The 57671-nt window shown below is 63.7% G+C and carries 45 protein-coding genes (2 of these 45 running past the window's edge); 25 read left to right on the top strand and 20 right to left on the bottom strand.

All coding sequences use genetic code 11. The features are described from left to right. A protein-coding gene (arsC, locus tag BMX85_RS09260) for an arsenate reductase (glutaredoxin) (protein WP_090316169.1) crosses the window boundary here: on the top strand, window positions 1-5 show its 3' end. 343 nt of this gene lie to the left of the window's left edge; 5 of the gene's 348 nt are visible here — the last part of the coding sequence; the start codon falls outside the window, past its left edge; it ends in the stop codon at window positions 3-5. A 7-nt stretch (window positions 6-12) separates the two neighbouring features. Here arsC and ispB read toward each other — a convergent pair whose 3' ends face one another. Beyond that, window positions 13-1002, bottom strand: coding sequence for an octaprenyl diphosphate synthase (ispB, locus tag BMX85_RS09255; RefSeq protein WP_090316167.1), 990 nt, complete (start codon window positions 1000-1002; stop codon window positions 13-15). Between the two features lie 283 nt (window positions 1003-1285). Here ispB and rplU point away from each other — a divergent pair, with 283 nt between their 5' ends. From rplU to proB, 4 genes are all read left to right on the top strand, one after another. Further along, window positions 1286-1597 carry a 50S ribosomal protein L21 gene (rplU, locus tag BMX85_RS09250; protein ID WP_008445658.1) on the top strand — a complete coding sequence of 104 codons (312 nt, stop codon included), beginning with the start codon at window positions 1286-1288 and terminating at the stop codon, window positions 1595-1597. A gap of 38 nt (window positions 1598-1635) precedes the next feature. Then, complete coding sequence (gene rpmA, locus BMX85_RS09245; RefSeq protein WP_090316164.1) at window positions 1636-1917, top strand: 50S ribosomal protein L27; 282 nt, start codon at window positions 1636-1638, stop codon at window positions 1915-1917. A 112-nt stretch (window positions 1918-2029) separates the two neighbouring features. Further along, complete coding sequence (gene obgE / locus BMX85_RS09240; protein ID WP_090316161.1) at window positions 2030-3139, top strand: GTPase ObgE; 1110 nt, start codon at window positions 2030-2032, stop codon at window positions 3137-3139. 237 nt (window positions 3140-3376) lie between these two features. Further along, window positions 3377-4495: a glutamate 5-kinase gene (proB, locus tag BMX85_RS09235; RefSeq protein ID WP_090316158.1), complete on the top strand. Its 1119-nt coding sequence runs from the start codon at window positions 3377-3379 to the stop codon at window positions 4493-4495. A 49-nt stretch (window positions 4496-4544) separates the two neighbouring features. Here proB and ampC read toward each other — a convergent pair whose 3' ends face one another. The 6 genes from ampC to fdxA all read right to left on the bottom strand — a co-directional run bounded on the left by ampC (window position 4545) and on the right by fdxA (window position 10260). Next, window positions 4545-5759, bottom strand: a complete 1215-nt coding sequence (gene ampC, locus BMX85_RS09230) for a class C beta-lactamase (protein WP_090316156.1) — start codon at window positions 5757-5759, stop codon at window positions 4545-4547. 27 nt (window positions 5760-5786) lie between these two features. Further along, on the bottom strand, window positions 5787-6434 hold the full coding sequence (nth, locus tag BMX85_RS09225; RefSeq protein ID WP_090316154.1) for an endonuclease III: 648 nt from the start codon (window positions 6432-6434) through the stop codon (window positions 5787-5789). Next, the gene (gene rsxB, locus BMX85_RS09220) at window positions 6431-7183 is read right to left on the bottom strand and encodes an electron transport complex subunit RsxB (RefSeq protein ID WP_090316151.1); all 753 of its coding nucleotides are present in this window, start codon (window positions 7181-7183) and stop codon (window positions 6431-6433) included. Before rsxB ends, nth begins: the two co-directional genes overlap by 4 nt. A gap of 113 nt (window positions 7184-7296) precedes the next feature. Further along, complete coding sequence (locus BMX85_RS09215) at window positions 7297-8532, bottom strand: polyhydroxyalkanoate depolymerase (protein ID WP_090316148.1); 1236 nt, start codon at window positions 8530-8532, stop codon at window positions 7297-7299. Between the two features lie 226 nt (window positions 8533-8758). Continuing rightward, window positions 8759-9823: an NAD(P)/FAD-dependent oxidoreductase gene (locus BMX85_RS09210; protein ID WP_090316145.1), complete on the bottom strand. Its 1065-nt coding sequence runs from the start codon at window positions 9821-9823 to the stop codon at window positions 8759-8761. A 113-nt stretch (window positions 9824-9936) separates the two neighbouring features. Beyond that, window positions 9937-10260, bottom strand: a complete 324-nt coding sequence (fdxA, locus tag BMX85_RS09205) for a ferredoxin FdxA (RefSeq protein ID WP_090316142.1) — start codon at window positions 10258-10260, stop codon at window positions 9937-9939. A gap of 216 nt (window positions 10261-10476) precedes the next feature. Here fdxA and BMX85_RS09200 point away from each other — a divergent pair, with 216 nt between their 5' ends. Further along, a complete protein-coding gene (locus tag BMX85_RS09200; protein ID WP_090316139.1) occupies window positions 10477-10758 on the top strand; it encodes a polyhydroxyalkanoic acid system family protein in 282 nt (93 codons plus the stop codon). A gap of 53 nt (window positions 10759-10811) precedes the next feature. Here BMX85_RS09200 and BMX85_RS09195 read toward each other — a convergent pair whose 3' ends face one another. Then, complete coding sequence (locus BMX85_RS09195; RefSeq protein WP_090317640.1) at window positions 10812-11063, bottom strand: acyl-CoA-binding protein; 252 nt, start codon at window positions 11061-11063, stop codon at window positions 10812-10814. A 190-nt stretch (window positions 11064-11253) separates the two neighbouring features. After that, window positions 11254-11541, bottom strand: coding sequence for an HU family DNA-binding protein (locus BMX85_RS09190; protein WP_090316135.1), 288 nt, complete (start codon window positions 11539-11541; stop codon window positions 11254-11256). 203 nt (window positions 11542-11744) lie between these two features. Here BMX85_RS09190 and BMX85_RS09185 point away from each other — a divergent pair, with 203 nt between their 5' ends. Beyond that, on the top strand, window positions 11745-12518 hold the full coding sequence (locus BMX85_RS09185; protein ID WP_090316133.1) for a hypothetical protein: 774 nt from the start codon (window positions 11745-11747) through the stop codon (window positions 12516-12518). 53 nt (window positions 12519-12571) lie between these two features. Here BMX85_RS09185 and BMX85_RS09180 read toward each other — a convergent pair whose 3' ends face one another. After that, window positions 12572-12928, bottom strand: coding sequence for an FKBP-type peptidyl-prolyl cis-trans isomerase (locus tag BMX85_RS09180; RefSeq protein ID WP_090316130.1), 357 nt, complete (start codon window positions 12926-12928; stop codon window positions 12572-12574). Window positions 12929-13090: 162 nt separating this feature from the next. Between BMX85_RS09180 and BMX85_RS09175 the strand changes: the two genes are divergently transcribed. The 7 genes from BMX85_RS09175 (at window position 13091) to BMX85_RS09145 (ending at window position 22567) form a co-directional block, all read left to right on the top strand. Beyond that, window positions 13091-14059 (top strand): YVTN family beta-propeller repeat protein, encoded by a 969-nt coding sequence (locus tag BMX85_RS09175; RefSeq protein ID WP_090316127.1) that lies wholly within the window; start codon window positions 13091-13093, stop codon window positions 14057-14059. After that, on the top strand, window positions 14059-14901 hold the full coding sequence (locus BMX85_RS09170) for a polysaccharide deacetylase family protein (protein ID WP_090316123.1): 843 nt from the start codon (window positions 14059-14061) through the stop codon (window positions 14899-14901). The genes BMX85_RS09175 and BMX85_RS09170 overlap by 1 nt, the downstream gene beginning before the upstream one ends. Beyond that, the gene (locus BMX85_RS09165; protein ID WP_090316120.1) at window positions 14902-15897 is read left to right on the top strand and encodes a sterol desaturase family protein; all 996 of its coding nucleotides are present in this window, start codon (window positions 14902-14904) and stop codon (window positions 15895-15897) included. It abuts the gene before it with no gap. Next, window positions 15897-16739 carry an EI24 domain-containing protein gene (locus BMX85_RS09160; protein WP_090316118.1) on the top strand — a complete coding sequence of 281 codons (843 nt, stop codon included), beginning with the start codon at window positions 15897-15899 and terminating at the stop codon, window positions 16737-16739. Before BMX85_RS09165 ends, BMX85_RS09160 begins: the two co-directional genes overlap by 1 nt. A 15-nt stretch (window positions 16740-16754) precedes the next feature. Next, window positions 16755-17540: a competence/damage-inducible protein A gene (locus BMX85_RS09155; RefSeq protein WP_090316115.1), complete on the top strand. Its 786-nt coding sequence runs from the start codon at window positions 16755-16757 to the stop codon at window positions 17538-17540. A gap of 411 nt (window positions 17541-17951) precedes the next feature. Further along, on the top strand, window positions 17952-21077 hold the full coding sequence (locus tag BMX85_RS09150) for a transglycosylase domain-containing protein (protein WP_090317638.1): 3126 nt from the start codon (window positions 17952-17954) through the stop codon (window positions 21075-21077). Window positions 21078-21202: 125 nt separating this feature from the next. After that, window positions 21203-22567: a TAXI family TRAP transporter solute-binding subunit gene (locus BMX85_RS09145; protein WP_090317635.1), complete on the top strand. Its 1365-nt coding sequence runs from the start codon at window positions 21203-21205 to the stop codon at window positions 22565-22567. A 6-nt stretch (window positions 22568-22573) separates the two neighbouring features. On the opposite strand, the gene BMX85_RS09140 is transcribed toward BMX85_RS09145, so the two are convergent. Further along, entirely contained in the window at window positions 22574-23032 is a 459-nt protein-coding gene (locus BMX85_RS09140) for a rhodanese-like domain-containing protein (RefSeq protein WP_090316113.1), read from the bottom strand. 314 nt (window positions 23033-23346) lie between these two features. Here BMX85_RS09140 and glnA point away from each other — a divergent pair, with 314 nt between their 5' ends. From glnA to corA, 5 genes are all read left to right on the top strand, one after another. Then, on the top strand, window positions 23347-24762 hold the full coding sequence (glnA, locus tag BMX85_RS09135) for a type I glutamate--ammonia ligase (RefSeq protein ID WP_090316110.1): 1416 nt from the start codon (window positions 23347-23349) through the stop codon (window positions 24760-24762). A 125-nt stretch (window positions 24763-24887) separates the two neighbouring features. Next, the gene (locus tag BMX85_RS09130) at window positions 24888-25421 is read left to right on the top strand and encodes a DUF4124 domain-containing protein (protein WP_373923423.1); all 534 of its coding nucleotides are present in this window, start codon (window positions 24888-24890) and stop codon (window positions 25419-25421) included. Next, entirely contained in the window at window positions 25418-26530 is a 1113-nt protein-coding gene (gene glnL / locus BMX85_RS09125; RefSeq protein ID WP_090316107.1) for a nitrogen regulation protein NR(II), read from the top strand. The genes BMX85_RS09130 and glnL overlap by 4 nt, the downstream gene beginning before the upstream one ends. Window positions 26531-26599: 69 nt before the next feature. Next, a complete protein-coding gene (gene ntrC, locus BMX85_RS09120; RefSeq protein WP_090316104.1) occupies window positions 26600-28132 on the top strand; it encodes a nitrogen regulation protein NR(I) in 1533 nt (510 codons plus the stop codon). Window positions 28133-28303: 171 nt separating this feature from the next. Next, window positions 28304-29272 (top strand): magnesium/cobalt transporter CorA, encoded by a 969-nt coding sequence (gene corA, locus BMX85_RS09115; RefSeq protein ID WP_090316101.1) that lies wholly within the window; start codon window positions 28304-28306, stop codon window positions 29270-29272. A gap of 90 nt (window positions 29273-29362) precedes the next feature. Here corA and BMX85_RS09110 read toward each other — a convergent pair whose 3' ends face one another. Continuing rightward, on the bottom strand, window positions 29363-32113 hold the full coding sequence (locus tag BMX85_RS09110) for a TonB-dependent receptor (RefSeq protein ID WP_090316098.1): 2751 nt from the start codon (window positions 32111-32113) through the stop codon (window positions 29363-29365). Window positions 32114-32420: 307 nt separating this feature from the next. Here BMX85_RS09110 and BMX85_RS09105 point away from each other — a divergent pair, with 307 nt between their 5' ends. Beyond that, entirely contained in the window at window positions 32421-33818 is a 1398-nt protein-coding gene (locus BMX85_RS09105; RefSeq protein ID WP_090316095.1) for a sensor histidine kinase, read from the top strand. 7 nt (window positions 33819-33825) lie between these two features. Here the strand turns inward: BMX85_RS09105 and BMX85_RS09100 are convergent, their stop codons facing one another. Beyond that, window positions 33826-35469, bottom strand: a complete 1644-nt coding sequence (locus BMX85_RS09100) for an NAD(P)/FAD-dependent oxidoreductase (RefSeq protein ID WP_090316092.1) — start codon at window positions 35467-35469, stop codon at window positions 33826-33828. 709 nt (window positions 35470-36178) lie between these two features. Between BMX85_RS09100 and BMX85_RS30025 the strand changes: the two genes are divergently transcribed. Both BMX85_RS30025 and BMX85_RS09095 read left to right on the top strand, forming a co-directional pair. Then, window positions 36179-36493, top strand: coding sequence for a hypothetical protein (locus BMX85_RS30025; protein WP_143067936.1), 315 nt, complete (start codon window positions 36179-36181; stop codon window positions 36491-36493). Between the two features lie 222 nt (window positions 36494-36715). Further along, window positions 36716-39613, top strand: coding sequence for a TonB-dependent receptor domain-containing protein (locus BMX85_RS09095; RefSeq protein WP_229210364.1), 2898 nt, complete (start codon window positions 36716-36718; stop codon window positions 39611-39613). A 73-nt stretch (window positions 39614-39686) separates the two neighbouring features. On the opposite strand, the gene BMX85_RS09090 is transcribed toward BMX85_RS09095, so the two are convergent. From BMX85_RS09090 to BMX85_RS09080, 3 genes are all read right to left on the bottom strand, one after another. Next, window positions 39687-40970: an aspartyl/asparaginyl beta-hydroxylase domain-containing protein gene (locus tag BMX85_RS09090; RefSeq protein ID WP_090316086.1), complete on the bottom strand. Its 1284-nt coding sequence runs from the start codon at window positions 40968-40970 to the stop codon at window positions 39687-39689. Between the two features lie 149 nt (window positions 40971-41119). Further along, on the bottom strand, window positions 41120-41671 hold the full coding sequence (locus tag BMX85_RS09085; RefSeq protein ID WP_090316083.1) for a flavodoxin family protein: 552 nt from the start codon (window positions 41669-41671) through the stop codon (window positions 41120-41122). Between the two features lie 119 nt (window positions 41672-41790). Then, entirely contained in the window at window positions 41791-42516 is a 726-nt protein-coding gene (locus BMX85_RS09080) for a 16S rRNA (uracil(1498)-N(3))-methyltransferase (protein ID WP_090316080.1), read from the bottom strand. A 546-nt stretch (window positions 42517-43062) separates the two neighbouring features. Between BMX85_RS09080 and BMX85_RS09075 the strand changes: the two genes are divergently transcribed. The 3 genes from BMX85_RS09075 to gap all read left to right on the top strand — a co-directional run bounded on the left by BMX85_RS09075 (window position 43063) and on the right by gap (window position 49325). After that, window positions 43063-46128: a TonB-dependent receptor gene (locus BMX85_RS09075; RefSeq protein ID WP_090316077.1), complete on the top strand. Its 3066-nt coding sequence runs from the start codon at window positions 43063-43065 to the stop codon at window positions 46126-46128. Window positions 46129-46297: 169 nt separating this feature from the next. Beyond that, window positions 46298-48265, top strand: a complete 1968-nt coding sequence (tkt, locus tag BMX85_RS09070; RefSeq protein WP_090316074.1) for a transketolase — start codon at window positions 46298-46300, stop codon at window positions 48263-48265. A gap of 49 nt (window positions 48266-48314) precedes the next feature. Next, window positions 48315-49325 carry a type I glyceraldehyde-3-phosphate dehydrogenase gene (gene gap, locus BMX85_RS09065; protein ID WP_090316071.1) on the top strand — a complete coding sequence of 337 codons (1011 nt, stop codon included), beginning with the start codon at window positions 48315-48317 and terminating at the stop codon, window positions 49323-49325. Between the two features lie 194 nt (window positions 49326-49519). Here gap and BMX85_RS09060 read toward each other — a convergent pair whose 3' ends face one another. The 4 genes from BMX85_RS09060 to glnE all read right to left on the bottom strand — a co-directional run. Further along, window positions 49520-52456 (bottom strand): TonB-dependent receptor domain-containing protein, encoded by a 2937-nt coding sequence (locus tag BMX85_RS09060; RefSeq protein ID WP_090317629.1) that lies wholly within the window; start codon window positions 52454-52456, stop codon window positions 49520-49522. Window positions 52457-52658: 202 nt separating this feature from the next. Continuing rightward, on the bottom strand, window positions 52659-55478 hold the full coding sequence (locus BMX85_RS09055) for a TonB-dependent receptor domain-containing protein (protein WP_229210363.1): 2820 nt from the start codon (window positions 55476-55478) through the stop codon (window positions 52659-52661). A 317-nt stretch (window positions 55479-55795) separates the two neighbouring features. Further along, window positions 55796-56251: a cache domain-containing protein gene (locus BMX85_RS09050; RefSeq protein ID WP_090316064.1), complete on the bottom strand. Its 456-nt coding sequence runs from the start codon at window positions 56249-56251 to the stop codon at window positions 55796-55798. 104 nt (window positions 56252-56355) lie between these two features. Further along, on the bottom strand, window positions 56356-57671 hold the end of the coding sequence (gene glnE / locus BMX85_RS09045) for a bifunctional [glutamate--ammonia ligase]-adenylyl-L-tyrosine phosphorylase/[glutamate--ammonia-ligase] adenylyltransferase (RefSeq protein ID WP_090316062.1). 1474 nt of this gene lie beyond the right edge of the window; 1316 of the gene's 2790 nt are visible here — the last part of the coding sequence; its start codon lies beyond the right edge, outside the window; the stop codon is at window positions 56356-56358.

Genomic DNA, 57671 nt, shown 5'->3' with positions numbered 1-57671 from the left:
TCTAAGACCGCTTTAATGCGTGCGGTTGACCGAGAAATCGGCCAGCTGCAGCAGCGATTCCTTGTACACGCTGTCCGGCAGGTCGGCGATCGCTTCGGCGGCGCGCCGGGCGGCCGTTTCGGCCTGCTGGCGCGTGTAGTCGAGCGCGCCGCTGCTGGTGATGGCGGCCAGGATCGTGTCGAAGTGCTGCTCGTCGCCCTGCTCGATGCAGGTGCGCACCAGCTCGCGTTGCTCCGGCGTGCCGTTTTCCATCAAATAGATCAGCGGCAGGGTCGGCTTGCCTTCGCGCAGGTCGTCGCCGACGTTCTTGCCGATTTCGCTGGCGTCGCCGGCGTAGTCGAGCACGTCGTCTATCAGCTGGAAGGCGGTGCCCAGCGAGCGGCCGTATTCGCCGGCGGCGGCGATTTGCGTGTCGTCGGCGCCGGCGATCAACGCGCCCAGCTCGGCGGCCGCTTCGAACAGCTTGGCCGTTTTGGAGCGGATCACCTGCAGATAACGCTCCTGGCTGACGTCCGGGTCGTGCATGTTAAGCAGTTGCAACACCTCGCCCTCGGCGATGACGTTGGTGGCGTCCGACAAAATTTGCATGACGCGCATGTTGTTGAGGCCGACCATCATCTGGAACGAGCGCGAGTACAGGAAGTCGCCCACCAGCACCGAGGCGGCGTTGCCGAACAGCGCGTTGGCGGTGGCGCGGCCGCGGCGCAGCGACGATTCGTCGACGACGTCGTCGTGCAGCAGCGTGGCGGTGTGGATGAATTCGACCACGGCGGCCAGTTCGTGGTGCCCGGTGCCCTTGTAGGAATAGGCGTTCGCCACCAGCAGCACGAGGACCGGGCGGATGCGCTTGCCGCCGGCGCTGATGATGTATTCAGCGATCTGATTGACGAGGCTGACCTCGGAATGCAGCTTGCGGCGGATCACCGAATTGACCGCGTCCATGTCGGCGGCGATCGAGTGGGCGATATTGTTTTGTGTTGCGGTGTGGGTGGCGGCAGACAAGACGAACCTGTGCAGTGGACTATTGGTGCCGAGATTATACGACATGCCCCCGCCCGCAGGGGCGTCACCCCATGTTTGTGGCAACTCCTTTGTTAATCAGCTAACACCGGCATGCCGCCCGCCATGATGCAAGCTTGTCGACATACCACGCCATCGGCCATTTGTGAATAGTTTTTGACGTCAATTGGCATCCCATGTATAATCAGCGGTTCCCCGATCTCCATGCATGCGGTTCCGCTGGCGACGGAGGGAATTTTCTTAACATTTGATGAGGTTTCAAATCATGTACGCGGTCATAAAAACCGGTGGCAAACAATACAAAGTTGTCGCTGGCGAAAAACTTAAAGTAGAACAGATACCGGCAGACATTGGTTCCGAACTCACCATCGATCAGGTCCTCGCCGTTGGCGAAGGCGAAAGCATCAAATTTGGTGCTCCCCTGGTTGAGGGTGCAAAGGTACTGGTTACTGTTGTGGCACACGGTCGTCACGATAAAGTGAAGATTTTCAAGATGCGTCGTCGTAAGCACTACCAGAAGCATCAAGGCCATCGCCAAAATTACACCGAAATCCAAATCGTATCGATCAACGGTTAATTCCGTTTGCCCGAGAATTAGTATCCAAGGAGTCTTAAATGGCACACAAAAAAGGCGGCGGCACAACGCGTAACGGTCGTGACTCAGAGTCAAAGCGTCTGGGCGTCAAAGTCTACGGCGGTCAATCGATCAATGCCGGCGGCATCATCATTCGTCAACGCGGCACCCCGGTGCGCGCTGGTGAAGGTGTTGGCATGGGCAAAGACCACACCCTGTTCGCTCTGGTGGACGGCAAGGTCAAGTTCGTAGTCAAGGGCGAAGGTTCGAAGCAATTCGTCACCGTCGTTCCAAACGCTCCAGCAGCTGCAGTACCAGCGTAAATCACGCTCACGGCCAGGCGTCCGCGCCCGGCTGTCCCCTTTGTAAGGCGCAAGCCTTCAATCGAAAGGCTCTGCCCACGGTAGAGCCTTTTTAGTTTTATGGCGGTACATCATGAAGTTTATCGACGAAGCAAAAATTGAAGTGATCGGTGGTGACGGCGGCAATGGTTGTGCCTCGTTTTGCCGTGAAAAATTCCGCCCGTTCGGCGGCCCTGACGGCGGCGACGGCGGCAAGGGTGGCTCGATCTGGGCCGTAGCGGACCGTAACATCAACACCTTGGTCGATTTCCGCTTCTCCAAGATGCACCGCGGCAAGGACGGCGAAGCCGGACGCGGCGCCGATTGCTACGGCAAGGGCGCGGACGACATCCACCTGCGCATGCCGGTCGGCACCTTGATCATCGACGACGCCTCGGGCGAAATCCTGGCCGATCTGACCGAGCACGGCCAGATGGAACTGCTGGCCAAGGGCGGCGAGGGCGGCTGGGGCAACATCCACTTCAAGACCTCGACCAACCGCGCACCGCGTCAAAAGACCGAGGGCAAGGAAGGCGAACGGCGCGAAATCCGCCTGGAACTGAAGGTGCTGGCCGACGTCGGCCTGCTGGGCATGCCGAACGCCGGCAAGTCGACCTTTATTTCGGCCGTGTCGAACGCGCGTCCGAAGATCGCCGACTACCCGTTCACCACCCTGCACCCGAACCTGGGCGTGGTGCGCGTCTCGCACGAGAAGAGCTTTGTGATCGCCGACATTCCCGGCTTGATCGAAGGCGCTTCCGAAGGCGCCGGCCTGGGGCACCAGTTCCTGCGCCATTTGCAGCGCACCGGCCTGCTGCTGCACATCGTCGACCTGGCGCCGTTCGAGACCAACGTCGATCCGGTCAAGGAAGCCAAGGCGCTGGTCAACGAACTGAAAAAGTACGACGAGTCGCTGGTCGACAAGCCGCGCTGGCTGGTGCTCAACAAGCTCGATATGGTGCCGGAAGAGGACCGCAAGAAAACCGTCAAGGATTTCGTCAAGAAGTTCGGCTGGAAGGGCCCCGTGTTCGAGATCTCCGCGCTGAGCCACGACGGCACCCAGGAACTGGTCAACGCGATCCAGATGCACCTCGAAGAGAAGCGCCATTCCGAACAACGTTCGGAAGAAACGCAGATGACGGAGGAAGCGCGCGGTATTTCGTCGATCGATCCGGACGATCCCCGTTTCAAAATTCTCGACTAAGTTCCCGATTAAGCTCGACTAGTCCTCGATAAAAATCCGCATCACCGGCATAATCAGCTATTCGCTGGTTATGCTTTCCACAACAGCGCCGTCCCGCATCCCGGGACGGGCGTCTGCCGCGGCAAGAACGGGTCATCCACCCGGCCCTTCACAGCACACAGCAATGTACGTCCTGGCTCGCGCCGGGGATCCGGACCCGCGTCCGCATAATAGGACTGTTAAGAGACTGTCGCACCCATGAATTCCGTTATACAAAAAGCTACGCGCATCATCATCAAGGTCGGATCGTCCCTGGTCACCAACGACGGCCGCGGCCTCGATCACGCCGCCATCGCGCGCTGGGCCGCGCAGATCGCCGCGCTGCGCGCCATGGGCAAGCAGGTGGTGCTGGTCAGCTCCGGCGCCATCGCCGAAGGCATGCTGCGCCTGGGCTTCGAGCAGCGTCCCACCGATATCCACGAATTGCAGGCCTGCGCCGCCGTCGGCCAGATGGGACTGGCGCAGATCTACGAGACCAGCTTCCGCGCGCACCAGCTGCGCACCGCGCAGGTGCTGCTCACGCACGCCGACCTGGCAGACCGCGAACGTTATCTGAACGCGCGTTCGACCCTGACCACGTTGCTGCGCCTGGGCGTGGTCCCGATCATCAACGAGAACGACACGGTCGTCACCGACGAAATCAAATTCGGCGACAACGATACCTTGGGCGCGCTGGTGGCGAACCTGATCGAGGCCGACGCGTTGATCATCCTGACCGACCAGAAAGGGTTGTTCAGCGCCGATCCGCGCAAGGACCCGGCGGCGGTGCTGATCCAGCAGGGTCGCGCCGGCGACCTGGCGCTGGAGGCGATGGCCGGTGGCGCCGGCAGCAGTTTGGGGCGCGGCGGCATGCTGACCAAGATCCTGGCAGCCAAGCGGGCCGCCAAGTCGGGCGCGCACACGGTGATCGCTTATGGGCGCGAGGACAATGTGCTGGAGCGCCTGGCCGGCGGCGAGCCGATCGGCACCGAGCTGGCGGCGCAGACCGGGCATCTGACGGCGCGCAAGCAGTGGATGGCCGATCATCTGCACACGGCGGGGCAGGTGGTGCTGGACGCGGGCGCGGTGCAGAAGCTGACCGGCGAGGGCAAGTCGCTGCTGCCGATCGGCGTGGTGGAAGTAAAGGGGGAGTTCGGGCGCGGCGCGGTGATCACGTGCGTGAACGAGAGCGGCTTGCCGGTGGCGCGCGGGCTGTCCAACTACACCAGCGCGGAGACGCGCCGCATCATGCGCAAGCCGTCGAGCGAGATCGAGGCGGTCCTGGGCTTCGTCGAGGGCCGCGAGCTGATTCACCGGGATAACCTGGTATTGGTGTGACGCCGCGCGACGGGCGCGGCAACGCGTAGGGCCGATTGCGGCGTCGCGCCTAATCCGCCCCGCGTGCCTCCAGATTTATCAGTATCGCGCGGGCGGCCTGGACCCGCGCCGCGATCGGGTAGTTTTTGTTCGCCAGGATGACGACGCCGATCTTCTTCGCGGGGACGAACGCCGCGTAGGCGCCGAAGCGCGAGGTCGAGCCGGTTTTGTTGAACAACGTCGCCTGTGTTGGTGTCCGCGGCGGCGCCAGCGGCCGCGTCGGATTGGCCTGCGAAATCATGGTCTGCGAATTGCCCGCCTGCAGATCCGCCAGCGATACCGGGTAGGGATACTGCTCCCAGCCCAGTCCCTGCACCATCCCCTCAATCTCGAAGTACCCGACGTGCGTGCCTTCGACGGCGCGCCGCAACGTCGTCTCCAATCGGCTCGGATCGATATTCGCCTGCAGGTAGCGCACCATGTCGGCGGCCGACGAGCGGATGCCATAGGCCTCGTCGCTCAACAGATCGGGGTTGAAGCGCCCCGGCTGGTTCGCCTTGTCATAGCCCCACGCGTAATCGGCCATCGCGCTGGCGGGCACGCGGATATACGTATGCTTCAAGCCCAGTCCAGGCAGGATGCGCCGCTCCATCACATCGCCGAAATTGCCCCCCATTGCCAGCGCGGCGACGTGCCCGAACAGCCCGAGGCTGGGATTCGAGTAACGCCGCTGCGTGCCCGGTTCGGCGTCGGGTTTCCATTGCTGGAAATAGGCGACCATGCCGCCGTCCGGCACTTCGTCGGGAAATTGCAGCGGCAGGCCGCCGGCCGTGTAGGTGCCCAGATGGAGCACGGTGGCCTTGTCGATGGGGGCGCCGTTCAGCGCGGGCAGGTACTTGCCGGGATGGGCACCCAGCGACAGCCTGCCGGTGGCCACCGCATAGGAGGCCAGGGTCGCGGTGAAGGTTTTGCTGATCGAACCCAGCTCGAACAAGGTATTTTCGGTGACCGGCACGTGCTGCTCGCGCGAGGCCAGTCCATAGTTGAAGAAGCTGGCCTCGCCGTCGATCGTGACGGCAACCGCCACGCCGGGCAGGTCGTATTCGGCCACGACGGGACGGATCGCCTGATCGATGATGGCGCGCAGCTTGGCGGATTCACCGGCGGCGTGGGACGGTGCGAGCAGGCAGGCATAGAGCGCCGCCGCGATATATGCGGCGCGGAGTGTGGACGGGAGGGGCACGCGGATTCCTTGTTGGCGACAGATGACGCCATTGTGCGACATGTGTCGCAGTCGCGTCAAGTCCCGTCGTTACAGCCCGTCCGGCATCGGCGTTTTCTGGCGGTAGTCGCACAGGTCTTGCTGGATGCAGTTCCAGCACTCGGGCTTGCGCGCCTTGCAGGTGTAGCGTCCGTGCAGGATCAGCCAGTGGTGCGCATCCTGCAAAAAATCCTTCGGCACGAAGCGCAGCAGCTTTTGCTCGACGATGTCGACATTCTTGCCCGGCGCCAGGCCGGTGCGGTTCGAGACGCGGAAGATGTGCGTATCCACCGCCATCGTCAGTTCGCCGAACGCGGTGTTCATCACCACGTTGGCGGTCTTGCGGCCCACGCCCGGCAGGGCCTCCAGCGATGCGCGGTCGTTGGGGACTTCGCCGCCATGCTGTTCCAGCAGGATCTTGCAGGTGGCGATGACGTTCTTGGCCTTGGTCTTGTACAGGCCTATGGTTTGAATATAGGACTTCAGCTCCTCCTCGCCCAATTCCAGAATCTTCGCCGGCGTGTTCGCGACCGGGTACAGCTTGCGCGTGGCCTTGTTGACGCCGACGTCGGTCGACTGCGCCGACAACAGCACGGCGATCAGCAATTCAAACGGCGTTGTGTATTCGAGTTCGGTCTTGGGACTGGGATTGGCGGCGCGGAAGCGCTCGAACATTTGTTGGCGTTTGGCTGGATTCATTCAGGCGGGTTTTCGTCGTGTGGCTTGGCGTCGGCCGCCGCTCGCGCGGCTTCCTCTTTCTTCAGGCGCGCGCGTTCCATCGCGGCGGCGATGATGGCGCGCTTGCGCTCCTTCTCGGCGGCGTCGGCGTCGGTGGCGGGATCGAGCGCTTCGACCGCCGCCATCTTGGCGCTGGCCTTGGCGGCGAGGCGGGCGTCGTTCTCGTCCTTCTCGCGCTTGAGGCGCAGGGTGCGGAAGTCGTGGCGCTCGCGGGCGGCGTCGGCGTCGGCCTGGCTCCACGCGTCCCAGCCGGTGGTCCCGGTGACCGGGTACATGACGATGCAGTCGACCGGGCACGGATGGACGCACAGGTCGCAGCCGGTGCACAGGTCGGGCACGACGGTGTGCATCAATTTGGCCGCGCCGACGATGGCGTCGACCGGGCAGGCCTGGATGCACAGGGTGCAGCCGATGCACAGCGCCTCGTCGATGTAGGCGACCGCGCGCGGGCGCTCGAGGCCGTTGACGGGATTGAGCGGGATGACCTTGCGGCCGGTGACGGCCGACAGCCGCACGATGCCCTCGGCGCCGCCGGGCGGACATTGGTTGATGTCGGCCGCGCCGGCGGCGATCGCCTCGGCGTACGGCCGGCAGCCGTCGTAGCCGCACTTGGTGCATTGCGTCTGCGGCAGGGCGTCTTCGATGCGGTCGGCGAGTGTTTGGTTGGTGGACACGGCGGTGAGTGGCGTGAGGAAGCGATAAAGCGCCATTATCCGATATCCGCGCCGGCCGGGCCGAAAAACCTTATCGCCGGCGCAGCAATCCGGGGGCGGGGCAAAAAAAATCCCCGCGCGGGGCAGGGATCTTGTGGGTGGCTTGCGGCTTAACCGTGTTTTTTGATGAACTCGGTGATCTTCGGGCAGACCATTTCACGCCAGCGGCGGCCGGAGAAAATGCCGTAGTGGCCGGCGCCCGGGGCGACGTAGTCTTGCTGCATCTCGGCCGGAATGCCGGTGCACAGGTCGTGCGCCGCTTGCGTCTGGCCGGCGCCGGAAATGTCGTCCAGCTCGCCCTCGACGGTGAACAGCGCCACCGTGGTGATGTCCTGTGGACGCACCAGCTTGCCGCCGACCTCCCACGTGCCCATCGGCAGCGCGAACTCCTGGAACACCGTCTTGATCGTGTCCAGATAGTATTCGGCGGGCATGTCCAGCACGGCGTTGTACTCGTCGTAGAACTTGCGGTGGCTTTCCGCCGGCTCGTCGTCGCCCTCAACCAGATGGCTGTAGAACTCGCGGTGGCTTTGCGCGTGGCGGCCCGGGTTCATGGCGATGAAGCCGGCGTGCTGCAGGAAGCCCGGATAGACCTTGCGGCCGAAGCCCGGATAGTTCGGCGGTACCGCGTAGATGACGGTGTTTTCAAACCACGAGTACTTTTTCTCGGTGGCCAGGTTGTTGACCGCCGTCGGCGAACGGCGCGGATCGATCGGGCCGCCCATCATCGTCATCGTCTTCGGCAGCTTTGGGTCCTGGTCGGTGGCCATCAGCGCTATGGCCGCCAGCACCGGCACCGTCGGCTGGCACACGGAGATTACGTGCAGGTCCGGGCCCAGCAGGCGGATGAAGTCCTGCACATAGTAAATGTAGTCGTCCAGGTGGAACGACCCTTCCGACACCGGCACCATGCGGGCGTCGGTCCAGTCGGTGATGTAGACGTCGTGGTCGACCAGCAGGCCGCGCACGGTATCGCGCAACAGGGTCGAGTGGTGGCCCGACAGCGGCGCCACCAGCAGCACGGTCGGCTGGTTCAGCGCTGCGGTGGCCTTGTCGTCCAGATCTTTCTTGAAGTGGATCAGGCGGCAGAACGCCTTATTGACCACCACCTGTTCGATGATGCCGATCGTCTCGCCATTGATGACGGTCGAGTCGATCTCGAACGCCGGCTTTTCGTAATCCTTGCCGAGCCTGTACATCAGCTCGTAACCGGCGGCGATCCGTTGCGAAAACGGCGTGTGCGCCAGCGGGGAGACCGGATTGGTCAGGATTTTAGCGGTCGCGTCCGCCCATTGCATCAGGGGCGACAGGAGTGTGCGTTGCATTTCGTGCAGTTGGTAGAGCATAGGTCTTCCCGGGTCAAAGCGTGGTGCGGTGCACCAATACATCACAGCATAAGCCAATTATAGAGTATATGTTGGTGGCGCCAAGCATTTCCAGATACCGCCAGGAAAGTGGGGCGCCGCCACTCCACCCGATAATAGTACCGCCGAACCCATAAAAAAAGCAGCGTTTCCGCTGCTTTTGTGTAGGACACTTACCTACATGCTACTTTTGCCGTTGTTTTCCCGCTCAGTCGAAGACCGGGGTCTCCACGCCCAGCACTTTGTGCAGTTTCGGCGACGTGGTGGTGTATTGCATGTGGATCTTTTTGTCCGGGAAGATATACGGCGCGGCACCGAACGCGGCCAGCGCGGCCTCGTGGAAGCCCGACAGGATCAGCTTTTTCTTGCCTGGATAGGTGTTGATGTCGCCCACCGCGAAGATGCCCGGGACGTTGGTCTCGAACTTCTCGGTGTTTTGCACCTTCAACTGGCGGCGCTCGATGTCCAGGCCCCATTCGGCGATCGGGCCCAGTTTCGGCGACAGGCCGAAGAACACCAGCAGCATGTCGAGCGGCACGCGGCGGGTCACGCCGTCGGCGCCGGTGACCTTCAGTTCGCTCAGTTTGTCGTCTTTCGACTCGAAACCGGTGGCCTGGCCGATGATGAGCTGCATCTCGTAATCGTCGCACAAGGCTTTCATCTTGGCGACCGACGCCGGCGCGGCGCGGAAGTCTTCGCGGCGATGCAGCAAAACGACCGATTCGGCCTTGCCGACGAAGTTCAGCGCCCAGTCCAGCGCCGAGTCGCCGCCGCCGCAGATGACGATGTTCTTGCCTTCGAAGATGGCCGGGTCCTTGACCTTGTAGTGCAGCTGCGAGCCTTCGAACACTTCGATGCCGTCGACCTTCAGGGTGCGCGCCTGGAACGAGCCGACGCCGGCGGCGATGAAGATGGTCTTGGTGGTGAAGCGGGTGCCGGCGCTGGTTTCGACGTCGAAACGGCCGTCGTCGCGGCGCTCGACCTTGGTCACTTCCTGGCCCAGGTGGAAGGTCGGTTCGAACGGCTCGATCTGCTTGAGCAGGTTGTCGGTCAGCTCCTGGCCGGTGCACGACGGCACGGCCGGGATGTCGTAGATCGGCTTGTCCGGGTACAGTTCCACGCACTGCCCGCCCACCGCGCCCAGCGAATCGATGACGTGGGCCTTGATTTCCAGCAGGCCCAGTTCGAAGACCTGGAACAGGCCGACCGGGCCGGCGCCAATGATGACGGCATCGGCTTCGATGACGCCTGGAGGGGTGACAGTGCTATTCATTCGTATATTCCTGTGATTTCAATGGTGGTTGGGCGAACACAAGGCTGTGCGGCGCTCGACTTTGGCGCCCGCGGATGACGCTGCCCGGTGCTGCCCGGCCAGACAAACTCGTCTTAGCGTACCAGCAGGTGCAGTTTTTCTTTGACGTCCTTGAACTCGTCGGCTTCCGGCAGCGGCGCGATGGTCTTGGTGATCGAAGGCCAGTGGCGCGCCAGATCGACGTTGATCTTGATGAACTGCTGCTGGTCGCCGGGGACGTCTTCCTCGGCGAAAATGGCGTTGACCGGGCATTCGGCCACGCACACGGCGCAGTCGATGCACTCGTCCGGATCGATGGCGAGGAAGTTCGGGCCTTGGCGGAAACAATCTACCGGGCAAACATCGACGCAGTCCGTATAACGGCAGCTGATGCAAGATTCGGTGACAACGTGGGTCATAACAGTCCTATCAATGTTGGTGTGCAGCGGCGTCGGCGGCGGTGGGATGGCCCGGCTAACCTCAGCAAAGCACTGTATTTTAAGGTAATTCGCTATTTCTCACAAACTGCGCTTATATACAATACATATAAGCAAATGCGCAGGCGCCCTTGTGGACTAGCGCGACGCCGGGCCAACTGGCATCATGTCGGCTTTGTTGATTATCGAGGAAGCCGCATGGCGGACATTAACATCGTTCAGGAACACAACCTTGCGCCGGAGCAGGCCCGGGCGGCGGCGCAACAGGTGGCCGACAAATTGGCCGAGCAATTCGACCTGGAATGCCGCTGGGAAGGCAATGTGCTGCGCTTCGAGCGCAGCGGCGTCGACGGCAGCCTGACGCTGGAGCCGAGCCGGGCGCGCCTGCAGATCGCCCTTGGTTTCCTGTTCAGCGCGTTCTCGTCGCAGATCGAGAGCAAGGTGGCCGACAAGATGCGCACGGTGTTCGCGCCCGTTTGAACGCAAAAAAGCCCCGTCAGGGGCTTTTTTTTGGGCCGATGCAGGCGCCGCGCTTATTTCAGGTCCGCGATCAGGTCGATGTATTGCTGCTTGGCCTCGTCGGCGCTGGTGCCCTTGAGCGCGTCCCAGGCGTCGAACTTGGCGCGGCCGACCATGTCGGTGAAACCCGGACGCTCGCCGCTGGCGTCGCCCACCGACGCCTGCTTGAACAGCGCGTAGATTTTCAGCAGGGTCATGTTGTCGGGACGTTCCGGCAGGTTCTTCGAGTCCGCCTGGGCTTGTTCGAATTGCTCTTGTAAGCTCATGTACATCTCCTTGGTATGGTGGCTGGTGAATATGTCGCATCATACCCGCAGCGGGGCCGAAAGCCGTTAGAGGGCATCCTCAAAAACGGCCGCCCCAAAACAGAACGGCGGCCATGGCAGGTCGGGGACCTGGCCATGCGCCGCCGTTTCCGGTGCCCTCGCGGGCACGAACACAGCCTGCCAGCGAAGATTACTTCTTCTTGGTCGGGTTGACAGCCGACTTCAGGGTCGCGCCAGCCGAGAATTTCGGGGTCTTCGACGCGGCGATCTTGATCGCTTCGCCGGTTGCAGGATTGCGGCCTTTGCGTGCGGCGCGTTTGGCGACGGAGAAGGTGCCGAAGCCGGTGATGCCAACCGTGTCGCCTTTTTTCAGACGCTCAGTCACGATCGCGATCAGAGTGTTCACCGCACCGTTGGCGGCGGCAGCAGACATCTCCGTGCGTTTCGCAAATTCTGCAATCAATTCGCCTTTTTTCATTACTACCTCCTTGGTTATTAGAGCGCGCAGATTAGCATAAATATTGTCAAATGTAATGGTTTCTGTACGAAGTAGGCCTTACAGTAGCTGCCGTGCCACGCGGCGGCGCCCTAAAACCCTTGTATATAAAGGGCTTACGCGATCCTGACAGATCCGCATCCGGCGAAAAAAAGGTTTATGATGGTGCGACTGAGGACGTGAACATGAGCTTTTCGGACGAGACACTGATTGCCTACGCCGCCGGCGAACTGGACGACGCGACCCGTCACGCCGTCGAGGACGCGATGCGGCGCGACAGCAGCATCGCACGCCGCGTGGCGCGGCTGCGGGCCGCGCGCGGCGGCGCGTTCGCCGAGCGGATGCCGTCGGGCGCGGCGCTGCGCTCGCCGCAGGCCAAGGTGGTGCAGCTGGCGGCGGTGCGGGCGCAGCGCGTGGCCACGCAGCAGGCCGCGCGCAAGGCGGTCAGGCGGCGCCTGGGCTGGCGCGAGTGGAGCGCGTTGGGCGCGGTGCTGGTGGTGGGGCTGGCGGCCGGCAAGTTCGGCCTGGCGCACTGGCAGCCCGCATTCCTGGCCGATCCGGCCAGGGCGCCGACCACGGTCGTCAGCCGCAACGGCATGCTGGTGGCGCAGGGCCGGCTCGACGCCGTGCTGACGCAGCAAATGGGCGGCGCCGCGCCGTCCGAAGGCGACGTGCGGGTCGGGCTCAGTTTCCTGTCGAACGAGGGCGGCTATTGCCGCACCTTCACGGTGGTGGGACTGAGCCAGGATCTGGTGGGGGTGGCCTGCCGCGCCAGCGCGGAGTGGCGGATACCGGTGATGGTGCAGAACGTGCGCCCGTCGGCGCAGATGGGCGCGTACCGGATGGCCGGCACGGAGATGCCGACGGCGGTGCTGGAGGCGATCGACCAGCGCATCGTCGGCGGCATGCTCGATACGCGCGCCGAGCTCGAGGCCCTGCGGCGCAACTGGCAGCGTTAGCGGCCCGCGGGCCGCCGTTACAACGTTAGCGGCCCGCGGGCCGCCGTTACAACTTAAACGCCCAGCAGTTCGACGTCGAAAATGAGGGTCGCGTTTGGCGGAATCACGCCGCCGGCGCCGCGCGAGCCGTAGCCCAGTTCGGCCGGGATGATCAGCTGGCGCGCGCCGCCGACCTTCATGCCTTGCACGCCTTCATCCCAACCGCGGATGACCATGCCGGCGCCCAGGGCGAATTCGAACGGGTCGTTGCGGTCTTTGCTCGAGTCGAATTTCGGACCCTTGGTGCCGTCGTCGTTGCGCAGCCAGCCGGTGTAGTGGACGGTGACGTTCTGGCCGGCTTTGGCTTCGTCGCCTTCGCCCACGGTCAGTTCGATGTACTGCAAACCCGATTCGGTCGTGATGGTGGTCATGGTTATTCCTTCTAGATTCGTTGAACACAGCCGACAATTGTAGCAGGGCGGTGTGGTTACGCCGCCGCGCTTCATTACGGATAGGAATAATTGTCCGCTTTTACCTTGTGACGGTCCCGTTTGCACGTAAAATAAACGTTTAGTCCTTCTAAGCGATTTCTCATGCTCCGCAGTGTCCGCCGTCTGGTTTTCTCCTGTGTCTGCGCCGCGATTGCCATCGGCAGCGCGCAGGCCAATGTTGTCGTTGTGCTCAACTCGCGCGATGCTACCGTGCAGTTGCTGGACCAGGCGACTTTCAAGGATCTGGCCACCTTCCCGGTCGGCAAAGAGCCGCACCACTTGATGGCGACGCCGGACAACAAGTCGCTGATCGTCGCCAGCTCGGTCGGCAACGAACTGATCTTCCTCGATCCGAAGAGCGGCCAGATCCAGCGCACCGTCAAGGACATCCTCGACCCGTACCAGATCGGCTTTTCGCCGGACCAGAAATGGTTCGTGTCGGCCTCGCTGCGGCTGGACCGCGTCGACCTGTACCGCTACGACGGCGCCAACATGACGTTGACCAAGCGCATCCCGCTGCCGAAGCTGCCGAGCCACATGGCCTTCAACGCCGCCAGCAACATGGTCTTCATCACGCAGCAGGGCAGCGACCAGGTCAGCGCGATCGACCTGGTCACGCAGACCGTCAAGTGGACGCTGCCGGTCGGTAAGCTGCCGGCCGGGATCGCGATGACGCCGGACGACAAGTATCTGCTGGTGGGCATCATGGGCAGCGACTACGTCGAGGTGATCGACTGGAAGGCGCAGAAAACCGTCAAGCGCATCAAGACCGGGCAGGGCGCGCACAACTTCCGCTCAGCCGGCGACGGGCGCTACACGTACGTGTCGAACCGTGTTTCCAATTCGATCAACATCATTGATCAGAAGACATTGGAAAACGTCGGCATGATCAACGTCCCGGGCGGGCCGGACTGCATGGAAGTGACGGCCGACGGCAAGACCATGTGGGTCACCCTGCGCTGGATCAAAAAAGTGGCGGTGATCGACCTGGCCACGCGCAAGCTGGTCAAGACGATACCGGTCGGACGCTCGCCGCACGGCGTGTTCTTCAACAACTCCGCCCAACGCTAATGGCCCCCCCCACCGCGAGGGTCAGTGCCGACATTCGGACACGAACGCAACCATCGCACCCCACCGCGAGGTGGGGGGTGTTGCTGGCGCTGGCGGTCGGGACCGCGGCGCCGGCCCTGGCGGCGCCGGCGGCTTGTCAAGGCACCATTTATTTGACCTTCGATACCGGCAGCCAGTCGCAGGCCGAGCTGATCGCCGAGACGCTCAAGCGCCACCATATCAAGGCCACCTTTTTCCTCGCCAACGAGAAAACCGTGCGCGGCGACTATTCGCTCGATCCGTCATGGTCGGCGTACTGGAAGGCGCGCGTGGCCGAGGGCCATGCGATCGGCTCGCACACCTTCGATCACGACGTGCTGGTCAAGGACGGCGGCACCGGCTTCAAGGTCAAGCCCGGTTTCGGCGCGTCCGCCGGCAAGCTGCGCACGCTGACCCCGCACGAGTATTGCGAAGAAATCAAGCGGGTCGACCGGCGCTTCGTCGAGTTGACCGGCCAGCACCTCGATCCGATCTGGCGCGCGCCGGCCGGCCGCACCTCGCCCGGCACCCTGGCGGCGGCCAAGGCCTGCGGCTACGCGCATGTCGGCTGGGCGCCGGCCGGCTTTTCCGGCGATGAGCTGTCGAGCACGGCCTACCCGAATGCGGTATTGTTGCAAAAGTCGCTCAGGGATTTGCGCGACGGCGATATTTTTGTCGCGCACATGGGCATCTGGTCGCGCAAGGAGCCGTGGGCGCCGGCCAACCTGGAGCCTTTGATCAGCGGCCTGGAGCGAAAAGGCTTTTGTTTCGCCACCCTGCGCGAGCACCCTGACTACAAAACTTCTTTCACATCGCATCACTAAATGATTCAATTATTTTCTGACTGGCTGGGCCTGGCCCAGGGCTGGTTGTTCGAGACGGTGATCCAGCCTTTGGTGTTCCAGCTCGGGTTCGGCGAATTCATCGAGGAAGCCTTCGAGGGCACCGAGTGGCTGCTGATCGGCGTGCTGGAGCTGACCTTGCTGTTCCTGGTGCTGCGCCCGCTCGAGGCGGCGATCCCGGTCCACAAGTTCACCGATCCGCGCGCCCGCTGGAACGATTTCATCTACACGGTGCTGCACCGGATCGGCCTGTTCCCGATCCTGGTCTTCTTCACGCTCGATCCGCTGCTCGACAGCGCGGCCGGCATGCTGCGCTTCGAGAGCTTCCAGCCGTTGAACCTGGAGTCGCTGTTGCCGGGCATTTCCCCGCTGGGCGCGTTCCTGGTGTATTTCGTCGTGCTCGACTTCTTCGATTACTGGTACCACCGCGCCTCGCACCATTTCAACTGGTGGTGGGCGCTGCACGGCCTGCACCACAGCCAGCAGAACATGAACCTGTGGAGCGACAACCGCAACCACCTGCTCGACGACATGATGCGCGACGTGTACATGGGCGTGATCGCGCTGGGCATCGGCGTCGAGCCGTCGCAATACGTGATGCTGGTGTCGGTGTCGCGCATCCTGCAAAGCCTGCAGCACGCCAACGTGCGCATCCACTTCGGCAAGGTCGGCGAGTGGCTGCTGGTGTCGCCGCGCTACCACCGCATGCACCACGCGATCGGCGTCGGCCACGAGTCGCACGGCCAGGGCACGCTGGGCGGCTGCAATTTCGCCGTGCTGCTGCCGATCTGGGACATCATCTTCCGCACCGCCAATTTCACGCCGCGATTCGTCGCCACCGGCATCCGCGACCAGCTGCCGCAGGCGCAGGCCGGCGGCGGCGTCAAGCCGGGCAGGGAATACGGCAAGGGCTTTTTCTCGCAGCACTGGCTGGCGCTCAAGCGCATGGTCGAGTACGCGCGCAAGGATAGCGTCTGATGGCCGGCGGCGTCTCCGCCGTGGCGCGCGCCTGGGGCCGCGCCTTCGCCTCGCAATGGCACGGCAAGCTGCTGTTGATGAGCCTGGCGCCTTTCCTGCTGGCGGTCGGCCTGTGGGCCGTGCTGCTGTATCTGGGCCTGCAACCGCTGATCGATTTCGTCCACGCCACGTTCTCGCAATACGGCGTGTTCAGCTTCAGCAGCAGCTTCCTCGGCTCGCTCGGCCTTGGCGCCTTGAAAACCGTCGTTGTGCCGTTGATAGCGATGCTGTTGCTGCTGCCGCTGATGATTTTGACGGCGCTGATCTTCATCGGCGTCATCGCCATGCCGGTGATCCTGCGCCACATCGGCGCGCGCCATTATCCGCAGCTGCAGCAGCGCAACGGCGGCAGCGTGCTGGGCAGCGTCGGCGTGGCGCTGGGCGGCATGGCCGCCTTCATCGGCCTGTGGCTGCTGACCTTGCCGCTGTACGTGTTCCCGCCGCTGGCCGTGTTCGTGCAGGCGCTGCTGTGGGGCTGGCTGACCAGCCGCATGATGGTCTACGACGTGCTGGCCGACTACGCCAGCGCCGACGAACGCCACCAGTTGCTCAAAGAGCACCGCTGGCCGCTGATCGCCATCGGCGTCGTGTCCGGCGCGGCCGGGGCGCTGCCGGGCGCGATCTGGCTGGGCGGCGTGATGGCGGTGGTATTCTTTCCCTTCCTGGCAGCCGCGTCGATCTGGCTGTATGTGCTGGTGTTTATCTTCACCGCGTTGTGGTTCGCCTATTATTGCCTCGATGCGCTGGCGCGCCTGCGCGCCGCCGAGGCCCTGAAGGCCGCGCCGGCGCCGGCGGAATTTTAAGAAAGCGGAACTACTATGGCGATCGGACTCATCATCATCGGCGACGAAATCCTGTCCGGCAGGCGCGTCGACCAGCATTTCCCGAAAGTGGTGCAATTGCTGGCCGCGCGCGGCCTGCAGCTGGCGTGGGCCGAAATCCTGGCCGACGATCCGGCCCGCATCACGGCCACGCTCAAGCGCACCTTCGCCAGCGACGACATCGTGTTCTGCTGCGGCGGCATCGGCGCCACGCCGGACGACCACACCCGGCTGGCCGCCGCCGACGCGCTGGGCCTGCCGCTGGTGCTGCACGAGCAGGGCAAGGCCAACATCCAGCAGCGCATCGTGCAGATGGGGCGGGAGGCCGGCCACGAGGTCGACCTGAACTCGGCCGAGAACCTGCACCGCCTCAAAATGGCCGAGTTCGCGCAGGGCGCGGCCCTGATCCCCAACCCGTACAACAACATCGCCGGCTTCGCGCTGCACAAGCATTACTTCGTGCCGGGCTTCCCGGTGATGGCCTGGCCGATGATCGAGTGGGTGCTCGACCACCACTACGCCGACCTGTTCAACCGCGCGCCGCACCTGGAGCAGTCGGTGCTGGTGTACGAGACGGCCGAGTCGGCGCTGACGCCGCTGATGGTGGAGATCGAGGCGCGCTATCCGCGCGTGAAGGTGTTCAGCCTGCCGAGCGTGGGCGACGCCAACACCCGCCGCCACATCGAGCTCGGCGTCAAAGGCGAACCGGCCCAGACGCTCACCGCGTTCGAGCACATGGTCGCCGAACTGAACAAGCTCAAGGTGGAGTTCAACAACATTTGATGCGTCCCGGTATCGGGTGATGTCGCGCCGCTATCGCTCGATAGCGCTTCGACATTGTCCCCTTGTCACGTGCTTGTCATTTGGCGATCCCATGCATTCACGGCGTTACTCCATAGGGGAGAAACGCCGTTGTTTTTTTGCGAAAAATAAACTACGGTTGCAAATTATTGTGCGACATCACCGGTCGCCACCGCGCCGATGTGGTGCAATGGTGGCTAGTAGGTTTTACTGAAACAGCTGACCGGTTTGAATCATATGTTAAGCAATCGTCGTTTCCGCCGGCCCTTGGTTCGCGCAGCGCGCAAGTTGCGCGCAGGCGCAGCAGCACTAGGCTATCGTCGCACCCGGCATCTTCATGTCGTGCCGCCCCTTACCCCCGAAGAAAGCGAGGCGCACTTGGCGCAAGCGCAGATGGACGCGCCGCCGCCCGGCGAGCCGACCAAGAGCAAGCGTTCGCGCAACGCCCTGATCGTGGTGCTGCTGGTGGGCGCCTCGTTCGCCGTGTGGTGGGGCGTGCACGAAAGCCGCACCTCGACCGTGCAGGCGCGCATTTTCACCGACCTGGCCGGCAAGATGACGTACAAGGTGCAGCCGGGGCCGAGCAACGCGATCCGCTTCCCGCACGACAGCCCGTACGACGAGCGGCTCGGTTACGCCAGCCTGCCCGACTATCTGGCCAAGCTGCGCACGCGCGACTACCAGGTCAGCGCGCAGGCGCGCATTTCGCCGAAGATGGCCGAACTGGCCGACATGGGCATCTTCGCGACGTACCACGAGAAGACCAAGACCGGCCTGACGATCTACGACTGCCGCGCGCAGGAATTGTTCGCCGCCAGCTATCCGGAACGCATCTACAACAAGTTCGAGCAGGCGCCGATGGCGCTGATCTACAGCCTGCTGTTCATCGAGAACCGCGAACTGCTCGATAACAAATACCCGAAACGCAACCCGGCCGTCGAATGGGACCGCCTGGGCAAGGCCGTCATCGAGAAAAGCGTCAACGCCGTGGCCGGCGGCCACCGCGCCGCCGGCGGCAGCACGCTGGCCACGCAGATCGAGAAATACCGCCATTCGCCCGAGGGCCGCACCGGTTCGATGAAGGACAAGCTGCAGCAGATGGTCTCGGCCAGCCTGCGCTCGTACCAGGACGGGCCGGACACGACCAAGGCGCGGCGCCGCATCGTCATCGATTACCTGAACACGGTGCCGCTGTCGGCCAAGCCCGGCTACGGCGAGGTCAACGGCATCGGCGACGGCATGTGGGTGTGGTACGGCCGCGAATTCGCCGACGTCAACCGCCGCCTCAGCGGCAACCTCGACAATCCCGATCCGGAGACCGCGCTGATCTTCAAGGAAGCGCTGAGCCTGATGATCGCGCAGCGCCGTCCGAGCCACTACCTGGGCGACGGCGCCGACGACCTCGAAGTGCTGGCCGACAGCCACCTGCGCGTGCTGGCGCAGGAGGGCATCATCACGGCGGCGATGCGCGACGTCGCGCTCAAGCAGCCGCTGCATCCGGCCAAGGGCAACGGCCTGCAGGCGGCGCCGGAGATGACCTTCGTCACCCGCAAGGCGTCGAACGCGATCCGCAACCACCTGGCCAACCTGCTGGGCGACAACCGCATGTACAACCTCGACCGCCTGGACCTGAACGTGGTCAGCACGCTCGACGCGCAGGCGCAAAAGGCGGTGACGCAGGTGCTGCGCGACTTGCGCGACCCCGAGCGCGCCGCCGCCGCCGGCCTGACCGGCAAGGGCATGCTGGGCAACGGCGATCCGGCCAACGTGGTGTACAGCTTCACGTTGCTGGAAAAGGGCAAGGACAACAACCTGCTGCGCCTGCAGACGGACAACTACGACCAGCCGCTCGACATCAACGAAGGCGCCAAGCTCGACCTGGGTTCGACCGCCAAGCTGCGCACCTTGGTGACCTACCTCGACATCGTCGACCAGCTCAACAAGAAGTACAAGGGCATGAACGCCGAAACGCTGAGCATGATTCCGGTCGATCCGCAGGACAAGCTGTCGCGCTGGGCGATCGACTACCTGACCGCCCATCCGGTCGGCAGCGCCGAGCGCGAGATCACGCCGATGCTCAACGCGGCCATGGAGCGCAAATACTCGGGCAATCCGGGCGAGGGCTTCTTCACCGGCGGCGGCCTGCATTACTTCGGCAACTTCTCCAAGGAAGACAACGGCAAGATCTTCACCGTCACCGAGGCGCTGCGCCGCTCGACCAACCTGGTGTTCGTGCGCCTGATGCGCGACGTCGCCAAGTTCTACATGTTCCAGACGCCCGGCTCGTCGGCCTCGCTGCTGGCCGACGCCGACGATCCGCGCCGCGCCGTCTACCTGGCGCGCTTCGCCGACAAGGAAGGCAAGGAGTTCCTGAACCGCTTCTACGCCAAGTACAAGGGCAAGCCGGCGGCCGACCTGGACAAGATCCTGCTGGCCAACATCCGCAGCACGCCGACCCGGCTGGCGGTGATCCACCGCACCGTGTATCCGGGCGCGACCATCAAGCAGTTCGGCGACTTCCTGCACGAATACCTGCCGTCGCAGAACGAAGTGTCGGACGAGCGCGTCGAGAAGCTGTACGACCAGTACGCGATCGACAAGTGGTCGCTGCCCGACCGCGGCTACCTGGCCAGCATCCATCCGCTGGAGCTGTGGATGGCCGCGTACATGCGCGTGCATCCGAAGGCGACGCTGTCGCAGATGACGGCGGCCAGCGAGAAGGAGCGCCAGGAAGTCTATTCGTGGCTGTTCAAGACGCACCGCAAGCACGCGCAGGACCGCCGCATCGCCGGCCTGATCGAGGTCGAAGGCTTCATGGAGATCCACAAGCAGTGGAAGAAGATGGGCTACCCGTTCGAATCGCTGGTGCCGTCGTACGCGACGACCTTGGGCGCGTCGGCCGACCGCCCGGCCGCGCTGGCCGAGATGATGGGGATCATCGTCAACGGCGGCGTGCGCAAGAGCAGCCAGCGGATTTCGTCGCTGCACTTCGCCAAGGGCACGCCGTATGAGACGGTGGTGACCAAGGCCCCCGCCACCACCAACGAGCAGGTGCTGTCGCCGGAAGTGGCGCGCGTGATCGCCGACGCGATCCGTGGCGTGGTCTCGGACGGCACGGCCAAGCGGGCGCGCATGGCGTTCGTGCAGTCGGACGGCACCGAGTTGCCGGTCGGCGGCAAGACCGGTACCGGCGACCAGCGCTTCGACGTGTATGGCGGCGGCGGACGGTTGATCGAGTCGCGCTACGTGAACCGCTCGGCGACGTTCGTGTTCAATATCGGCGAGCGCTTCTTCGGCAGCATGACGGCGTACGTGCACGGGCCGGAATCGAAGAATTACGACTTCACCAGCGCGTTGCCGGTGCAGTTGCTGGTGGTGCTGGCGCCGAGCCTGATGCCGCTGATCGAGCCGCATCCGGTGGCCAAGCCGGGCGCGGTGCCGCCGCCGGTGGTGGTCAAGACGGCGGGCGTGCCGGCCAACGCCGCGGCGGCCGCCCAGTTGCAAGCCTGCGGCGGTTAGCCGATCGGGGAACACGTGCATGACACGTGTTCCCTTTCATGCCGCCGTACCCCCGCCCGTATTCCCCTTGCATAATTGCTCATTTGTTGGCATGGTATCAGCCCATGAAACCAATGCGCCACCACATGTCCAAAATCCTCAAGTTCACGCAATTCTCGGTGCGGGACTTGTTCGTCGCCTCGGCCCCCACCATCGCGCTGATCGTCGGCGTTTGCTTGCTGGCCTACTGGCTGGTCGACCCCGCGCCGCCGCGCAGCGTGCGCCTGGCCACCGGCCAGGAAAACAGCGCCTACGAGGAATTCGGTAAAAAGTACGCCGCCGCGCTCGCCAAGCACGGCGTCAAGGTCACCTTGGTGCCGTCGGCCGGCTCCGGCGAAAACCTGCGCCGCCTGCGCGCCGGCGAAGTCGACATCGCCTTCGTCCAAAGCGGCTCCACCAACGAGGAAGTGGCCGAGCGCGAAGGCCTGTCGTCGCTGGGCAGCCTGTTCGTCGAGCCGCTGTGGCTGTTCCTGCGCGAGACCAAGGGCCAGCCGCCGATCACCCAGCTGAGCCAGTTGAAAGGCAAGAAAATCAACTTCGGCCCCAAGGGCGCCGGCGCGCCGCGGCTGTTCCGCCAGGTGCTGTCGCTCAACGGCCTGGAGAAGGAAGACGTCGAACGCTTCTCGCTGGCCAACACGCCCGCCACGGTGGAATTGCTGGAAGGGCGCATCGACGGCCTGGTGTTCACCTCGGCGCCGGAAGCGCCGCTGATCCAGATGCTGCTGCAAACGCCCGGCATCAAGCTGTTCAACTTCAGCCAGGCCGAGGCCTACGCGCGCAAGCTGCCGTTCCTCACGCATGTGGTGCTGCCGCAAGGCATCGTCGATCTGGGCCGCGACATTCCCAAGGAGGATTACAACCTGATCGCGCCGACCGCCACGCTGGTGGCGCGCGACGACCTGCATCCGGCGCTGGTCGATTTGTTCGTGCAGGCGGCCAGCGGCATCCACAACGGCGCGGGCTGGTTCCAGCAGCAGGGACAGTTCCCGTCGGCCAAGTACACCGAGATTCCGGTCGACGCCGAGGCGGCCAAGTTCTACAAGAACGGCCCGCCGTTGTTGCAGCGTTATATGACGTTCTGGCTGGCCAATTTCTTCGACCGCATGTGGGTGGTGGTGCTGGCGCTGAGCGCCTTGATCATCCCGTTGTCGCGGATTATCCCGCCGCTGTATGTGTGGCGCATCCGTTCGCGCGTGTACCGCTGGTATGGACAGTTGCGCACGGTCGAGCAGCAGGTCGAAAGCGCGCCGGAGGCGTCGCGCATGCAGGTGTACGAGGCGCAACTCAAGCGGCTCGACGAGATCGAGGAACTGGTCAACCAGATCTCGATCCCGCTGTCGTTCGCCGATGGCTTGTACGGCTTGCGCAGCCACATCCAGTTCGTGCGCAAGCGGATCCAGTTCTTGATGGGCGAGGGCGCGCCGGCGGCGACGCAGGCGGTGCCTGTTTAAACCGTCTTACGCGCCGGTCCACGGCAGGCCGGCCTTGCACCAGCCGCCGATGTTCTTGCGGTGGCTGTGCTCGTCCTTGTCGCCTTCGAAGCCTTCCAGGATGTCGTAGCAGTGCTGGTAGCCGTGCTCGGTGGCCAGCTTGGCCGCACCACGCGAGCGCACGCCCGAGCGGCACAGGAACAGCAACACCTGGTCCTTGCGCGCCACCGAGTTCAATTGCTCGATGAATTCGTGGTTGGCGATGCCGCCCGGATAAATACTCCACTGCACCGCACCATGTTGGGCTTCCGGAATGGCCACCCGGCCGACCCAGTCGCGCTCGGCATTGGTGCGCACATCGACGATCTTGACGGCGTTGTCGGCGCCGACCAGTTCGTACGCCTCTTCAGGTGTCACCGCGCCGGCATACGGCCAGTCCTTGCTGCGCCCACGGGCCACGGCCAGGATCTCGTCTATTTTGCTCATGGGATGTCCCTCCAAATAAGATTGAGTTTATTATAGGCGTCCTGTGCACGTCGGAGACAATGGCGCACCAAAGCCGTGCAATTTTCAGCGAGAAAAGGAAATTGCACTGTCGAGGTGCGATTTGGTGGATTTGCACCAAGTTGGTGCCGCATTGATCCGGTGTAAATAGTGGCATTTTGGTGCTCCGCCCCGTTTTAGTCTCTTTTGTCGGCGAGTTCCAAGACGCTATGAACATATCGTTACGAGTTTCAGGCTGGCATAGATACTGCTTATAGAGAGCGCACCAGTTATACACATTCCTTTAGGAGATACGCATGGCAATGACAGCCGCAGAAGTCTTGAAAATGGTCCAGGAAAACGAAGTCAAATTCGTTGATTTCCGTTTCGCCGATACCCGTGGTAAAGAACAGCACGTCACCGTGCCCGTGTCGCACTTCGACATGGACAAGTTCGAATCGGGTCACGCATTCGACGGTTCCTCGATCGCCGGCTGGAAGGGCATTGAAGCATCGGACATGATTCTGCTGCCAGATCCAAACACCGCGAACATCGATCCGTTCATGGAAGAGACCACGCTGTTCATGCAGTGCGACGTTATCGAACCGTCGGACGGCAAGGGCTACGACCGCGACCCGCGCTCGATCGCCAAGCGCGCTGAAGCCTACCTGAAATCGTCGGGTATGGGCGACACCGCCTACTTCGGTCCAGAACCAGAATTCTTCATCTTCGACAGCGTGCGCTGGAAGATCGACATGTCCGGCTGCTTCGTCAAGATCGATTCCGACGAAGCGTCGTGGACCACCGACAAGGAAATCGAAGGCGGCAACAGCGGCCATCGTCCTACCGTCAAGGGCGGCTACTTCCCGGTTCCTCCGGTCGACAGCTTCCAGGACATGCGTTCGGAAATGTGCCTGATCCTCGAATCGCTGGGCATCCCGGTCGAAGTGCACCACCACGAAGTGGCCGGCGCCGGCCAGAACGAAATCGGCACCAAGTTCTCGACCCTGGTCGAGCGCGCCGACTGGACCCAGAACCTGAAATACGTGGTCTGGAACGTGGCCCACAGCTACGGCAAAACCGCCACCTTCATGCCGAAACCTATCGTTGGCGACAACGGTTCGGGCATGCACGTGCACCAGTCGATCTGGAAAGACGGCGTCAACCTGTTCGCCGGCGACGGCTATGCCGGCCTGTCGGAAACCGCGCTGTACTACATCGGCGGCATCATCAAGCACGCCAAGGCGCTCAACGCGATCACCAACCCGGGCACCAACTCGTACAAGCGTCTGGTTCCAGGTTTCGAAGCGCCGGTCAAACTGGCGTACTCGGCCCGTAACCGTTCGGCATCGATCCGTATTCCACACGTGGCCAATCCAAAAGGCCGCCGTATCGAAACCCGTTTCCCTGATCCACTGGCCAACGTGTACCTGTGCTTCGCCGCGCTGCTGATGGCCGGTCTGGACGGTATCGCCAACAAGATCCATCCGGGCGAAGCGGCGTCGAAAGACCTGTACCACCTGCCGCCGGAAGAAGACGCGCTGATCCCGACCGTGTGCTCGTCGCTGGAAGAGGCACTGGACAACCTGAACAAAGACCGCGAGTTCCTGACCCGTGGCGGCGTGTTCAGCGATTCGATGATCGATGCTTACATCGAACTGAAAATGCAGGACGTCCAGCGCATGCGCATGACGACCCACCCAGCCGAGTTCGACATGTACTACTCGCTGTAATTGCAACGCATCGGCGCGCCGATGCTTGTGGTGAAGCAAAAAACGCGGGGCGAGCCATGGCTTTCCCCGCGTTTTTGTTTGGATGTTGTATATTCAGGATGGAGTGTTCCACCCACGGATGACGAATGACGATGAGTTTCAAAAGATGCGGTTACGTCAATGTCGGCGCGTTGTTTGTGCTGGCGCTGGCGACCTGCGGCGGCGCGCGGGCGCAGGGCGTGATCTACAAATGCACGCCGCCCAACGGCAGCACCGAATACACCGACGTTTATCGCGGCAACTATTGTAAGGCGATGGACTTGCCGGGCCTGGCGATCCCGGCGCCGCCCAAGCGCCAGGGCGCGCCGGCGCGGGCCGGTGCGACCGCGTCGACCCCGGCCGCGGCCGCCGCCACGCCGGGCGACTTTCCGCGCGTCGACGGCGCCGAGCAGCGCGCGCGCGACGCCGACCGCCGGGCGATACTGGAAGACGAGCTGAAAAACGAAACGCAGAAGCTGACGGGGTTGCGCAAGGAGTTCAACGGCGGCGAGCCGGAACGGCGCGGCGACGAACGCAACTACGCCAAATACCAGGAACGGGTGGCCGCCATGCGCGACAGCATCAGCCGCTCGGAAAAGAATGTCGAAGCCTTGAAACGTGAGATCGCGAATATCAGATGAGCCTAGTAAGTAATATCGCCGCCCGCGCCGTGGCCGCCATGAACCGTCCACCGGCGCTGGCCGGCCTCGAACTGCTGGCCTCGGCCGTGGTGCTGCTCGACGGCGAGGGCCACATCGCCTACGCCAACGCGGCCGCCGAGAACCTGCTGGAAAGTTCCTTGAAGGCGCTGTCGCGCCAGAAGCTGACCGCGCAGTTCCTCAACCCCGAGGAGCTCGACCACATCTGCGCCCAGGCGCGCGAGCACAAGTTCTCCGACCTGCGCCAGGATTTGACGCTGGAGCGCGCCGGGCGCGATCCGCTGCACGTGCACAGCATCGTCTCGGCGCTCGACGATCCGGTCGACCACATCCTGATCGAACTGCGCGAGCACCTGCAGCACCTCAAGCTCGACCGCGAGGAGCGCATTCTCGACCAGAGCCAGGTCAACAAGGAGCTGATCCGCAACCTGGCGCACGAGATCAAGAACCCGCTGGGCGGCATCCGCGGCGCCGCCCAGCTGCTGGAGATGGAACTGCCGGCGCTGCACGCGGTGCAGCTGCGCGAATACACGCAGGTCATCATCAAGGAGGCCGACCGCCTGCAAACCCTGGTCGACCGCCTGCTGGCGCCGCACCGGCGGCCGCACATCGTCGGCGACGTCAACATCCACGAAGTGCTCGAGCGCGTGCGCAGCCTGATGCTGGCCGAATTCCCATCCGGCCTGACGATTTTGCGCGACTACGACGCCTCGATCCCCGAGTTCCGCGGCGACAAGGAGCAGCTGATCCAGACGGTGCTCAACATCGCCCACAACGCCGCGCAAGCGCTCGCTTCACAAATAGAGGCGGGCGATGCGCAGATCGTTTTGAAGACCCGCGTGGCGCGCCAGATGACCCTGGCCAAGGTCCGCTACGGGCTGGCATTAGACTTGCATATCATTGACAATGGACCGGGCATCGCACCCCAGATCCGCGACCGTATCTTCTACCCGCTGGTGTCGGGCAGGGAGGGCGGCAGCGGCCTCGGGTTGACCTTGGCGCAGACCTTCGTGCAGCAGCACATGGGCGTGATCGAGTGCGAGAGCCGGCCTGGATATACGGATTTCCGTATCCTGCTGCCGTTGCCATAAGCCGAGGCAAGCAGGGGCGGGTGCCGAGTCCCTTGATTGACGATCCATATTGCGGGATAACACAAACACATGAAGCCAATCTGGATAGTAGACGACGACGAATCGATCCGCTGGGTACTGGAAAAAGCGCTGGCGCGGGAAAACCTGGCCACCAAGAGTTTTGCCAACGCGCGCGACGCCATCGCCGCGCTCGAGTTCGAGACGCCGCAGGTGCTGGTGTCCGACATCCGCATGCCGGGCGACTCCGGCCTCGATCTGCTGCAACTGGTCAAGTCGCGCTTCCCGGGGCTGCCGGTCATCATCATCACCGCCTTCTCGGACCTGGACTCGGCCGTCGCCGCGTTCCAGGGCGGCGCCTTCGAATACCTGGCCAAGCCGTTCGACATCGACAAGGCCGTCGAACTGATACGCCGCGCGCTCGACGAGAGCCTGCGCGAGACCAGCGTCGAATCGGGGCCGTCGGAGACGCCGGAAATCCTCGGCCAGGCGCCGGCGATGCAGGAAGTGTTCCGCGCCATCGGCCGCCTGTCGCAGTCGAACGTGACGGTGCTGATCACCGGCGAATCGGGCTCGGGCAAGGAGCTGGTGGCGCGCGCGCTGCACAAGCACAGCCCGCGCGCGCAGCAGCCGTTCATCGCGCTCAACACGGCGGCGATACCAAAAGACCTGCTCGAGTCCGAACTGTTCGGGCACGAGCGTGGCGCCTTCACCGGCGCGCAAACGACGCGGCGCGGCCGTTTCGAGCAGGCCGAAAACGGCACCCTGTTCCTCGACGAGATCGGCGACATGCCGTTCGACCTGCAAACGCGCTTGCTGCGGGTGCTGTCGGACGGCCACTTCTACCGCGTCGGCGGGCACCAGCCGCTCAAGGCCAACGTGCGCGTGATCACCGCGACGCACCAAAATCTGGAGCAGCGGGTGCGCGAGGGATTGTTCCGCGAGGATTTGTATCACCGCCTGAATGTCATTCGCTTGCGTTTGCCCAGTTTGAGGGAGCGGCGCGAGGACATCCCTATTTTGGTGCGCCACTTCCTGGTGCAAAGCGCCAAGCAGCTGGGCGTCGAAGCCAAGCGCATGAGCGACGCCACGGTGCAGTTCCTCAGCGGCCTGGATTTGCCGGGCAACGTGCGCCAGCTGGAAAACCTGTGCAACTGGATCACGGTGATGGCGCCGGGGCAGACGGTCGAAGTCAAGGACTTGCCGCTGGAGCTGACGCAGGAGCAGGCCGGCGGCGGCGCGGCGGCGTTGAGCACCGGTACCGGTGCCGGCCTGTCGGCGCCGGCCGAAAGCTACGGCGCGATCCAGCACCACGGCACGGTGGTGCCGGTGGCGGCGGCCGAGGCGGGCGGCGCGAATGGCGCGGCCGGTTCGCCGGACGCCTGGCTCGGCCTGCTCGAGGCGCAGGCCGCCTCGATGCTCAGCGGCGGACAGCAGGAAGTGATGGCGGTGCTGGGGCGGCAATTCGAATCGGCGCTGATCCGCACCGCGCTCAAGCACACGCACGGCCGCAAGAACGACGCCGCCGTGCGCCTCGGGATCGGCCGCAACACCATCACCCGCAAGATCGCCGAGCTGGGCATCGACGGCGCCAAGGACGACTAACAACCTGGGGTCAAGTCTGTCATTCGGACACTAGCTCAACCGTATCGACGCATTACGGTCGACCTCGTGTCCGAATGACAGACTTGACCCCGGTGGATATCGATGGGTATTTGTACTTTAAGGTAAGCTCTTGGCTGACGAAGCCAGGGGCTTTTTTTTTATGGAAACCGTATGTTGATTAATTGTGTGGCCTATCAGGACGGCCAAAAGCTGGCCGACATCCCGGTCGAGGAAATCAGCGATTACATGGAGCGGCCCGAGACGTTCGTCTGGGTCGCGCTGCGCGACGCCGAACCGGCCGAGCTCGAGACGATGCAGCACGAGTTCGGCCTGCACGAACTGGCCGTCGAAGACGCCAGCCGCGGCCATCAGCGCCCGAAGATCGAGGAATACGGCGATTCGCTGTTCGTGGTGGTCAAGACCATCGAGTGCCGCGACGGCGACGTCGCCATCGGCGAGGTCGACATGTTCGTCGGCCAGAACTACATCCTGTCCTCGCGCGACGCCGAGAGCCAGCAAGGCTTCCTGGGCGTGCGCGCGCGCGCCGAGCGGGAGCCGCACATGCTGCGCCTGGGCCCGGCGTTCGTGCTGTACGCACTGATGGACGCGGTGGTCGACCGCTATTTCCCGGTGCTCGACATGCTGGAGACGGAGCTGGAGAAAATCGAGGAGCTGATCTTTAGCCAGGGCAAGCAGCGCGACAACATCGAGCGCTTGTACGAGCTCAAAAGCAAGGTGACGACGGTGCGCCACGTGGTCGCGCCGCTGATGGAGGCCGTCGGGCGGCTGCACGGCGGCCGGGTGCCGTCGATGTGCATGGACACCCAGGAATACTTCCGCGACGTGCACGACCACTTGCACCGCATCACCGCCTCGCTCGAGTCGATCCGCGACACCATCGGCACCGCGATCCAGGTCAACCTGTCGATGACGGCGATCGAGGAGAGCGAAGTGAACAAGCGGCTGGCGGCGTGGGCGGCGATCTTCGCCATCGTCACCGCGTTCGCCGGCCTGTGGGGCATGAATTTCAAATACATGCCCGAGCTGGAGTGGAAGTACGGCTATCCGATGGCGCTGGCGATCATGGTGCTGGTGTGCCTGGGACTGTACCGGCGCTTCAAGCGCTCCGGCTGGCTGTAGACGGCGGGCCAAAAAAAAGCCCACCCGGCGGCGATGTGACGGCGTTGGCCGTCACATGCGCACAGGGTGGGCTTTTTGACGCCTGGCTGCTTAGAACTTGTAGCCGGCGGTCACGTAGACGAAGCGTCCGCGTGGATCGTACTGGTTGATGTCGTAGCCGGCCTGGAACTGGTTGGTCACCGGCGAGCCGATCGGGTCAGGCTGCTTGTCGAACATGTTCTTCACGCCCAGCGCCAGCGTGACGTTCTTGAAGCCCTTGTACGTCACGTTGGCATCGTAGATCGCTTCCGAGCGGATGTGCACCGGATTGTCGTTCAGGTCGTGGCCGACTTCGTAGCCGTCGCGGTAGTTCTGGATCAGCGTGGTCGCCCACGGGCCCTGGCTCCAGGTGGCCGACAGCTGGTGCTTCCAGTTCAGGATCACGCCGCCGTTCTGGGCGCCGATCACCGGCGTGCCGGTGGCGTCGACGATGGTGCCGACCTTGTGCGACACCTGGCCGCCCGGGCTGGTCTGGTCGAACTTGTCCATGTAGGTACCGTTCAGGTTCAGTTCCAGCTTGCCGAAGCTGAAGTTGTCCTTCCAGTTGCCGAACACGTCCAAGCCTTGCACGGTGGCGTCGCCGGTGTTGTTGAGGGTCTGGCGGATGCTGGCGATGTTGTTGCCGCGCAGGGTCACCAGGCCGGCGTAGGCCGGGTCGCCGGCGCGGAAGCGCGACACCACTTCCTGGGCCGACGGCGTGGCCAGGATGTCGGTGATCTTCATGTTGAAGAAGTCGACACCGATGCTGGTGGTGCTGGCAGGCTGCCATACCGCGCCGAACGAGTACTGCTTCGACTCTTCCGGTTTCAGGTTCGGGTTGCCGCCGACCAGCGAGTTGACCTGGCGGCCGGTTTCGCCGGTGACCGGATCGGTGAACTGCTCGGACGTGCCCAGCGTTTGCGGGGTCCACAGGTCGACCAGCGACGGCGCGCGGAAGCCGGTGCCGTAGGAGGCGCGCAGCACCAGTTGCTTGACCGGCTGCCAGCGCACGGCGCTCTTCCAGTTGAAGGTGTTGCCGACGTCGTCATATTTGTCGTCGCGGCCGGACAGGTTCAGTTCCAGCGACTTGAGCACGGGGATGCTCAGCTCGGCGAAGGCCGAGTTGACCTTGCGCTTGCGGTTGATCGGCACGACCGAACCGCCCAGGCCGGAGATGTCGCCGGACTGGTAGGCGGCGCTCGGGTCGGTGACGTATTTTTCCTGGCGCGACTGCAGGCCCACCGAGTACAGCGGGGTGATGCCGGCGATGGTCGGCACTTCGCCGCTCAGCTTGGCGTCGATGGCGTCGCTGGTCGACTTGGCGTTCAGGAAGGTGCCGCTGAAGGTGGCGCCTTTGAGCTGGTCGGCCAGGGCGCCGGTCTGCACGCCGCCTTCGGCCCACGGATTCCAGCTGCTGCCGTTGATGATCTTGGCGTAGGCCACTTGCGAGAAGTAGCCGGTGGTGACCGCGCTCTCGAGCTTCGATTCGTTGTGGTTGTAGGCGATTTCATAGTCGCCGAAGCCCAGCGTGCCCTTGGCGCCCATCACCACGCGCGATTGCTTGGCGGTGTCGACGTTCTGGCGCGGACCGTAGTCGAACACGCGCGAGGTGATCGCCAGCGGCTGGCCGATCAGCGCGTTCTGGCCGCGGCTTTGCAGGTACGGCACGGCGATCGACTGGTAGGCCGGGTTCGACGGGAACAGCAGCAGGGCCGCGTCCACGCCTTGCTTGGCGAATTCGCCGTCGCTTTCGAAGAAGTCCGATCGGGCCGGCGATGGCTGGTAGGTCTGGGTGATCTTGCTTTGCGAGTACAGCAGGTCGGCGAACAACTCGTGGTTGTCGTTGAGCTTGTAGCTCAGGTTGCTGGTGAAGTTGTACAGTTCGCGTTTCGGGGTCAGGCCGACGTCCGGGCCGCTGTCGTAGGCGCAGTACGGGGTGCCGCCGCCGGTGGTCACGCCGACCATGCGGATGCCGCTGCACTTGTTGCCGATGGCCATAGGGTTGCCGTAGCCGGCGCCGCCGTCGATGTAGTCGTCGCTCGGACCTTTGCCCGGCGTGAACGCGCCCTGGATGTTGCCCTGGCCGGTCGCGGTGCTGTTGTAGTACGGCAGGCGGGTGGCGGACTTGGCGTAGTCGCGGTCGCGGCCGAACAATTCTTTTTCTTTTTCGAACGAGGCGGAGGCGACGACGCTCAGCTTGTCGGTGTTGTAGCCGCCGGTGATGGAGGTCTTGGCGTTCTGCCCGCCGCCGCTTTCGGTCGGCGAGCCGTAGCCGCCGGTGATCTCGAAGCCGTCGACGCGCTTGGACAGGATGAAGTTGACCACGCCGGCCATGGCGTCGCTGCCGTACAGGCCGGAGGCGCCGTCCTTGAGGATTTCGACGCGCTCGATGGCGGCCAGCGGAATGGCGTTGACGTTGACCGAGGCGCCGTCGCTGCCGGCGAAGGCGGCCAGGCGGCGGCCGTTGACCAGCACCAGCGTGCGGGTCGAGCCCAGGCCGCGCAGCGAGATCGACGACAGGCCGCCGGTCGAGGTGCCGGCGCCGGTGGCGTTGGTGGTGCCGCCGGCCGACGAGAACGCGGCGATCGACTGCAGCAGTTCCTGGGTGCTGGTGGCGCCGGTGCGGGCGATCTCGGCCTTGCCGACGATCTGCACCGGCAGGGCGGTCTCGGCGTCGACACGCTTGATCGACGAACCGGTGATTTCCACGCGCTGGATCGGCGCGTTGGCCTCTTGGGCCAGTGCTGGTTGTGCCAGCGCGAACGCGGCACTGCCCGCGAACATCAAACGCAGTGAACGCGAAATTACAGTTTCCATCATCATTGCTTCAACTCCTGGAAGGATTCTTGTTGGGACTTGGCTAATTGTTACAAGTTAAATAATGTGCTTACATTATTCAAGGGTGGCATGAGACCATCTGGCGCGGGAATGGTCAATTACGTGTCTGTAACAAGTTCGACATAAACAACACTTCCTACGGTTTTTACATGAAAAAGCGCGTTTTTTACACAAAAATACAAAGTTTTTGAAAAATTATGGCGATTTTGTGCTAGAGCTCGTTTAAAGCTTCAACCGTCTTCATGCGGGCCAATGCCGTAACAATCGAAAGTCTGTCCACCAGGGGGATGCGATGACAGAACAGCCGCGGGCGGCGCCGGAGCCGCCGCCGGAGCAAGCGCCGCCGGCCGCGCCGGCCGCGCGCCTGTACGGCGACGCCGACGGCGGCGCGCTGGCCGAAGCGACGCTGCGGGCGATCACGGCGTCGACCTCGCGCGCGCGCGGCGACGATTTCCTGCGCCTGATGGTGCGCGAGCTGGCGCTGGCGCTCGACGTGCGCTACGTCATCGCCGGCCGCCTGATCCGCATGGCCGACGGCCACGAGGGCATCCGCACCCTGGCGCTGTGGGGCGGCGGCGACCACCTGCCGGCGATGGAATACAGCCTGCGCCACACGCCCTGCCAGGACGTGACCGAACAGAGCATTTGTTTCCACGCCAGCGGCATCCAGGCCGGCTACCCGCAGGACGGCTTGCTGGTCGAGATGCGGGCCGAGAGCTACATCGGCATCCCGATGATCGACACCGAGGGCAAGACGCTGGGCATCCTGTCGGCCATCGATACCCGCCCGATCTCCGAGGACAAGCGCCTGCTGGCGCTGTCGCTGCTGTCGATTTTCGCCACCCGTTGCGCCGCCGAGCTGCAGCACCAGGAGCGCGAGCACACGCTCGAGCAGACGGTGCGCCAGCGCAGCGAGGCCTTGCTGGCGGCGCAGGCGATCCTGGTCGAACAGGAGAAGATGGCGGCGCTGGGCGCGCTGGTGGCCGGCGTGGCGCACGAGGTCAACACGCCGATCGGGGTGGCGGTGACGGCGTCGTCGAGCCTGAGCGCCCACGCCGACGAGCTGGTCAAATGCGTCGGCGGCGAGCGCGTCAGCCGCTCGCAGCTGGTGGCCACGGCCCAGCGCTTGCGCGAGGCGGCGCTGCTGATCGAACGCAACTTGGCGCGCGCGGCCGATTTGATCGGCAACTTCAAGCAATTGGCGGTCGACCAGGGCAGCACCCATGTGGTGGAAATGGGCTTGCGCGACCACGCGCTCAGCGTGGTGTCGGCGCACGGTCCGGAACTGCGCAAGGTCGGCATCCAGGTCGCCGTCGAGATCGCCGACGACCTGCGGGTGCGGCTCGACGCCGGGCGCTGGTCGCAGGTGCTGTCGAACCTGCTGATGAACGCGGCCAAGCACGGCTATCCGAACGGCGGCCCGGGCAAGGTGGTGCTGGGCGGGCGCGCCGAAGCGGCCGAGGGCGCGCGCTGGCTGCTGGTGGACTTCGCCGACGACGGCGTCGGCCTGACGGCGGACGTGCGCGAGCGCCTGTTCGAACCGTTCTTCACCACCAAGCGCGGGCAGGGCGGCTCGGGCCTGGGCATGCACATCGTCTACACCATCGTGCACCAGATGGGCGGGCAGGTGGCGGTGTCGCCCGGCGCGCCGGGCTGCCGCATCCACATCCGCCTGCCGCTGGCGGCGTGAGCGGCCGTCAGGAGCGGCGGTTGTCGAAGGCCATCGACAAGGCCACCGCCTCGGCCACCTTGATGCCGTCGACGCCGGCCGACAGGATGCCGCCGGCATAGCCGGCGCCTTCGCCGGCCGGGAACAGGCCGCGCGTGTTCAGGCTTTGCAGGGTGTCGTCGCGGCGCTTGATGCGGATCGGCGACGAGGTGCGCGTCTCGAGCCCGGTCAGCACGGCGTCGTGCTTGAAGTAGCCGCGCACCTGCTTGTCGAACGCCGGGAAGGCCTCGCGCAGCGCCGTGACGGCGAACTCCGGCAGGATTTGCGCCAGGTCGGTCAGGTGCACGCCGGGCTTGTACGACGGCACCACGGCGCCGAACGCGGTCGAGGCGCGGCCGGCGACGAAGTCCCCCATCAACTGGCCCGGGGCGTTGTAGGTGCCGCCGCCCAGTTCGAACGCCTTTTCCTCCAGCCGGCGCTGGAACTCGATGCCGGCCAGCGGGTGGCCCGGATAGTCGACCTCGGGCGAAATGCTCACGACGATGGCGCTGTTGGCGTTGCGCTCGTTGCGCGAATACTGGCTCATGCCGTTGGTGACCACGCGGCCCGGTTCGGACGCGGCCGCCACCACCGTGCCGCCCGGGCACATGCAGAAGCTGTAGACGGCGCGGCCGTTGGAGGCGTGGTGCACCAGCTTGTAGTCGGCCGCGCCCAGGATCGGGTGGCCGGCGTTGGGGCCGAAGCGGCAGGTGTCGATCAGCGATTGCGGGTGCTCGACCCGGAAGCCGATCGAGAACGGCTTGGCCTCGATGTAGACGCCGCGCCGGTGCAGCATTTCGAAGGTGTCGCGCGCGCTGTGGCCGATCGCCAGCACCACGTGGTTGGTGACGATCTTCTCGCCGCTCTCCAGGGTCAGGCCGCGCACCTGGCCGCCTTCCGCGCCCGGTTCGATCTCGATGTCGACCACCTTGTTGCCGAAGCGGTATTCGCCGCCCATGGCCTCGATGTTGGCGCGCATCTGCTCGACCATCTTGACCAGGCGGAAGGTGCCGATGTGCGGCTTGCTGACGTAGATGATCTCCTCCGGCGCGCCGGCCTTGACGAACTCGGTGAGCACCTTGCGGCCGTAGTGTTTCGGGTCCTTGATCTGGCTATACAGCTTGCCGTCCGAGAAGGTGCCGGCGCCGCCTTCGCCGAACTGCACGTTCGACTCGGGGTTGAGCTCGCGCTTGCGCCAGAAGCCGAAGGTGTCGACGGTGCGCTCGCGCACCTGCTTGCCGCGTTCGAGGATGATGGGCCGCAAGCCCATCTGCGCCAGGATCAGCGCGGCGAACAGGCCGCACGGCCCGGTGCCGATGACCACCGGGCGCGGGTTCTGGTCGTGGCCGGCCAACTGCTCGCCGGCGGCGACGTATTTATAGGACGTGTCCGGCGACGGCATCAGGTGGGCGTCGTGCTTGAGGCGCTTGAGCAGCGCGGCCTCGTCGCGGACGTCGACGTCGAGCGAGTAGATCAGCACGATCGCGGTTTTCTTGCGGGCGTCGTAGCTGCGCTTGAATACGGTGTAGCCGAGCAGGTCGGCGGCGGGGATGTCGAGGCGGGCCAGGATGGCGGCCGGCAATTCGTCCTCGGTATGGTTCAGGGGAAGCTTGACTTCATTTAAACGCAGCATGATCGATTCCTGGGTGGGCGCTGTCTAGGCGCCATGGTCGTCGCGCCGGCGCGGGCCGCCGGCCCGGGCCCGGCCCGTGAAAGGCCGTATTTTACCAATATTGCCGGCCGGACGCAGCATGCCGCCGCCGGCCCGCCTGTTGAAATGCGGTTAATCGCGCCGGGGAAAAATATAAAACGTCGCGGTCGCGTTTATAGAATATTAAGTTCAGCGGACCGCGCGCGGACCGCGGGCCACCGCCGCCGCACGCGCCACGCCGATTAATCAGCCAGCCGTCCCACGCTCTCCGGATAATATCGGCTTATTCTCCCCGGGGTTTATATTGCACCGGTTTTAATGCCGGATTTATTCAACCGTTGTTAATGGCGCGCGCGGCGCCGAACACCGGCGCGAAGGCGGCGCCGGCGCATTGATCGCGGCACGCGGAGCGCGGGCGATTTCTTTGTCATATGCAACATATTGCAATTAAGAAATGGTTTGTGCGACGGCAACTGATGTGTTTGTTGTTAAAACACGACTTGCACCAGATTGGGTCGCGTCCGGGTTTTATACGGTCCCGGCTCCGGTTTGCCTTACGACGCGCATCGGGCGGCCGCCCAACCCCGCTTTCGCGGCGTCTGCGGGGCGCGGTTTTCGATGTTCTTTGTTCTGCGGATGGTCCGCCCGGCATTGATTTTCTGCGGTTCGTTCTTGACGAGCAGGGGTTTTGATGCAAATCCCCCCAGCAACGTTACTTCCGAGCGGAAAGCATGACGATGTTGTCTTTTTGTTGTATTTTCGCGCCGAAAAAATTGTCACTATTGATATGCAAAATGCCTCAATAGAAACATTTCTCCCGATTGCGGTGCATTTTGTTGTCAAGACGAGACAATCAAAAACAATGTCAGATCGCCATTACTTTATCGGCCAAACCGGCGCTTCAAACAGGCGCCCCAAAATGGTGCGTTGCGAAATCGCGCCGCCGTCGCGGGGTTGCTCTCCCCTCGGGTTTATTGACAATGGTCGACCTGTTATGTTTTTATGAATGGCGGCAAAGTCCTGGATTATTTCGCCCATGATCCATTCCCGGACTTCGCCACCGGCAGCAAAAGGTTTTGAAAGAGCAGGGCAGCAATTGAGCGGTTTTATCCAGACTCTCAATGAGCTTATAAAAGAAGAGGGTCGTTTTACTCGTCGTTCAAAAGATGCAGTGAAACGTCTAATAAACACACCAAGGGAATTCAATATAATGATCAAGGAAACAGTATTGTCTCGCTCGATCCGCGTGATGTTCATCGGCGGTCTCGCGCTCGGTGCGCACGTCGCCTCGGCGCAGAACGCGGCCGAACCGATGCAAAAAGTGGAAGTGACCGGTTCGCGCATCCCGACCGTCAACACCGAGGGCTCGAGCCCGATCACGGTGGTCAGCGCCAAGGACATCAAGGTCGACGGCGTGCGCAACACGGAAGACATCCTCAACAACCTGCCGCAGGTGTTCGCCGGCCAGGGTGCCGCGGTGTCGAACGGCGCCACCGGTACCGCGACGGTCAACCTGCGTAACCTCGGTTCGGACCGCACGCTGGTGCTGGTCAACGGCAAGCGCCTGCCTGCCGGTAGCGTGCAGGATTCCGCTCCCGATCTGAACGAAATTCCCGCGGCCCTGATCAAGCGCGTCGAAGTGCTGACCGGCGGTGCCGGTGCGGTGTACGGCGCCGGCGCCGTGGCCGGTGTGGTCAACTTCATCCTGCGCGACAATTTCGAAGGCGTCGAAGTCCAGGCCAACCTGTCCGGTTACAACCACCAGCAGGGCAATGGCAACGCCAAGGCCGTGTCGGACCGCAACTTCGCGCTGCCGGGCGACGCCAAGTTCGACGGCAAAACCAAGGATGCGAGTATCCTGATCGGTGGTAACTTCGCCGACAACCGTGGTAACGCCACGCTGTTCTTCAATTACAAGGAAACCGACGCGGTGCTGCAATCGCAGCGCGATTTCACCTCGTGCGCGCTGGCGGGCAGTGAAGACGGCTTCGCCTGCTCCGGTTCGGGCACGCAGGCCAGCGGCCGCATCCGTATCAGCGGCAACGGCTTCACCAACGACGGCAAGGGCGGCGTGAAGCCGTACACCTCCGCCGACGTGTACAACTTCGGTCCGTCGAACTATCTGCAGCGTCCATCGAAAGTCTACGGCTTCAACGCCATCGCCCACTTCGACATCACCGACAAGCTGCAGGTCTACCAGCAGTTCGCGTTCCACAATTATTCGACCGACGCGCAAGTCGCGCCGGGTGGTATCTTCTATCCGACCACGGTCACCATCCGTTCCGACAACCCGATGCTGACCCCGGCCTGGAAAACCGCGCTGGGCTTGAACACGGCAGATAGCGTCACGGCCACCATCGGCAAGCGTAACATCGAGGGCGGTCCGCGTATCAACTCGATCAACGATACTTCGTTCCGCGAATTGATTGGCGTTAAGGGCGAGCTTGGCAACTGGAGCTATGACGTCTTCGGCCAATACGGCCGCGTCAGCCACAGCGAGAAGAACAGCAACTACTTCTCGGTCGAGCGTACCGCGCGCGCCTTTGACGTGGTCAACGTCAATGGCGTGGCCACCTGCGCCTCGAAGGCCAGCGGCGCCGACGACAAGTGCGTACCGTACAACCTGTACGGCGGTCCGATCACCGCCGAGCAACTGGCGTACCTGAGCACGTCGGGCATCATCACCGGCTACACCCAGCAACTGATCTACGGCGGTAACATCGGCGCCGATCTGGGCGTGTACGGCATCAAGAGCCCATGGTCGAGCGCTGGCGTCGGTGTTTCGTTCGGCGCCGAGCGCCGTGCCGAAAAGCTGGTGTTCTCGCCGGATGAAACCTCGCTGTCGGGCGATCTGGCCGGTTCGGGCGGCGCCTCGCCACCGCTGACCGACGGTTACTCGGTCAAGGAAGTGTTCGGCGAATTCCGCCTGCCATTGTTCGAAAACAAATTCCTGGCCAAGTCGCTGGATGTGAACGGTTCGTTCCGTCGCTCCGAATACAGCACCGACCACACCGCCAACACCTACGGTGCCGGTGTCGATTGGGCGCCGGTCGAAACGCTGCGCGTGCGCGGCAGCTACCAGCGTGCGGTGCGCGCGGCCACCATTCCGGAACTGTTCAACCCGCAAACGGTCGGCAACAACGGCCCGTCCAACGATCCGTGCGCCGGTCTCGGCGCCTTCGGTGCGCCGGGCGGTCCTACCGCCACCGCGGCGCAGTGCGCACGCACCGGCGTCACCGCCGCGCAGTACGGCAACCTGGAGAAAAATCCGGCCAACCAGTACTCGAGCCAAACCGGCGGCAATCCAAACCTGTCGCCTGAACGCGGCACCACCTACACCGCCGGTATCGTGTTGACCCCGGTCAAAAATCTGACTGTCGCCGTCGATTACTTCAACATCAAGATCGAGGACACGATCAGCACGGTCGATCCGACCATCGCTCTGACCCAGTGCCTGGAAGCCGGCACTCCGGTGTTCTGTAATCTGGTCAAGCGCGACGCGGCCGGCACGTTGCAGGGCACTGGCGGCCCAGCCGGCTTCATCGTCGCCACCAACGCCAACATCGGCAAGGTCGCCACCTCGGGTGTGGATCTGGTCTCCAGTTACGCCATGCGCCTGGGTAGCGCAGGTTCGCTCAGCTTCAACCTGAACGGCACCTATACCCATAAGTCGACCACGGAAAACGTTCCAGGCCTGGGCGATTACGATTGCGCTGGCTACTTCGGCGCGACCTGCGGCACTCCGACGCCGAAATGGCGTCACAAGTTCCGCACCACCTGGGCGACGCCTTGGAACTTCGATCTGTCGGCGACCTGGCGTTACATCAAGGGCACCAAGCAGGAAGGCTTGAACCCGAGCCCATTGCTGCTGGCCGAAGGCGAAAACATCCCGGCATCGATCGAAGATCACATCGACGCACGCAACTACCTGGATCTGAACGTTCAGTATCCAATCACCAAGAAGATCGGTCTGAGCTTCGGCGTGAACAACTTGCTGGATAAAGATCCACCGATCGTTTCGACCAACGTGACCGCCGCCGCCGGCTTCGCCAACGGTAACACCTACCCACAGGTGTATGACTCGATGGGCCGTTACATCTACCTGAACCTGACCGCGCGCTTCTAAGCCGATCGGATCCGGATGTAACAAAGGCGCTCAGCTTCGGCTGAGCGCCTTTTTTTTATGCCGGCGGCGCCGCTTACGAATAGTCGACCGGATCGTCGCCCTGCCTGAAGGCGTTCATGGCCACCGTCATGGCGCTGATCATGTCGCGCTCGGCCGGCGACAGATGCGGGTGCCAGATGTCGAAAATCAGCACCACGCGCAGCTTGTCGCTGTCGTTCCACGCCTCGTGCTCGATGGTGTCGTCGAACACCCAGGCCCGGCCCGGCACCCATTCGCGCGTCTCGTTGGCCACGCGGAAGCCGCAACCGGGCGGCACGATCAGCGGCAGGTGGGTCACCAGCCGCGCGTTGCTCACGCCCACGTGCGGCGGGATGCGGGTCTGGGGCTTGAGCAGCGAGAACATCGCGGTCGGCGTGCGTCCGGCCTGCTCCGGCTGCGGCGCGCCGCCCAGCAGGGCCATGGTGCGCGGGCAGCGGGCGGCGTTGGGCTCGACCGGCACGCCGTCCTTGAACAGGTGGAAGGCGCTCCAGCGCGGCGAGTTGTTCAACTCGGCGAACTGGTTGTGCGGCACGTCGTCGGCGTAGGTCAGGTAGGGCGTGAAGCCGTCCTCCTGCTGCAGCACGGCCAGGAACTCGTCGCGGATGGCGTCGGTGCCGGCCTCGATCGCGTCGAGCCACGGGAAGTCCGCGCGCGGCAGGAACGGCGTCGGCACCAGGCCCGGGTAGTGGTACAGCATCGACTCGGAGTCGTAGCGGCGCTTGCGCCCGACCATGATGTCGATCGATTCGCGGAAGCGGCGCAGGTCTTCGCCGGCGTGGCGCTGGTATTGCTGCTCGAGGAACTGATCGAGGAAGCGGCCGTAGCCGGCCTGGTAGTCGCCGACGTATTTCCTCGCGTGCTCGACGGCGTCGCGCATGCCCGGGTCGAGCTGCGCCGGCGGCGGGGCGACCTGGGTCACCGCGCCGTACACCGACGCCGACTGGTGGGTCTTCCCCTGGCGTTCGAGCAGGTTGGCGCGCAGGATCAGCGCCACCAGGTTGGACGGATCGGCCACCAGCGCGTTGTGGATCGCGGTCTGTTCGGCCGCTTCGTCCTTTTGCGCCTGGCAGGCCAGCGCCAGGTTGATCCAGGCTTGCGGGTCGTCAGGGGTGGCCTGCACCAGGCGCTCGAACGCGCGGCGGGCGGTGGCGTGGTCGCCGTAGCGGAAGGCGCGCTTGCCCAGCGACGCCAGCGCCAGCGGATGGGCCGGCGCCAGCTCCAGCAGGCGCGCCCACAGGCGCGCGGCGTCTTCTTCCTTGCCGGCTTTGGCGGCCTGGATGGCGGCGCCTTCCAGGATCGCGATTTCGGGGTCAGCCATGAACGGACTCTTTTCTTATATGGTGGAAACTGGCGGTCGCCAGAAGAAAAATTATAGCGTGCCTGCCGGACCGCGCCGACAAAAAAAAACCGCGCGGCCTGGCGGCGCGCGCGGGTGTTGGCGGGGTGTGGCGGGGTGCGGCGGCGGGCTTACTTCAGGCGCGCGGCGATGGCGGCGACGCGCGCGCCGTAGGCTTTTGCGGTGTCGAGGTCGCCTTGCGGGATTTCATCGACGCTGGCGTCCGACGGCGACTGCGCCATGGCGCCAACCGAGCCGCCGATGTTGTTCAGATCGGTGCGCTGGGCGGCCTTGGTGTTGGACGGCAGCATGCCCAGGCTGACCCAGATGCCGCCGTGCTGCGACGCCAGCGTGTTCAGGTACACCAGGGTGTTTTGCTTGTCGCCGCTGAAGCTGGCGCTGTTGGTGAAGCCGCCGAAGACCTTGTCCTTCCAGCCGCTGCCGAACCAGACCTTCGAGCTGGCGTCGGCGAATTTCTTGAACTGCCAGCTGGGGCCGCCCATATAGGTCGGCGTGCCGAAGATGATGGCGTCGGCCGCCGCCAGTTTGTTCCAGGCGTCGTCGGGCAGGTTGCCCTCGGCGTCGATGGCCAGCAATTCGCCACCGGCTCCCTCGCTGACGTACTCGGCGACACGTTTGGTATGCCCGTAACCGGAGTGATAAACGATGACGATTTTGCTCATGTGGCCTCTTCAATAGAAAGTTAAGCGGAAGCCATAGATTAGTCGAGCGGGGGCGTTTGGACAATACTAACCCAAAGGTAGGGGCGGCGCCCATGCATGGCGCCCATGCATGGGCGCCCTTACATGCCGCCCCAGATCGCGCTCAGCGCGCCGACGGCCGCCAGCGCCGCCGTCTCGGTGCGCAGGATGCGCGGACCCATCGACAGCGGCAGCGCGCCGTGGCGCAGCGCCGCGTCCTCCTCCTGCTCGCTCAGGCCGCCCTCGGGGCCGATCACCAGGGTGACCGCCTGCGGTCCCTGGTGGCGCGCCCAGTCCGGCAGCGACTGCTGCGCGCGCGGCGTCAGGATGATGCGGCGGTGCATGTCCTGCTGGGTGATCCAGTGCTTATAGTCCTGCAGCGGCGCCAGCTGCGCCAGGCGGTTGCGCCCGCTCTGCTCGGACGCCGATTCGATGATGCCGCGCCAGTGCCCCATCTTTTTTTCCGCGCGCTCGGCCGACAGCCGCACCACGCAGCGCTGCGCCGACAGCGGCTGGAAGCCCGATACGCCCAGCTCGATGGCCTTCTCGATGATCCAGTCCATCTTGGTCCCCTCCGGCAGCGCCTGCGCCAAGGTGATTGCGAACGGCAACTCGACGTCGCGCGCATGGTGGGCCTTGATCTCGACGGTGGCGCTGCGGCGCTCGATGTGGGTGAGGGTGGCGCTGTACTCGCCGCCGTCGCCGTTGAACAGCGTGATCAGTCCGCCCTGGGCCAGGCGCAGCACCTGGATGTGGTGGGCCACGGTGTCGGGCAGGGTGAGCAGCTGGCCGACGGCCAATGGCTGGGAAATGTGAAAGCGGGGCATGCGGACATCCGGTCGGTGGAGATCGACAATTTTAATCGCTGGGCCGCGGTCCCGGGAACTTACTTGTGGTTATGACTATAAGTTACAAATGCGCGCGATCGCGGTGCGTGGCGAGCGCGCTTTTTGTGCAAGCGCCGTGTCCGGGCCGGAAAAACGCACCATGATGGGATGAGGTCGCCTCGGCCAATTATGGAAACGCGCATTAATTTTGAAAGATTCGATATGCGAGAATTTTATATCGTTATAACTTATTTTGCGAAATAAAAAATTTAACCAACGCATACGGCGGGTGGAATATGTGGCTCCATCGTAAAGCATTTAACTTGGATAATATATACATTTGTAGAGTATTTGCCCGTTTTTTAGTCATCCCGTTGTTTTATTGCATAATAAAAGTGCCATTGTTGACAGTGCAATTCTGCACATGGTTTTATCGATCCGGCATGCCGTAAGGCTTACGGTCTGTGATTAGTGGTAACCAGATCTCCATCAGAGAGACAAGGGCAATGGTGCCCAAAAGGCAAATCTTCTTAATCGGGAATATACATGTTCAGAAAAACAGTTTTAGTCAACGCGCTGTCGATTGCCTTCGGCGCGGCGGCGCTGACCGCCGTCGTGACACCGCCGGCGATGGCGCAGTCTAATGCCTCCGGTAACATTTTCGGCCGGGTCGCGCCGGGCACGGCCACCTCGGTGGTGCTCAAGAATCTGGACACCAACCAGACCCGCACGGCGCCCGTCGACGCCAGCGGCGCCTTCAACGTCACCGCCATGCCGATCGGCCGCTACAGCCTGACGTTGCAACAAGGCGGCACGCCGGGCGCCACGTCCAATGTCGAAGTGCTGGCCGGCCAGGGCGTGGAGGCGCAGTTCGTCGACGGCGCGGTGCAGGCGGTGCAGGTGACCGGCCGCCGCAGCCGCATCGACGTCTCCAGCGCCAACAACGGCGCCACGTTCACCGCGCGCGAACTGGCCAAGCTGCCGATCGCGCAGAGCGTCGACGCCATCATCCAGCTGGCGCCGAACACCACCCGCGCCGATTCGCGCTACGCGGCCGGCGCCAGTTTCGCCGGCGGCGGCGCGTCGGAAAACGCCTTCTACATCAACGGCTTCCCGGTCACCAATCCGCTGACCCAGCTGGGCGCGTCCGAGCTGCCGTTCGGCGCCATCGCCCAGGCGCAGATCCTGACCGGCGGCTTCGGCGCCGAATTCGGCCGGTCGGTCGGCGGGGTGGTCAACATCACCACCAAGAGCGGCACCAACACCTGGGAGGCGGGCACCAGTTTCAGCATCGAACCGAACTCGCTGCGCGCCAAACCGAAGGACAGCTACTATCCGGTGACCGGCGCGACCGAAAACGCCGGCACCGATGGCACCTTGTTCCGCCGCAACCAGGACAACAGCCGCACCGAGAAAATCTACGGCGCCTACGTCGGCGGCCCGCTGGTCAAGGACAAACTGTTCATGTTCGTCTCGGCCGAAACCCGCCGCTACGATTCCGAGGGCACCAACGACACGCTGTCGACGCTGGGCAACCGCACCTCGACCTCGAACGCGGTGTCCGGCTGGCAGGCGAAGCAGGACCAGATCGACCGCTATATGGTCAAGCTGGACTGGAACATCACCGACAACCACCGCCTGGAACTGACGGCGCTGGGCGACAAGGCCGAAACCGACCGCCAACTGTATAGCTACGACTACGCCACCTTCAGCCACGGCACCACCGCCACCGCCTCGCAGCACTACAAGAACAGCGAGGACTTCACGCCGTCGGTGGGCGCCAACACGCAGATCCTGCGCTACACCGGCAACCTGACCGACAACCTGACGGTGACGGCGCTGGCCGGCCGCAGCAAGACCAAGAACACCAACCGCTACGACCAGATCGGCGCCGCGTCGAGCGGCCCGCTGTTCCAGATCAACGCGCCGGTCGCCGCCCAGTATCCCGGCCTGAACTATTCGAGCACGCAGGTGCTGTCGGGCCGGGTCACCGCCAATGATTCGGACAGCAAGATCGATTCGAACCGGCTGGACCTGGAGTACAAGTGGAACGAGCACACGCTGCGCGCCGGCTTTGACAACAACAAGCTCAAGTCCGGCTCGGCTGGCGAGATCTTCGGCGGCGGCGGCCAGTGGGTCTACAGCAAGGCCAACGATCCGCTGACGCCGATCAGCGTCGGCGGCGGCTACAACATCGTGCCGGGCACCGGCGGCGGCCTCGGCGCCCAGGGTTACTACGTCAGCAACCGCATCTTCGACTCGACCACTTCGGCCGGCTCGGACCAGTCGGCGCAATACCTGGAGGACCGCTGGCAGGTCACCAAGGATGTGCTGCTGACCCTGGGCCTGCGCAACGAGGGCTTCAAGAATAAGAACGGCGACGGCGTGACCTTCCTCGAGGTGAAGAACTTCGTGCAGCCGCGCGTGGCGGCGGCTTGGGACGTCAACGGCGACGCCAGCCTGAAGGTGTTCGGCAGCGCCGGCCGTTACGCGCTGCAAATCCCGACCCACCTGGCCGTGCGCGGCGCCAGCCGCTCGACCAACACCCGTCAATACTTCACCTACACCGGCACCGACGCCAACGGTCTGCCGCAAGGGCTGGTGCCGATGACGGGCGTGTTCTCGACCAACAACGAGCTGGGCCAGGCCAAGGACGCCAAGACCCTGACCGCGCTCGGCATCGATCCGACCTACCAGGACGAGATCACGCTGGGCTTTGAAAAGGCGTTTTCGCCGAGCCTGAACTTCGGCGCCAAGGCCACCTACCGCAAGCTCAAGTCGACCATCGACGACTTCTGCGACCCGTCGCCGATCCTGGCGTGGGCCGAGCGCAACAACGTCGACGCCAGCAACTACGGCGGCTTCAACTGCGCCTCGTTCAATCCGGGCAAGGCCAACAGCTTCCTGGTCGACTTCGCCGGCGACGGCAAGTATTCAACGGTCAACCTGAGCAAGGCCGACCTGAACTTCGACGAGGCCAAGCGCAACTACACGGCGGTCGACCTGTTCGCCGAGCATCCGATGCGCAACGGCTGGTATGGCCGGGTCAACTACACCTGGTCGCGCAGCAAGGGCAACACCGAGGGCCAGACCCGTTCGGACAATGCCCAGACCGACGTCGCGGCGACCTCGACCTGGGACAACTATCCGCTGATGATAGGCGCCGACGGCTTGTTGCCGAACGACCGCAAGCACCAGATCAAGGCCTTCGGCTTCTACGAGCTGGGCCCGGAGTGGACCCTCGGCGGCAACCTGCTGATCGCCTCCGGCCGGCCGCGCAGCTGCTTCGGCAACCGCTTCGACATTCCGGACGGCATCGACGACTACGGCTCGGTGTATTTCTATTGTGGCAAGGAAGTGCCGCGCGGTTCGCTGGGCCGCTTGCCGTGGGACAAGCGGCTGGACGCCAACCTGGCCTACCGTCCGCAGATCCTGAAGGGCTTGTCGGTCAAGGTGGACGTCTTCAACGTCTTCAATAAGCAGACCGAGCAGACCATCGACGAGACCTACAACCTCGACGGCACGGCCGTCAGCTCGATCTACGGCCGGGTGATCAGCTACACGGCGCCACGCTCGGTGCGGCTGACGGTGGAGTACAACCACCGCTTCTGACCGCCGCCGCGCTGCGTCCCGAAAACCGCCGGCCCGTCCGGCGGTTTTTTTTATGGCAGCGCGCGCTCTGGTAGAATACTGGGTTCAGCAGCACGGCAGTTGGCAGCTCCAGGATTCCAAACCTCCCGCACTTACTTACACCATGAACACTACGCTCCCGCACACCCAAATGGCTAACGCGATCCGCGCGCTGGCAATGGACGCCGTCCAGAAGGCCAATTCCGGCCACCCAGGCATGCCGATGGGCATGGCAGAGATCGCCGTTGCGCTGTGGAGTGGCCATTACAGCCACAACCCGGCCAATCCAAAATGGGCGAACCGCGACCGCTTCCTGTTGTCGAACGGCCACGGCTCGATGCTGCACTACGCGCTGCTGCACCTGAGCGGTTACGCGGTGACGATGGACGACATCAAGGCGTTCCGCCAGATGCATTCGAAAACCCCGGGCCACCCGGAAGTGGACGTCACGCCGGGCGTGGAAACGACCACCGGGCCGCTGGGCCAGGGCCTGGCCAACGCGGTCGGCATGGCGCTGTCCGAATACCTGCTGGCCAGCGAATTCAACAAGCCGGGCCTGGACGTCGTCGACCATTACACCTACGCCTTCGTCGGCGACGGCTGCCTGATGGAAGGCATTTCGCACGAGGTGTGCGCGCTGGCCGGCACGCTGGGCCTGAACAAGCTGATCGCGCTGTACGACGACAACGGCATTTCGATCGACGGCAAGGTCGAAGGCTGGTTCACCGACGACACCCCGGGCCGCTTCGAAGCGTACGGCTGGAACGTGATCCGCGCCGTCGACGGCCATGACGTGGGCGCCGTGTCGGCCGCGATCGCCGCCGCCAAGGCGTCGGACAAGCCGACCCTGATCTGCTGCAAGACCATCATCGGCAAGGGTTCGCCGAACCTGCAGGGTGGCGACAAGGTCCACGGCGCCGCGCTGGGCGACAAGGAAATCGCCGCCGTGCGCGAACACCTGGTCTGGACGTCGGTGCCGTTCGAGATCCCGGCCGAGCTGTACACGGCGTGGGACGCGAAGGCGGCCGGCGCCAAGGTCGAGTCCGAATGGAACACGAAGTTCGCCGCGTACACGGCCCAATTCCCGGCCGAAGCGGCCGAACTGACGCGCCGCATGAACGGCGAACTGCCGGCCGGCTTCGACGCCGCGCTGGCCGCCGCCATCGCCTCGTGCGTGGACAAGAAGGAAAACATCGCCACGCGCAAGGCCAGCCAGAACGCCATCCAGGCGCTGGCGCCGGTGCTGCCGGAATTCCTGGGCGGCTCGGCCGACCTGACCAGCTCGAACCTGACCAACTGGAAGGAATCGATCGCCGTCCGTTCGGGCAAGCCGGGCAACCACGTCAACTACGGCGTGCGCGAATTCGGCATGAGCGCGATCATGAACGGCATCACGCTGCACGGCGGTTTCATCCCGTTCGGCGCGACGTTCCTGACGTTCTCCGACTACAGCCGCAACGCGCTGCGCATGGCCGCCTTGATGAAGCTGCGGTCGATCTTCGTGTTCACCCACGATTCGATCGGCCTGGGCGAAGACGGCCCGACCCACCAGTCGGTCGAGCACATCTCGTCGATGCGCCTGATCCCGAACCTGGACAACTGGCGTCCATGCGACACCGTCGAATCGGCGGTGGCGTGGGGCGAGGCGGTCAAGCGCAAGAACGGTCCGTCGACCTTGATCTTCTCGCGCCAGAACCTGCCGTACCAGGAACGCAGCGCCGAGCAGATCGCCGACGTCGCCCGTGGCGGCTACGTGCTGAGCGAAGCGGCCGACGCCAAAGTGACGCTGATCGCCACCGGTTCGGAAGTCGAGCTGGCCGTCGCCGCCGCCTCCGCGCTCAAGGCCGAGGGCATCAGCGCGCGCGTGGTCTCGATGCCGTCGACCGACGTGTTCGACCGCCAGGACGCCGCCTACAAAGCGGCCGTGTTGACCAAGGGCATACCGCGGGTGGCCATCGAAGCCGGCGTGACCGATTTCTGGTACAAATATGTCGGCCTGGAAGGCGCCGTGGTCGGCATCGACACCTTCGGCGAGTCGGCCCCGGCCGGCGTGCTGTTCAAGCATTTCGGCTTCACGGTGGAAAACGTCGTGGCGAAAGTCAAACTGGTCATTGCATAATCTATAATTGCAGACCGGACTACCTTATTTTTTTAATCAGGAGCAGAGTATGACGATCAAAGTTGCAATCAACGGCTACGGCCGTATCGGCCGCAATGTATTGCGCGCTTTCTACGAAGGTGGCAAGAAACAAGACATCCAGATCGTGGCGATCAACGACCTGGGCGACGCCAAGTCGAACGCCCACCTGACCCGCTACGACACCGCCCACGGCAAGTTCCCTGGCACGGTGGAAGTCGACGGCGACAACATGATCGTTAACGGCGACGTCATCCGCGTGTTCGCGCAGCGCAACCCGGCTGAAATCCCATGGGGCGACCTGGGCGTGGACGTGGTGCTCGAGTGCACCGGCTTCTTCACCACCAAAGAGAAGGCCTCGGCCCACCTGAAGGGCGGCGCCAAGAAAGTCATCATCTCGGCGCCGGGCGGCAAGGACGTCGACGCCACCATTGTGTACGGCGTCAACCAGCACGTGCTGAAGGCCACCGACACCGTCATCTCGAACGCCTCGTGCACCACCAACTGCCTGGCCCCGCTGGTCAAGCCGTTGAACGACGCGATCGGCCTGGAAACCGGCCTGATGACCACCGTGCACGCCTACACCAACGACCAGGTGCTGTCGGACGTGATGCACGAAGACTTGCGCCGCGCCCGTTCGGCCACGATGAGCATGATCCCGACCAAGACCGGCGCCGCCGCCGCGGTCGGCCTGGTGCTGCCCGAGCTGAACGGCAAGCTGGACGGCTTCGCGATCCGCGTGCCGACCATCAACGTCTCGCTGGTCGACCTGTCGTTCATCGCCAAGCGCGACACGACCGTCGAAGAAGTCAACGCGCTGATGAAGGCCGCCTCCGAAGGCGCGCTGAAGGAAGTGCTGACCTATCAGACCGAACCGCTGGTCTCGATCGACTTCAACCACAATCCGGCGTCGTCGAACTTCGACTCGACGCTGACCAAAGTGTCGGGCCGCCTGGTCAAGGTATCGTCGTGGTACGACAACGAGTGGGGCTTCTCGAACCGCATGCTGGACACCACCGTGGCGCTGATGACCGCGAAGTAATTCGTTCGATCCCATCGAAAGCCCTCCCGGTTCGCGCCGGGAGGGCTTTTTTGTTTTCGACCGGCATGTCGGCCACCGCCAACGCATAGCAAAGAATAGCCACCGCCCACTGCTGTAAAAAGTGCGATTTGTAAATTCTGATTCCCGGCGTGAGCCGGGAACGCTTTCAGCGGGCGCTGGCCTGCGGCGGCGGCTTACAGGGTCACGCGCAGGCCGAGGTAGTAGCGGCGGCCGATCGGATCGTAGACCGAGGCGTCGGTCTCGGTGCCGGTGGTGTTGCCCGGCAGGCCGCTGATGATGCGGGCCGGCTTGCGGTCGAACGCGTTGTCCATGCCGAGGTAGACCTGGAAGGCTTTCTTCACGTCATACGTCAGCTGGAAGTCGGTGGTGGTGTAGGAGCCGATCTTCGGCGCCTGGTCGCCATTCGCGAAGGTATTGAGGAACTGGTCGTCCAGCTTCGAGCGTCCGGTGTAGGTGGTGGTGGTGTTGATGCCGACCGGGCCCCACTTGTACGCCAGGCCCAGCACCGCCTTGTTGCGCGGCGACTCCAGTTCGCCGGCCGCTTCGTCCTTGTCCTCGCCCTGCAGCGGAATTTCCCACAGCGTTTTGAGATAGGTGTACGAGGTCTGCACCGCTAGGCGGCCCGGGCCGACCCGGTCCGCCCAGGAGGCGGTCAAGTCGATGCCTTCGGTGCCCTTGCCGCCGCTGTTCGACACCGCCGTGTCGCTGTACTTGATCGAGCCGGCGTTGTAAGAGCCTTCCGATACGGCGCGGCGCGTGATGAAGCTGCAATAGCTGGCGTTGCCGCCGTAGCACTGCTGCAGCGAATACTGGCGCGGGGTGCTGACGATGGCGTCGGAGATCTTGATCTTGAAGTAATCGGCCGTGAAGGTGAACTTGCTCAGCACCGGGATCGACCGCGGCGTGATGACGACGCCGATCGTGTTGGAGCGGCCCTGTTCGGCGGCCAACTGGGGATTGCCACGGTTGTAGCCGCTGATGCCCTGCTGGTCCGATTGCGATTGGGCGAACACGCCACCATTGGCGGCGATGTTGGCGCTCACGCCCGGCGCGGCGCGGCAGGCCACGCTGGTCGGGTCGTTGCTGGTAGCGGTCACGCCGACGCACGGATCGACCAGGCCGCTCGGGAAGTCCTGGCTGGGCGCCTGGTACAACTCGTTGATGTTGGGCGCGCGGGTCGACACGGCGCGCGTCGCGCGGAACTTGAGGTCCGACACCGGCGCCCATTCGAGGCCGGCGTTCCAGCTGTTGGTGCTGCCGACGGTCGAGTAGTCGCCGTGGCGGAACGAGCCGCGGAAATCCAGCGACTTGGAATAGAACTGGTCCTTGAGCAGCGGCACCCGGGTTTCGGCGAACACTTCGCGCACGGTATATTTGCCATAGGTGGGCGGCGTCGCGTTGCCGGCGTTCAGGCCGGCCTGGGTCAGCGGATCGGCCACGCTGCTGGACTCTTCGCTGCGCCATTCGTAGCCCACCGCCACGCCGATTTTGCCGGCGGGCAGTTCGAAGACGTCGCCGCTGACGGTGCCGCCGGCGATCTTCTGCGTGATGCCGGTGGACAGCGAACCCGGCGCGGTGACGTACTTGAGCGCCTCCGGCGTGATGGTGTTAAAGCCGAACACGTTGAGCGGCACGCAGCCCTGCGCGCGCGCGACCGGATCGGCGCACATGACGCCGCCGGCCGGATTCGGGATGGCCTCAAGCGCCGAGCGCGCCGTCAGCGTGTTGATCTGGCCGGTGGAATTCTGCGATTCGGTGGTGCGGCCGTAGCTGACGAAGGCGTCGTAGCTCCAGTCGTTGAGCAAGCCCGGCAGGAAGGTGCCCTTGAGCCCGGTCGCCAGACGCAAGGTGCTGCGGTCGACGCTGCTGTGGCGCGGCCCGAACTCGGAAAGCCGGCGGCTGAAGTTGTAATCGCGCAGGCCGTCGTCATCGGTGTCGACGTTGCCATCGAATAAGTTTTGCGGCACCAGCGGATTGCGTACCCGGACCCCGTTGATCAACGATTCGGCGGGCACCTGGCCGCCGTTGTTCTTGTAGATGTCGCCCGAGGTCATCGCGAACGGTTCGATGTTGGTGTCGACCTTGGTTTGCGCGTAGGTGCCTTCGAAGAACGCGTTGTGGTTGTCGTTGATCTTCAGATTGCCATTGGTGGCGAACAGGAAGCGCTCGGTCGGCACGGCGATGGTGCGGTACTCCGAACGGTTGAAGCCGGTGGCGGCGCTCGTCGCGCTGCCATTGGTCGACCATGGAATGACGTTGCCGTTGCGGTCGTAGGTAAAGGTGCTGCCGTCCGCGAGGAAGAACCGGCCTTGCGGCGGGATGCTGGAATAGAACGGCGCCAACGGCGTGAACAAGTCCCTGGCGTCGTCGGTGCTGCTCGCGCCCAGCGAGGTCTGGTCGATCGCCGAACCCAAACGGGCGCGGTCCTTCGACATCACGGCGCCCTGCCTGGAATAGCCGAAGTGGCCCATGATGTTGCTGGCGCCGTCGGCGCTGCTGGTGCCGAAGGTTAGCGCCAGCTTGCGTTTCTGGTCGTCGTTCTTTTCCCACGCGCGGCCGGCCGAGCCGTCGAGCAGGATGCCGTTGAAGTTACGCTTGAGGATGATGTTGACGACGCCGGCGACGGCGTCCGAGCCGTAGGTCGCCGAGGCGCCGCCGGTCAGCAGCTCGACCCGCTCGATGAAGTCGATCGGGATGGTGTTCAGGTCGACGGCGGTGTCGCCGGGCACGCCGGAGACGAAGCGGCGGCCGTTGACCAGTACCAGCGTGCGGGCGTCGCCCAGGTTGCGCAGGTTGACGGTGGAGACGCCGCCGCCCGAGGTCAGGAAGTTGGAGTTGGTGCGGCTCAGCGTCGGCGTACCCATGGTCGGGTTCTTCTGCATCAATTCCTGCAGGTTGACCGCGCCCGAGGCGGCGATATCGGCCGAGCTGAGGATCTGCAGCGGCGACGGCGAATCGGCGTTCGGCGACGAGATGCGCGAACCGGTGATTTGCACTTTCTGGATCGGTTCGGATGCTGTGTCCTGTGCGTGGGCGGCGTGCACACCGAGCGCCAGACCGGCGGCGCAGATCATGCGCACCGACCGGGATAGTGTTGTCTCTTTTATCATTTGCGACTCCATGAATATTATATTGGTGGTCTAATTGCCGAAACATCATTTTTTCGACCAGCCACTGTACTCAGTCGTCGTCCGCCCTGTAAATACAAACACTTAACAAGAACAAAAAACCAACAATATCAAAATGATAGTTGCGCTGCACCGTTGTGGTGCAGCCACAAACGCGTGAACACAGTTGACTTTGGCAACCACATTACAGCTGAACGCGCAGCCCCACGTAGAACCGGCGGCCGATCGCGTCGTAGGTCGACGCATCGGTTTCGGTGCCGGTCTGGTTGCCGGGCAGGCCGCTGATGATGGGCGGCGGGTTGGCGTTGAACAGGTTGTCGATGCCCAGGTAGAGCTGCACCGACTTGCGCACGTCGTAGGTGAGCTGGACATCGTTGTAGGTGCGCGAGCCGACGCCGACGGCGCCCGGCGCGATGCTCAGGCTTTTGAGGAACTGGTCGTCCAGCGACACCGGCCCGGTGTAGGTGGTGGTCCAGTTGGCGCCGTACGGCCCCCACTTGTAGGCCAGGTTGAGGGTGGCGCGGTTGCGCGGCGCGTTGACATTGTCGGCCGTGACCTCGGCGACGTCGTGGTTTTTGTCGGCGTCCGGCGTCGCCTGTTGCCATAACTTGCGCAGCCAGGTGTGGGCCAGGCGGGCGCTCAGATTGCCCGGCCCGACGCGGCCGGTCCAGGAGGCCGTCAGGTCGACGCCCTCGGTGCCGTAACCGCCGCTGTTGGTGGCGGCGATGTCGCTGTAGCGGATCGATCCGGCGCTGAGGTTGCCCACGGCCGCCGGACGGCGCGTGATGAACGAGCAAAAGGCCTGGTTGTTCTGGTTGTAGCACTGGTCCAGCGCGTACTGGCGGTTGGTGAAGACGATGGCGTCGGCGATGTTGATCTTGAAATAATCCAGCGTGAACACCGCCCGGCTCAGCAAAGGAATCGAGCGCGGCGTGACCACCAGGCCGACAGTGGTCGAGCGGCCGGTTTCGGCCTCCAGCCTGGGGTTGCCGCGGTTGTAACCGCTGATGCCTTGCTGGTCGGCCTGATTTAACGTGAAAATGCCGCCATTTGCCGCCATGTTGGCGGCAACTCCCGGCGCGTTGCGGCAATTGACCGCCAGCGGGCTGGTGTCGGCCAACGCCACGCCCTGGCATGGATCAACCAGTCCGGTGGGGAAATCCTGGCTGGGGGCCTGGTACAGCTCGTTGATATTAGGTGCCCGCGTCGACTGTGCGCGCGTGGCCCGCAGCTTGATGTCCGGCGTCATCGTCCACTCGAGGCCGGCGTTCCAGCTGTTGGTGGCGCCGACGGTGGAGTAGTCGCCGTGGCGGAACGTGGCCAGCGCGCTGAGCTCGCGCACCCACGGGCGCTCCTTCAGCAGCGGCACCCGGGTTTCGACGAACACCTCGCGCACGGTGAACTGGCCGAAGGTGGGCGGCGTGGCGTTGCCTGCGTTCAGGCCGGACTGCGTCAGCGGGTCGGGAATGGCGCTCGATTCTTCCGAGCGCCACTCGAAGCCGGCGGCGACGCCGATGCGGCCGGCCGGCAGGCCCGGCACCTCGCCGGTGGCGGAGGCGCCGACCAGCCGCTGGGTGATGGTGGTGAGCAGGGAGCCGGGCGCGGTCACATAGCGCAGCGCGTCCGGGGTGATGCTGTCGTAGCCGAACAGGTTGATCGGCACGCAGCCCTCCTGGCGGGCGTTGACGTCGCGGCAGACCGGCGCGCCGTCGGCGCCGGGAATCGCCTCCAGCGCGTTGCGCAGGCTCATGACGTTGACCTGTCCGGTGGAGTTTTGCGCCTCCTTGGTCTTGCCATAGGTCAGATAAGCCTCGTAGTTCCACTCGCGCACCGTGCCCTTGAGGCCGGTGGACAGGCGGAAGGTGTCGCGTTCGACGTCGGATCGGCGCGGGCCGAATTCGGCCAGGCGGCGCGTGAAGAAGTAGTCGGGCACGCCGTCGCCGTCGGTGTCGCTGATGCGGTCGTACAAATACCGCGGCACCAGCGGGTTGCGCACCAGCGCGCCGTTGATCAACGAGGCGGCGGGAACCTGGCCGCCGGGCTTGTAGACGTTGTCCGATCCCAGCGCGAACGGTTCGATGTTGCTATGGGCGCTGGTCGAGGCGTAGGTACCCTCGAAAAACGCGCTGTGGTCGGGATTGAAGGCCCAGCTGCCGTTGGCGGCGAACAGGTAGCGTTCGATGGGCACGGCGATCAGGCGGTACGCGGAACGGTTGTAGCCGGTGGAGCCCACGCCGGTGCCGGGCGCGCCATTCTGATTCCAGGGAATAATGTTGTTGTTCGCATCATAGGTGAAATCCTCCTCGTCGCCGAAGAAATGGCCTTGCGGCGCATAGCCGGAAAAGTTCGGCCGGCGCGGCACGAAAGCGAGCTCGGGACGTCCCTGGGCGATCGACGAGAACTGGTCGACGGCCGAGCGTTCGCGGTCGCGCGAAAACACCTCGCCCTGTTTGGAATAGCCGAAATGGCCCATCAGGTTGCTGGCGCCATCGGCGCTGGTGATACCGAAAGTTAATCCCAGTTTCTTGCGGTAGTCGTCGCCTTCCTCGCTTTGTCCGGCCAGGGAGTCGAGCAGGATGCCGTTAAAGTTTTTCTTCAAGATAATATTTACCACGCCGGCGACGGCATCGGAACCGTAGGTGGCGGACGCGCCGCCGGTCAGTAATTCGACCCGCTCGATAAAATCGGTCGGAATGGTGTTGAGGTCGACAGCGGTGTCGCCGGGCACGCCGGAAACAAAGCGTCGTCCATTCACCAATACCAACGTGCGGGAATCGCCGAGATTACGCAGATTGACCGTGGTGACGCCGGCGCTCGATGTGAGGAAATTGGAATTGGTTCTGCTGACCGTGGGTGTACCCATGGTCGGGTTTTTCTGAAGTAATTCTTGCAGATTCGTCGCTCCGGAGGCCGCGATATCGGCCGAGTTTAATATTTGCAATGGCGACGGCGATTCCGCGGCGGGCGAGGCGATACGTGAGCCGGTAATCAGCACTTTCTGCATGGGTTCAGCAGATTCCTGGGCGCCGGCTGTCATCGTGCCGAATGCCAGGCCGCTGGCGCAGATTATACGGATCGAGCGGGCAATCAATCTTTCTTTTGTCATTATCCGACTCCTTTTGTTTATAAACGGGATATCACCGTTACATAGACAGAAGAGGCGGCCGAAGAGTTCCCGGGGTTGCCAAGCTCGTTTTTGGCTTTTACATGCCAATTTTTGGCATGAAGTCCCGTAAAAATGCACATGGAAACAAAAAAGCGGACGAAAAAAAGCCGGGACGCATCCCGGCGGGGGCCGATCCAGGCAGAAACAGTATCAACTCATTTATATATGCCGGAACCCACAAACATATCGTCCACCTTCTCCACATAACCCGACTTCGATTCAACCGCCTTGGTCACCGGATTAGGCCATTTGAAATCGACCCAGCCGCTGCCTTTGGATTTGGCTAATTCGACCATTTCCTTGATCATCGGTTTTCCCTCATTATCTTTCAGGCCGATTAAAGGCTTGCCCACCATTTTGGGATTATTGCCGTGGGCTAAAGCGACGCCATTCAGGTCGTACGCATACACATATAAATCACGGTCGTGGAAGGTGGCGTTGGCCGGATCGGAAATGGCGGCAAAGGCTTTTTCCTTGCCTTCCGATTTAATCAGCGCGACCGCCCGCTTGACCATCGCGACGGCTTCCTCCTTGCTGCCTTTTTCAGCGCAATATGCGCTCGTGGATACCGCCAGCAGGCTGAATGCCACGGCACTCAATAATGTTTTCATGTCAATTCTCCAGGTTAAGTGTGACAGCGGCGGGGCCGTGGCGCGGATCGCGCTCTGATTATTCTGAGGATACATAGTACTGCACTTAACCCATCACCCCGTTGTTACTCGGCAACGTTTTGTCCAAAGATCAGTTGCCATAGCGCTAGGACGTTGGGAACGTGGGCCGCCATCAATGCCGGGTCGACCCGGGCCAAATCCTGGCCCTGCAGCCGCAGCTGGTGCTGCAGCTTGCGTAACTGCCGGTAGGCATCGCCCACTTTCGCGGCCAGGTCGGCCGGGATCAAACCGAGCTCGCCGAACATCTTCAGCAACGTGATATTGCCGATATTGATGGTCAGTTGCGGGTAGCCGGCGGCGTGCCGCAGCACCAGATACTGGACGATGAACTCGATGTCGATCATGCCGCCCGGATCGTTTTTCAGGTCGAACATCTGGCTGTGGTTCGGCTTGGCGTCGACCATGCGCTTGCGCATGGCGACCACTTCGCGCTTCAGCGGGCCGTCGGCCGGCCGTTCCTTGCGCAGCACCGATTCGCGGATCTGCTCGAAGCGTTCGCCGATGGCGGCGTCGCCGGCGCAGAAACGCGCGCGCGTCAGCGCCTGGTGCTCCCACACCCAGGCCGCGGTGTTCTGGTATTTCTCGAACGAGGCCACGCTCGACACCATCATGCCGCTGGCGCCGTCCGGGCGCAGCGCGGTGTCGATGTCGAACAGGGTGCCGGCCGGGGTTTGCGATGTCATCCAGGTAATAAAACGCTGCGCCAGCTTGGCGTACTGGGCCGGCGCGTCCTGGTCGCTGTCGTCGTACAGGAAGATCACGTCCAGGTCGGAGACGTAGCCCAGCTCCTTGCCGCCCAGCTTGCCATAGGCGATGACGGCGAATCGCGGCACCTCGCGGTGGCGGGTGGCGATGGTCTGCCAGATCGCCTTGATGGCGGCCTCGACGATCTTGTCGGCCAGCGCGGACAGGTGGTCGGCCAGCTTTTCCACCGTCAAGTCGCCGGCCAGGTCCTGCGCCAGCAGGTGGAACAGCTGGGCGTGGTGGATTTCGCGCAGGATGTCCATCTGGCGTTCGGTGTCGCCCGGCGCGGCGGCCAGCTGCAGTTCCAGGTCCTGCGCCAGCACGGCCGGGTCGAACACGGCATTGCGCACGCGGTCGTCGAGCAGCTCGTCGAGCAGGATAGGGTGCAGGCTGAGGAATTGCGCGGCCCAGCCGCTGGCGTGCACCATGCGGATCACCCGCGCCAAGGTGTGCGGGTATTCGGTCAGCAGCGACAGATAGGCCGAGCGGCGCGCCACCGCCTCCAGGAAGTCGAGCAGGCGGCCCAAGGTGGCCAGCTGGTTGCCGCCGCTCGATTCGGCCGAGCACTGGACAATCAGCGGCAGCGCCGCGTTGACCAGGCCCAGCAGCCGATTGC

The organism is Duganella sp. CF517 (assembly GCF_900110275.1).
GTDB lineage: Bacteria > Pseudomonadota > Gammaproteobacteria > Burkholderiales > Burkholderiaceae_D > Rugamonas.
The sequence above is the reverse complement of the archived record's forward strand: the minus strand, read 5'-3'. Positions and strand labels throughout refer to the sequence as shown.

Coding starts and splice junctions, on each gene's coding strand:
- rplU (WP_008445658.1), top strand. CDS start 1,286: ATGTACGCGGTCATAAAAACCGGTGGCAAACAATACAAAGTTGTCGCT.
- rpmA (WP_090316164.1), top strand. CDS start 1,636: ATGGCACACAAAAAAGGCGGCGGCACAACGCGTAACGGTCGTGACTCA.
- obgE (WP_090316161.1), top strand. CDS start 2,030: ATGAAGTTTATCGACGAAGCAAAAATTGAAGTGATCGGTGGTGACGGC.
- proB (WP_090316158.1), top strand. CDS start 3,377: ATGAATTCCGTTATACAAAAAGCTACGCGCATCATCATCAAGGTCGGA.
- ampC (WP_090316156.1), bottom strand. CDS start 5,759: ATGTCGCACAATGGCGTCATCTGTCGCCAACAAGGAATCCGCGTGCCC.
- nth (WP_090316154.1), bottom strand. CDS start 6,434: ATGAATCCAGCCAAACGCCAACAAATGTTCGAGCGCTTCCGCGCCGCC.
- rsxB (WP_090316151.1), bottom strand. CDS start 7,183: ATGGCGCTTTATCGCTTCCTCACGCCACTCACCGCCGTGTCCACCAAC.
- BMX85_RS09215 (WP_090316148.1), bottom strand. CDS start 8,532: ATGCTCTACCAACTGCACGAAATGCAACGCACACTCCTGTCGCCCCTG.
- BMX85_RS09210 (WP_090316145.1), bottom strand. CDS start 9,823: ATGAATAGCACTGTCACCCCTCCAGGCGTCATCGAAGCCGATGCCGTC.
- fdxA (WP_090316142.1), bottom strand. CDS start 10,260: ATGACCCACGTTGTCACCGAATCTTGCATCAGCTGCCGTTATACGGAC.
- BMX85_RS09200 (WP_090316139.1), top strand. CDS start 10,477: ATGGCGGACATTAACATCGTTCAGGAACACAACCTTGCGCCGGAGCAG.
- BMX85_RS09195 (WP_090317640.1), bottom strand. CDS start 11,063: ATGAGCTTACAAGAGCAATTCGAACAAGCCCAGGCGGACTCGAAGAAC.
- BMX85_RS09190 (WP_090316135.1), bottom strand. CDS start 11,541: ATGAAAAAAGGCGAATTGATTGCAGAATTTGCGAAACGCACGGAGATG.
- BMX85_RS09185 (WP_090316133.1), top strand. CDS start 11,745: ATGAGCTTTTCGGACGAGACACTGATTGCCTACGCCGCCGGCGAACTG.
- BMX85_RS09180 (WP_090316130.1), bottom strand. CDS start 12,928: ATGACCACCATCACGACCGAATCGGGTTTGCAGTACATCGAACTGACC.
- BMX85_RS09175 (WP_090316127.1), top strand. CDS start 13,091: ATGCTCCGCAGTGTCCGCCGTCTGGTTTTCTCCTGTGTCTGCGCCGCG.
- BMX85_RS09170 (WP_090316123.1), top strand. CDS start 14,059: ATGGCCCCCCCCACCGCGAGGGTCAGTGCCGACATTCGGACACGAACG.
- BMX85_RS09165 (WP_090316120.1), top strand. CDS start 14,902: ATGATTCAATTATTTTCTGACTGGCTGGGCCTGGCCCAGGGCTGGTTG.
- BMX85_RS09160 (WP_090316118.1), top strand. CDS start 15,897: ATGGCCGGCGGCGTCTCCGCCGTGGCGCGCGCCTGGGGCCGCGCCTTC.
- BMX85_RS09155 (WP_090316115.1), top strand. CDS start 16,755: ATGGCGATCGGACTCATCATCATCGGCGACGAAATCCTGTCCGGCAGG.
- BMX85_RS09150 (WP_090317638.1), top strand. CDS start 17,952: ATGGACGCGCCGCCGCCCGGCGAGCCGACCAAGAGCAAGCGTTCGCGC.
- BMX85_RS09145 (WP_090317635.1), top strand. CDS start 21,203: ATGTCCAAAATCCTCAAGTTCACGCAATTCTCGGTGCGGGACTTGTTC.
- BMX85_RS09140 (WP_090316113.1), bottom strand. CDS start 23,032: ATGAGCAAAATAGACGAGATCCTGGCCGTGGCCCGTGGGCGCAGCAAG.
- glnA (WP_090316110.1), top strand. CDS start 23,347: ATGGCAATGACAGCCGCAGAAGTCTTGAAAATGGTCCAGGAAAACGAA.
- BMX85_RS09130 (WP_373923423.1), top strand. CDS start 24,888: ATGACGATGAGTTTCAAAAGATGCGGTTACGTCAATGTCGGCGCGTTG.
- glnL (WP_090316107.1), top strand. CDS start 25,418: ATGAGCCTAGTAAGTAATATCGCCGCCCGCGCCGTGGCCGCCATGAAC.
- ntrC (WP_090316104.1), top strand. CDS start 26,600: ATGAAGCCAATCTGGATAGTAGACGACGACGAATCGATCCGCTGGGTA.
- corA (WP_090316101.1), top strand. CDS start 28,304: ATGTTGATTAATTGTGTGGCCTATCAGGACGGCCAAAAGCTGGCCGAC.
- BMX85_RS09110 (WP_090316098.1), bottom strand. CDS start 32,113: ATGATGATGGAAACTGTAATTTCGCGTTCACTGCGTTTGATGTTCGCG.
- BMX85_RS09105 (WP_090316095.1), top strand. CDS start 32,421: ATGACAGAACAGCCGCGGGCGGCGCCGGAGCCGCCGCCGGAGCAAGCG.
- BMX85_RS09100 (WP_090316092.1), bottom strand. CDS start 35,469: ATGCTGCGTTTAAATGAAGTCAAGCTTCCCCTGAACCATACCGAGGAC.
- BMX85_RS30025 (WP_143067936.1), top strand. CDS start 36,179: ATGCAAATCCCCCCAGCAACGTTACTTCCGAGCGGAAAGCATGACGAT.
- BMX85_RS09090 (WP_090316086.1), bottom strand. CDS start 40,970: ATGGCTGACCCCGAAATCGCGATCCTGGAAGGCGCCGCCATCCAGGCC.
- BMX85_RS09085 (WP_090316083.1), bottom strand. CDS start 41,671: ATGAGCAAAATCGTCATCGTTTATCACTCCGGTTACGGGCATACCAAA.
- BMX85_RS09080 (WP_090316080.1), bottom strand. CDS start 42,516: ATGCCCCGCTTTCACATTTCCCAGCCATTGGCCGTCGGCCAGCTGCTC.
- BMX85_RS09075 (WP_090316077.1), top strand. CDS start 43,063: ATGTTCAGAAAAACAGTTTTAGTCAACGCGCTGTCGATTGCCTTCGGC.
- tkt (WP_090316074.1), top strand. CDS start 46,298: ATGGCTAACGCGATCCGCGCGCTGGCAATGGACGCCGTCCAGAAGGCC.
- gap (WP_090316071.1), top strand. CDS start 48,315: ATGACGATCAAAGTTGCAATCAACGGCTACGGCCGTATCGGCCGCAAT.
- BMX85_RS09060 (WP_090317629.1), bottom strand. CDS start 52,456: ATGATAAAAGAGACAACACTATCCCGGTCGGTGCGCATGATCTGCGCC.
- BMX85_RS09055 (WP_229210363.1), bottom strand. CDS start 55,478: ATGCAGAAAGTGCTGATTACCGGCTCACGTATCGCCTCGCCCGCCGCG.
- BMX85_RS09050 (WP_090316064.1), bottom strand. CDS start 56,251: ATGAAAACATTATTGAGTGCCGTGGCATTCAGCCTGCTGGCGGTATCC.